Origin of the sequence: Cedecea selenatireducens (assembly GCF_042138895.1) — a bacterium.
Lineage (GTDB): Bacteria > Pseudomonadota > Gammaproteobacteria > Enterobacterales > Enterobacteriaceae > Cedecea > Cedecea selenatireducens.
The window spans coordinates 1-48,278 of record NZ_JBHIKW010000019.1; the positions used below are offsets into that span (position 1 = coordinate 1).

46 protein-coding genes are annotated in these 48,278 nt (G+C 55.7%); 32 read left to right on the forward strand and 14 right to left on the reverse strand.

Annotated elements, in window-relative coordinates:
* Positions 1-643: 643 nt before the first annotated feature.
* From hemY to hemC, 4 genes are read right to left on the reverse strand one after another with little or no spacing between them, the layout of a single operon-like run.
* Entirely contained in the window at positions 644-1,840 is a 1,197-nt protein-coding gene (gene hemY / locus ACE38U_RS20680; protein ID WP_038476905.1) for a protoheme IX biogenesis protein HemY, read from the reverse strand.
* Positions 1,841-1,842: 2 nt separating this feature from the next.
* Entirely contained in the window at positions 1,843-3,027 is a 1,185-nt protein-coding gene (gene hemX, locus ACE38U_RS20685; protein WP_038476903.1) for a uroporphyrinogen-III C-methyltransferase, read from the reverse strand.
* An 18-nt stretch (positions 3,028-3,045) separates the two neighbouring features.
* A complete protein-coding gene (gene hemD, locus ACE38U_RS20690) occupies positions 3,046-3,792 on the reverse strand; it encodes a uroporphyrinogen-III synthase (RefSeq protein WP_176981793.1) in 747 nt (248 codons plus the stop codon).
* Positions 3,789-4,730 (reverse strand): hydroxymethylbilane synthase, encoded by a 942-nt coding sequence (gene hemC / locus ACE38U_RS20695; RefSeq protein ID WP_375530464.1) that lies wholly within the window; start codon positions 4,728-4,730, stop codon positions 3,789-3,791. Before hemC ends, hemD begins: the two co-directional genes overlap by 4 nt.
* 287 nt (positions 4,731-5,017) lie before the next feature.
* Between hemC and cyaA the strand changes: the two genes are divergently transcribed.
* Positions 5,018-7,567, forward strand: a complete 2,550-nt coding sequence (gene cyaA / locus ACE38U_RS20700; RefSeq protein WP_038476894.1) for a class I adenylate cyclase — start codon at positions 5,018-5,020, stop codon at positions 7,565-7,567.
* Here cyaA and cyaY read toward each other — a convergent pair whose 3' ends face one another.
* Together cyaY and ACE38U_RS20710 are read right to left on the reverse strand one after the other, a co-directional pair.
* Complete coding sequence (gene cyaY, locus ACE38U_RS20705; RefSeq protein WP_038476891.1) at positions 7,568-7,888, reverse strand: iron donor protein CyaY; 321 nt, start codon at positions 7,886-7,888, stop codon at positions 7,568-7,570.
* A 63-nt stretch (positions 7,889-7,951) separates the two neighbouring features.
* Positions 7,952-8,311, reverse strand: a complete 360-nt coding sequence (locus ACE38U_RS20710; RefSeq protein ID WP_038483034.1) for a DUF2620 family protein — start codon at positions 8,309-8,311, stop codon at positions 7,952-7,954.
* 224 nt (positions 8,312-8,535) lie between these two features.
* Here ACE38U_RS20710 and lptM point away from each other — a divergent pair, with 224 nt between their 5' ends.
* The 8 genes from lptM to corA all read left to right on the forward strand — a co-directional run bounded on the left by lptM (position 8,536) and on the right by corA (position 15,478).
* Positions 8,536-8,742 (forward strand): LPS translocon maturation chaperone LptM, encoded by a 207-nt coding sequence (lptM, locus tag ACE38U_RS20715; RefSeq protein ID WP_038476888.1) that lies wholly within the window; start codon positions 8,536-8,538, stop codon positions 8,740-8,742.
* A gap of 38 nt (positions 8,743-8,780) precedes the next feature.
* Positions 8,781-9,605: a diaminopimelate epimerase gene (gene dapF / locus ACE38U_RS20720; protein ID WP_038476885.1), complete on the forward strand. Its 825-nt coding sequence runs from the start codon at positions 8,781-8,783 to the stop codon at positions 9,603-9,605.
* A complete protein-coding gene (locus tag ACE38U_RS20725) occupies positions 9,602-10,306 on the forward strand; it encodes a DUF484 domain-containing protein (protein ID WP_038476882.1) in 705 nt (234 codons plus the stop codon). The genes dapF and ACE38U_RS20725 overlap by 4 nt, the downstream gene beginning before the upstream one ends.
* Entirely contained in the window at positions 10,303-11,208 is a 906-nt protein-coding gene (xerC, locus tag ACE38U_RS20730) for a tyrosine recombinase XerC (RefSeq protein ID WP_038476879.1), read from the forward strand. The genes ACE38U_RS20725 and xerC overlap by 4 nt, the downstream gene beginning before the upstream one ends.
* Positions 11,208-11,924: a 5-amino-6-(5-phospho-D-ribitylamino)uracil phosphatase YigB gene (gene yigB / locus ACE38U_RS20735; protein ID WP_375530465.1), complete on the forward strand. Its 717-nt coding sequence runs from the start codon at positions 11,208-11,210 to the stop codon at positions 11,922-11,924. The genes xerC and yigB overlap by 1 nt, the downstream gene beginning before the upstream one ends.
* Positions 11,925-11,993: 69 nt before the next feature.
* The gene (uvrD, locus tag ACE38U_RS20740) at positions 11,994-14,156 is read left to right on the forward strand and encodes a DNA helicase II (protein WP_176981788.1); all 2,163 of its coding nucleotides are present in this window, start codon (positions 11,994-11,996) and stop codon (positions 14,154-14,156) included.
* Between the two features lie 149 nt (positions 14,157-14,305).
* Positions 14,306-14,362, forward strand: coding sequence for a YsgD/CorL family protein (gene ysgD / locus ACE38U_RS20745; protein WP_353591484.1), 57 nt, complete (start codon positions 14,306-14,308; stop codon positions 14,360-14,362).
* A 165-nt stretch (positions 14,363-14,527) separates the two neighbouring features.
* Entirely contained in the window at positions 14,528-15,478 is a 951-nt protein-coding gene (gene corA / locus ACE38U_RS20750) for a magnesium/cobalt transporter CorA (RefSeq protein WP_038476870.1), read from the forward strand.
* Between the two features lie 33 nt (positions 15,479-15,511).
* On the opposite strand, the gene rarD is transcribed toward corA, so the two are convergent.
* Complete coding sequence (gene rarD, locus ACE38U_RS20755; RefSeq protein WP_375530466.1) at positions 15,512-16,414, reverse strand: EamA family transporter RarD; 903 nt, start codon at positions 16,412-16,414, stop codon at positions 15,512-15,514.
* A 52-nt stretch (positions 16,415-16,466) separates the two neighbouring features.
* On the reverse strand, positions 16,467-16,937 hold the full coding sequence (gene yigI, locus ACE38U_RS20760) for an acyl-CoA thioesterase YigI (protein WP_038476864.1): 471 nt from the start codon (positions 16,935-16,937) through the stop codon (positions 16,467-16,469).
* A gap of 169 nt (positions 16,938-17,106) precedes the next feature.
* On the opposite strand from yigI, the gene pldA reads away from it, so the two are divergent.
* From pldA to rhtC, 3 genes are all read left to right on the forward strand, one after another.
* Positions 17,107-17,973, forward strand: coding sequence for a phospholipase A (pldA, locus tag ACE38U_RS20765; RefSeq protein ID WP_375530467.1), 867 nt, complete (start codon positions 17,107-17,109; stop codon positions 17,971-17,973).
* Between the two features lie 63 nt (positions 17,974-18,036).
* Positions 18,037-19,866 carry an ATP-dependent DNA helicase RecQ gene (gene recQ, locus ACE38U_RS20770; RefSeq protein ID WP_176981786.1) on the forward strand — a complete coding sequence of 610 codons (1,830 nt, stop codon included), beginning with the start codon at positions 18,037-18,039 and terminating at the stop codon, positions 19,864-19,866.
* A gap of 64 nt (positions 19,867-19,930) precedes the next feature.
* Positions 19,931-20,551 (forward strand): threonine export protein RhtC, encoded by a 621-nt coding sequence (gene rhtC / locus ACE38U_RS20775; protein WP_038476855.1) that lies wholly within the window; start codon positions 19,931-19,933, stop codon positions 20,549-20,551.
* Here the strand turns inward: rhtC and rhtB are convergent, their stop codons facing one another.
* The gene (gene rhtB, locus ACE38U_RS20780) at positions 20,552-21,172 is read right to left on the reverse strand and encodes a homoserine/homoserine lactone efflux protein (protein ID WP_008455495.1); all 621 of its coding nucleotides are present in this window, start codon (positions 21,170-21,172) and stop codon (positions 20,552-20,554) included. It abuts the gene before it with no gap.
* Positions 21,173-21,272: 100 nt separating this feature from the next.
* On the opposite strand from rhtB, the gene pldB reads away from it, so the two are divergent.
* The 3 genes from pldB (at position 21,273) to ACE38U_RS20795 (ending at position 24,111) form a co-directional block, all read left to right on the forward strand.
* The gene (pldB, locus tag ACE38U_RS20785) at positions 21,273-22,283 is read left to right on the forward strand and encodes a lysophospholipase L2 (RefSeq protein WP_375530468.1); all 1,011 of its coding nucleotides are present in this window, start codon (positions 21,273-21,275) and stop codon (positions 22,281-22,283) included.
* 9 nt (positions 22,284-22,292) lie between these two features.
* Complete coding sequence (gene yigL, locus ACE38U_RS20790) at positions 22,293-23,099, forward strand: sugar/pyridoxal phosphate phosphatase YigL (protein WP_038476852.1); 807 nt, start codon at positions 22,293-22,295, stop codon at positions 23,097-23,099.
* 112 nt (positions 23,100-23,211) lie between these two features.
* Positions 23,212-24,111, forward strand: coding sequence for a carboxylate/amino acid/amine transporter (locus ACE38U_RS20795; RefSeq protein WP_071842955.1), 900 nt, complete (start codon positions 23,212-23,214; stop codon positions 24,109-24,111).
* On the opposite strand, the gene metR is transcribed toward ACE38U_RS20795, so the two are convergent.
* Complete coding sequence (gene metR, locus ACE38U_RS20800; RefSeq protein ID WP_038476846.1) at positions 23,999-24,952, reverse strand: HTH-type transcriptional regulator MetR; 954 nt, start codon at positions 24,950-24,952, stop codon at positions 23,999-24,001. The genes ACE38U_RS20795 and metR overlap by 113 nt on opposite strands.
* Before the next feature lie 117 nt (positions 24,953-25,069).
* Here metR and metE point away from each other — a divergent pair, with 117 nt between their 5' ends.
* Positions 25,070-27,331, forward strand: a complete 2,262-nt coding sequence (metE, locus tag ACE38U_RS20805; protein WP_038476843.1) for a 5-methyltetrahydropteroyltriglutamate--homocysteine S-methyltransferase — start codon at positions 25,070-25,072, stop codon at positions 27,329-27,331.
* A gap of 38 nt (positions 27,332-27,369) precedes the next feature.
* Here the strand turns inward: metE and ACE38U_RS20810 are convergent, their stop codons facing one another.
* Positions 27,370-28,197, reverse strand: coding sequence for a dienelactone hydrolase family protein (locus ACE38U_RS20810; RefSeq protein ID WP_176981783.1), 828 nt, complete (start codon positions 28,195-28,197; stop codon positions 27,370-27,372).
* Positions 28,198-28,451: 254 nt separating this feature from the next.
* Here ACE38U_RS20810 and udp point away from each other — a divergent pair, with 254 nt between their 5' ends.
* From udp to hemB, 10 genes are all read left to right on the forward strand, one after another.
* Positions 28,452-29,213, forward strand: a complete 762-nt coding sequence (udp, locus tag ACE38U_RS20815; RefSeq protein ID WP_038476839.1) for a uridine phosphorylase — start codon at positions 28,452-28,454, stop codon at positions 29,211-29,213.
* Between the two features lie 142 nt (positions 29,214-29,355).
* The gene (gene rmuC / locus ACE38U_RS20820; RefSeq protein WP_375530469.1) at positions 29,356-30,789 is read left to right on the forward strand and encodes a DNA recombination protein RmuC; all 1,434 of its coding nucleotides are present in this window, start codon (positions 29,356-29,358) and stop codon (positions 30,787-30,789) included.
* A 91-nt stretch (positions 30,790-30,880) separates the two neighbouring features.
* Positions 30,881-31,651, forward strand: a complete 771-nt coding sequence (ubiE, locus tag ACE38U_RS20825; protein WP_038476835.1) for a bifunctional demethylmenaquinone methyltransferase/2-methoxy-6-polyprenyl-1,4-benzoquinol methylase UbiE — start codon at positions 30,881-30,883, stop codon at positions 31,649-31,651.
* Between the two features lie 13 nt (positions 31,652-31,664).
* A complete protein-coding gene (gene ubiJ, locus ACE38U_RS20830; protein ID WP_038476833.1) occupies positions 31,665-32,270 on the forward strand; it encodes a ubiquinone biosynthesis protein UbiJ in 606 nt (201 codons plus the stop codon).
* Positions 32,267-33,907 carry a ubiquinone biosynthesis regulatory protein kinase UbiB gene (gene ubiB, locus ACE38U_RS20835; RefSeq protein ID WP_038476831.1) on the forward strand — a complete coding sequence of 547 codons (1,641 nt, stop codon included), beginning with the start codon at positions 32,267-32,269 and terminating at the stop codon, positions 33,905-33,907. The genes ubiJ and ubiB overlap by 4 nt, the downstream gene beginning before the upstream one ends.
* Positions 33,908-33,985: 78 nt before the next feature.
* Positions 33,986-34,240, forward strand: coding sequence for a twin-arginine translocase TatA/TatE family subunit (tatA, locus tag ACE38U_RS20840; RefSeq protein WP_038476829.1), 255 nt, complete (start codon positions 33,986-33,988; stop codon positions 34,238-34,240).
* 3 nt (positions 34,241-34,243) lie between these two features.
* A complete protein-coding gene (tatB, locus tag ACE38U_RS20845) occupies positions 34,244-34,801 on the forward strand; it encodes a Sec-independent protein translocase protein TatB (RefSeq protein WP_038476827.1) in 558 nt (185 codons plus the stop codon).
* Positions 34,802-34,803: 2 nt separating this feature from the next.
* Positions 34,804-35,586 (forward strand): Sec-independent protein translocase subunit TatC, encoded by a 783-nt coding sequence (tatC, locus tag ACE38U_RS20850; protein WP_038476825.1) that lies wholly within the window; start codon positions 34,804-34,806, stop codon positions 35,584-35,586.
* A 43-nt stretch (positions 35,587-35,629) separates the two neighbouring features.
* On the forward strand, positions 35,630-36,430 hold the full coding sequence (tatD, locus tag ACE38U_RS20855; RefSeq protein ID WP_038476823.1) for a 3'-5' ssDNA/RNA exonuclease TatD: 801 nt from the start codon (positions 35,630-35,632) through the stop codon (positions 36,428-36,430).
* The gene (gene hemB / locus ACE38U_RS20860) at positions 36,427-37,449 is read left to right on the forward strand and encodes a porphobilinogen synthase (protein ID WP_375530470.1); all 1,023 of its coding nucleotides are present in this window, start codon (positions 36,427-36,429) and stop codon (positions 37,447-37,449) included. Before tatD ends, hemB begins: the two co-directional genes overlap by 4 nt.
* 46 nt (positions 37,450-37,495) lie before the next feature.
* Here the strand turns inward: hemB and rfaH are convergent, their stop codons facing one another.
* On the reverse strand, positions 37,496-37,984 hold the full coding sequence (rfaH, locus tag ACE38U_RS20865; protein WP_038476819.1) for a transcription/translation regulatory transformer protein RfaH: 489 nt from the start codon (positions 37,982-37,984) through the stop codon (positions 37,496-37,498).
* Positions 37,985-38,163: 179 nt separating this feature from the next.
* Here rfaH and ubiD point away from each other — a divergent pair, with 179 nt between their 5' ends.
* Positions 38,164-39,657, forward strand: a complete 1,494-nt coding sequence (ubiD, locus tag ACE38U_RS20870; protein WP_176981801.1) for a 4-hydroxy-3-polyprenylbenzoate decarboxylase — start codon at positions 38,164-38,166, stop codon at positions 39,655-39,657.
* Positions 39,658-39,704: 47 nt separating this feature from the next.
* Positions 39,705-40,406: an NAD(P)H-flavin reductase gene (gene fre / locus ACE38U_RS20875; protein WP_176981781.1), complete on the forward strand. Its 702-nt coding sequence runs from the start codon at positions 39,705-39,707 to the stop codon at positions 40,404-40,406.
* A 119-nt stretch (positions 40,407-40,525) separates the two neighbouring features.
* Here the strand turns inward: fre and fadA are convergent, their stop codons facing one another.
* Complete coding sequence (fadA, locus tag ACE38U_RS20880; protein ID WP_038476813.1) at positions 40,526-41,689, reverse strand: acetyl-CoA C-acyltransferase FadA; 1,164 nt, start codon at positions 41,687-41,689, stop codon at positions 40,526-40,528.
* Positions 41,690-41,698: 9 nt separating this feature from the next.
* The gene (gene fadB, locus ACE38U_RS20885; protein ID WP_375530471.1) at positions 41,699-43,888 is read right to left on the reverse strand and encodes a fatty acid oxidation complex subunit alpha FadB; all 2,190 of its coding nucleotides are present in this window, start codon (positions 43,886-43,888) and stop codon (positions 41,699-41,701) included.
* A 191-nt stretch (positions 43,889-44,079) separates the two neighbouring features.
* Here fadB and pepQ point away from each other — a divergent pair, with 191 nt between their 5' ends.
* From pepQ to hemG, 4 genes are read left to right on the forward strand one after another with little or no spacing between them, the layout of a single operon-like run.
* Positions 44,080-45,411 carry a Xaa-Pro dipeptidase gene (gene pepQ / locus ACE38U_RS20890; RefSeq protein ID WP_038476809.1) on the forward strand — a complete coding sequence of 444 codons (1,332 nt, stop codon included), beginning with the start codon at positions 44,080-44,082 and terminating at the stop codon, positions 45,409-45,411.
* Complete coding sequence (locus ACE38U_RS20895) at positions 45,411-46,025, forward strand: IMPACT family protein (protein WP_176981779.1); 615 nt, start codon at positions 45,411-45,413, stop codon at positions 46,023-46,025. Before pepQ ends, ACE38U_RS20895 begins: the two co-directional genes overlap by 1 nt.
* A gap of 41 nt (positions 46,026-46,066) precedes the next feature.
* On the forward strand, positions 46,067-47,518 hold the full coding sequence (gene trkH / locus ACE38U_RS20900) for a Trk system potassium transporter TrkH (RefSeq protein ID WP_038476805.1): 1,452 nt from the start codon (positions 46,067-46,069) through the stop codon (positions 47,516-47,518).
* Positions 47,519-47,529: 11 nt separating this feature from the next.
* Positions 47,530-48,063 (forward strand): menaquinone-dependent protoporphyrinogen IX dehydrogenase, encoded by a 534-nt coding sequence (gene hemG, locus ACE38U_RS20905; protein ID WP_038476803.1) that lies wholly within the window; start codon positions 47,530-47,532, stop codon positions 48,061-48,063.
* Positions 48,064-48,278 lie beyond the last annotated feature (215 nt).

Here is a 48,278-nt window from a genome sequence, read left to right on the forward strand (position 1 = left end):
AATCCTCTCTCGCCGACCACTTTAGAAAAGGCCAGCTTTCGAGCTGGTCTTTTTGCTTTTTCGCGTTCTACCCATCCCCCCGCCCTCATTAATGCCAGATACCCCAACCCTGCCTTTTGAGCCTTGATGTTGCTATCTGTCGTTACTGTCGCCCAGACACGACAGGAGGGTCATTTCATGTCTCTAAATGGAGACATATAGTTCTTTGTTTTTAAAGTAATTTATAAATAAAGCGCTAACTCGTCTCCTTAAGGAGACAAAAGCTTTTCGTGATGAAGGGAATGCCGGGGCATCTGAAAGGGTTACTTCGGTTATGCTAATACTATGAAACTACTAATATTAGCGGTTGGCTTAGTTTCTAAATGCAAACCTGGCATGCATTGTGCAATAATAAATTCGTAGATGCTCATTCCACTTCTTATGTTCGCTTAGGCTTCATAAACCCAGGAATGACGCAGAGCCGATTACGGTGCTTATCGTCCACCGACAGATGTCGCCCCGATGGGGTCTCATCCAACACCATGGACATAACGTTGAGTGAAGCACCACTTAGTTGTCAAACAGACCTGTTTTAACACCTGCCTTATGGCAGGTGTTTTTTTTTGCGTGCAGGAAAGGGAAGGCGGCAGAATGCCGCCTTAAATTATGGATTGGAATTGTTCTGCAGGGTCAGCAGCAGGCCATCACGGCGCATGGTTGCCGCTTCTTCAGGCTTGTGCAGTTTATCGAGAGAATCTGCCAGCCAGGCGTAATCATAAGCATCCGGACGTTGCTTAATGGCCTCACGGAATGCGTCGCTTGCCTGCTGCCATTCGCCATGTTTCATCAGCAACTGTCCCAGCGTGCTTTGCAGCAGAGGACGATCGCCCTGAGTTTTGATCTGCTGACGCAGGACTTTCTCTAACTGCTCCGGATTACCCGACTTCAGGCGCGGCATCAATAACACCAGGCGATCGTCGTACTGGCGCTTCAGCCCGTCGATGATTATCTCCTGCGCGGCATCATGATCGTCGCACTCGATGAGATGTTCGGCCATTGCCACCTGCAGCGTTGTCTGGTGACGCGTTTTCCGACTTTGATTCCGCCACCAGGCCTTCAGGCCATCGTTGCCCTGATCGGCCATCGCCTGATCCATGAGCCCGATCCAGGCCTGCTGCTGGAGTACTTCACGGTGGGCTTCATCGCCGATCTGCACTTTCTCCATTGCGGGTAGAATATCCAGCAGCGAACTCCACGCGCCGGTTCTCAAATAAGCCTGCTCGGCCAGACGAAGGACTTCAGGATGGCGAGGTGCGACCTCCAGAAGCTTATCAATGCCGTGGCGTGCCGCGTGGTTTTCATTACGTGCCAGCTGCAAACGAACGCGTGTGATTTCGACCGGGAGCTGATCGTTATCCGCCAGTTCGGCCGCGCGCTCAAGATGCTGATTGGCGCGAATCTCATCGCCGCGCTGTTGAGCTGCCTCTGCGGCAAGCAGATAGTTCACCACCGGCTGTTCAGCGTGGTCGGCATTCTTGCTCATCAGCTTCTCAACCTGCTGATAATCGCCTTCGGCCAGTTTTAGCAGTGCGGCTTTAGTTTGCTTACGGGCACGGCTGCGCTTGCGGCCCAGGAACCAACCGCGGGTACGGGCACCGGTACGGAAAATACGGCGCAATACCCATTCGATAGCAAACAGCACCACCATCGTCAGGATCAGAATAATGACCAGGCCGGTTACGCTGGTTTCAACGTTGTAGTTGTCGGTCTGGATTAACACGTAGCCCTGGTGACCTGCCAGTATTGGGCCCAGAACGATGCCTGCAATCAGCAGCAGGAAGAGCAATAAGACTTTAATCATGCTTATTCCCCCTGGCCTGCGGCAGGCGCAGGTTGTGCTGGCGCTGCCTCTGGCTGTGCGTTATCGATCGCAGGGCTTGCCGGCTGGGCAAGTAAATTGCGTACTCGGGTTTGCATCAGTTTTTCCAGCAGCGCCTGGCTTTGCAGCGTTTGCGGGATATCCATATGGATGCTTTGCTGGCTCAGGCCATCAAGCTCTTCAAGGAATGCTTTGGTGGCTGAATCATTCGTATCGTAATAGGCACGCACCCAGGTAGACACATTGTCCAGGGCCTGCTTGTAGGTATCTTCCTGATGGCGTGGTACAGCCTGCGCGGCGACCAGCAGGCGGGAGCGAATATTTTCGCGCAGGTAAATATCCTGATTCGGTGCCAGCAGCGGCACTGCAGTTTCATCGCGGCGGCGGATAGTGATAAAGCTATCCATAAAGCTATGCCAGCTTTTCACCAGGTTCTGACGCCATTCGGTAATCGTGCCTGACAGCTCGCCGCTGTCAGAATCCATCGGTGAATCATCGCTGTCGTTATCGGCAAGACGCAGGTTATCCAGGCCGTTAGAGAGCTGATTCAGCTTAAGAATAATCCCGTCGTAGTCGACCTGGGTCACCGTAGACAGCGTTGAAATATCATCCGTTAGCGCACGGCGAGCGGTGATTAGGCTCGGGTCGTTCATATCGGCCAGGCTGGCATCGGCGCTTTTTAACAGCGCCGCGGCTGTTGTAACGTCCTGATCGCTCCACAGCTTACGGCCCGCAAGCTTCACGAGGAAGTCAGCCTGTGCCAGCAGCCAGGTTTTCGAGTCACTGCCGGAAATTGTCGCGACCTTTTGCTGCACTTCATCTAACTGGTGCGCCAGGGCTGCCTGCTGCTTATTGGCATCGCTGAGTGCGGTAGCCTGCTGTTTCAGCGTGGCATCAAATTCGCTCTTCTGCGTTTCCTGCTGCTTCTGCAGGGCAATCAGCTGATTAGCCAGCGCATCGCTGGTCGCCGTCTGGGTTGATACCTGATGTTTGCCATAGCTATAAAGCCCGCCGCCTAACGCCAGAGCAATCGCAATGGCAATCGCTCCCAGCGCGATACCCGCCACGCCGGAACGATTTTTCTTCGTCGCTGGCTCGGGCTGCGATGGCGTCTCCACCGCGGGTGTGGTTTCCTCAACCATGGCGGAGGAGTTATTTTGTTCCGTCATTGTGGCGTCCTGTTATTGTTAGGTGTGTTGTAACGCACGTAGCAGCGCGTCATTGTCCGCATTCGCGGCGACCCGAATATTCTGCCAGCCCATTTCCCGGGCAAGGTCCGCTAAGCGCTCGCTGACAACCAGCAACCGGCAGCGAAGTAGCCAGTTTTCGCGATACCAGTCGGGCGTTAGCGTGTACAGCTGCTGCAGCATTTCACCGCTGGTGACCACCAGCGTCGAGATCCCTCGCGCATGCCAGCGGTTAGCTTCTTCTATTCCATCGTAAATAATAGCGCTTCGCTGATAACACTCACAGAAGCTGACCTCAGCGCCTCGCGCCTCGAGCGTTTCACCCAGCAGTTCACGCCCGCCGTTTCCACGCAAAATTAACGCGCGTTTGCCGGCAACATTCTGTAATTCAGGTAATTGTAGCAAGACTTCGCTGGTTTCCCGATCTTGTGGGTAACGAACGGGAATATGGCTGACGGTATGAAAAGCCAGCGCGGTTGTCCGGCCTATGGCAAACCAGCTTAGTTTATCCGGCCAGGGGATGCCGCTGCGGCGCAAAAGAGGGGCGGCATAGTCAATCACGTGCTGCGAAAGAACAAAGACCAGATCGCCGGGCGCAAGCGCCGCAAGCTGGGCCGGAAGCTGTGACAGCTGCCGACCGGGCGAGAACTCGATAAGCGGGAAGCTATACGCCACCTGCCCGAGTGCGCGCAGACGGCTCACTAACTCTTCCCCGGCAGGGGAGGGGCGGGTGACAAGGATCGTCATGCGGGAGCATCTCCATCATAAACGTCGGCGAGGATCTCGCGAGCACCGTTATCCAGCAGCTCTTCCGCCAGTGAAACGCCCATGGCTACGGCATCTTCCGGTTTACCACGGCGTTCGCCGCGTACCATCACGGAACCGTCAGGCGCGCCGACTAATGCGCGAAGCCAGAGTTCATCATCTTTCAGCTCGGCATAGCTACCGATTGGCACCTGGCAGCCGCCTTCAAGGCGCATATTCATCGCGCGTTCTGCGCTGACGCGAATGGCGGTTTCATGGTGATTCAGCGGAGCCAGCAGCGCTTTGGTGCGCTCATCGTCCAGGCGGCATTCAATGCCAACTGCGCCCTGACCGACGGCGGGCAGAGACACTTCCGGCGGCAGCGCGTGGCGAATGCGATCCTGCATCTCAAGGCGGTTTAGCCCGGCGACGGCAAGAATAATGGCATCGTATTCGCCCTTATCTAACTTACCCAAACGGGTACCGAGATTGCCGCGCAGGGAGCGAATCACTAAATCGGGGCGCTGTTCGGCTATCTGGCACTGGCGACGCAGGCTTGAAGTGCCCACGATACTGCCGGCCGGAAGCTCATCCAGCGTTTGGTAATGATTGGAGACAAAGGCGTCGCGGGGATCGTCACGCTCGCAGATGGTGACCAGCCCAAGACCTTCAGGGAATTCCACCGGGACATCCTTAAGCGAGTGCACGGCGATGTCCGCGCGCCCGTCCAGCATTGCCAGCTCCAGCTCTTTAACGAACAGTCCTTTACCGCCGACTTTGGCAAGCGGGGTATCCAGCAAAACGTCGCCGCGCGTGACCATGGGCACCAGCTCAACGGTGAGCTGCGGGTGGAAGGCTTCCAGGCGCTGCTTAACATAATGTGCTTGCCAGAGTGCAAGGGGACTTTGGCGAGTGGCAATTCTGAGTATATTGTCTAACATGCTTGTTACCGTAATTATCGTCCACCGACCATCCTACCACTCTTAGCGGAAGGCTGTCAGGTTCGGCGGTTTCTGCGGCAACAGAGGGACGTGATTCGTATTATGGAAGAAACAGCCTGTGGCCAGGGTCTCTACCACTTTGGTAGCGCATCTTTCTTTACGGTCAACAGGCAAGGTGTTAAATTGATCACGTTTCCAGCAATTGCTGTCCCGATCGTTTATAATAATGGGGACAACAACCAGGAAACGGGTTTTTTCGTAATACTGAAACCATCAGGCGATACGTCTTGTACCTCTATATTGAGACACTTAAACAGAGACTGGATGCCATCAACCAACTGCGCGTAGATCGTGCGCTTGCTGCTATGGGGCCTGCCTTTCAACAGGTCTACAGTCTACTGCCAACGTTATTACATTATCATCACCCGCTGATGCCAGGTTACCTTGACGGTAACGTTCCCTGTGGCATTTGCATCTACACGCCTGATGAAACCCAACGCCACTACCTGGACGAACTCGAACTGCAGCGCGGCATGCCGCCTCAGGAGACGCCAGCGGGCGAACTGCCGATCACCGGCCTCTATTCTATGGGAAGCACCTCCTCCGTGGGGCAGAGCTGCTCTTCTGACCTTGATATCTGGGTTTGTCACCAGTCCTGGCTCGATAATGACGAGCGCCAGCTGCTGCAGCGTAAATGCAGCCTGCTGGAAAGCTGGGCGGCGTCCCTTGGCGTCGAGGTTAGCTTCTTCCTGATCGATGAAAACCGCTTCCGCCACAACGAAAGCGGCAGCCTGGGCGGCGAAGACTGCGGTTCTACCCAGCACATCCTGCTGCTGGACGAGTTTTACCGTACGGCCGTGCGTCTGGCCGGGAAACGCATTCTGTGGAACATGGTCCCGGGCGATGAAGAAGAGCATTACGACGATTACGTAATGACCCTTTATGCTCAGGGCGTGCTGACGCCAAACGAGTGGCTGGATCTCGGTGGCTTAAGCTCCCTGTCCGCCGAAGAGTACTTTGGTGCCAGCCTGTGGCAGCTGTATAAAAGCATCGATTCGCCGTATAAGGCGGTGCTGAAAACGCTGTTGCTGGAAGCCTACTCCTGGGAATACCCGAACACCCGCCTGCTGGCTAAAGATATCAAGCAGCGCCTGCACGACGGCGAGATAGTCTCTTTTGGTCTCGACCCGTACTGCATGATGCTGGAGCGCGTTACCGAGTACCTGACGCAAATTGAAGATCATGCGCGCCTGGACCTGGTTCGCCGCTGTTTCTACCTGAAGGTCTGTGAAAAACTCTCGCGTGAGCGCACCTGTGTTGGCTGGCGTCGTGAAGTGTTGAGCCAGATGGTGAAAAGCTGGGGCTGGGACGATAGCCGCCTTGCGATGCTGGATAACCGGGCGAACTGGAAAATCGACCAGGTACGCGAAGCGCATAACGAGCTGCTCGATGCGATGATGCAGAGCTACCGCAACCTGATCCGCTTTGCGCGCCGCAACAACCTTAGCGTTTCGGCCAGCCCGCAGGACATCGGCGTGTTAACGCGTAAGTTGTACGCCGCGTTTGAAGCGTTGCCGGGCAAAGTCACGCTCGTTAACCCGCAAATTTCCCCGGATCTCTCTGAACCGAACCTGACCTTTATCCATGTGCCGCCTGGCCGAGCCAACCGCTCCGGCTGGTATCTCTACAATCGCGCGCCAAACATGGACTCCATCGTCAGCCATCAACCGCTGGAATATAACCGTTATCTTAATAAGCTGGTGGCATGGGCGTACTTTAACGGCCTGCTGACCTCGCGTACCCGCCTGTTTATTAAGGGCAACGGCATTTGTGACTTACCTAAGCTGCAGGAAATGGTGGCGGATGTTTCCCATCACTTCCCGCTGCGTCTCCCGGCCCCAACGCCGAAAGCGTTGTACAGCCCGTGCGAGATTCGCCATCTGGCGATTATCGTCAACCTCGAGTACGACCCGACGGCGGCCTTCCGCAATCAGGTGGTACACTTCGACTTCCGCAAGCTGGACGTGTTCAGCTTCGGTGAGCAGCAGCAGTGCCTGATTGGCAGCGTTGATCTGCTGTACCGCAACTCGTGGAATGAGGTGCGTACCCTGCACTTCAACGGCGAGCAGGCGATGATCGAAGCGTTAAAAACCATTCTCGGTAAAATGCACCAGGATGCAGCCCCGCCGGATAGCGTCGAGGTCTTCTGCTATAGCCAGCATCTGCGCGGCCTGATTCGTACTCGCGTGCAGCAGCTGGTGTCTGAATGCATCGAATTCCGCCTTTCCAGCACGCGTCAGGAACCGGGCCGCTTCAAAGCGCTGCGCGTTTCCGGCCAGACCTGGGGCCTGTTCTTTGAGCGGCTGAACGTCTCCGTGCAGAAGCTGGAAAACGCCGTTGAGTTCTATGGCGCGATTTCGCACAACAAGCTGCACGGCCTGTCGGTGCAGGTAGGCACCAACCAGGTTCAACTGCCGGCGGTGGTGGATGGCTTTGCCAGTGAAGGGATTATTCAGTTCTTCTTTGAAGAGGCCAGCGAAGATCAGGGCTTCAACATCTATATACTGGATGAGAGCAACCGCGCCGAGGTTTATCACCACTGCGAAGGCAGCAAAGAAGAGCTGGTGCGCGACGTTAGCCGCTTCTACTCCTCGTCCCACGATCGCTTTACCTACGGCTCAAGCTTCATTAACTTCAACCTGCCGCAGTTCTATCAGATTGTGAAGGTTGATGGCCGGATGCAGGTCATTCCGTTCCGCACCCAGTCAATGGCAACAGCCGCGCCGGTCAATCCGGACGATAACTCAGCGCCGCTGCTGCAGCAGTATCAGCAATAATCAGCGAAAGCTAACCGCTTCACCCGCCTGCTGCGTGCTGGCTTCTTCCAGCAATTGCCAAAACTCTGCGCCGCTACGGTCACAAATCCACTCGTCACCTTTCAGGTTGAAGTGATAACCGCCGCTTTTGGTTGCCAGCCACACCTGGTGTAACGGCTCCTGGCGATTGATGATGATTTTGCTGCCGTTTTCAAAGCTGATGGTCAGCACGCCGCCGTTGATCTCACAGTCAAGATCGCTATCGCCGTCCCAGTCATCCAGGCGCTCTTCGATAGTACGCCACAGGTTATCGGCTAAAAGGTGGAATTCGCTGTCGTTCATGTCTGCTTCCTGTTGAGATTTCAGGGCAGTATAAAAGCATCGCCGTCAATTAGAAACTGCCGCTCAGGCATCATCCAGATAGTGCACTAGCAAAGGAACGGCGTGCGGCGCGTTTTCAATAGCGATGCCGAAGGCGACTTTCCCGTCCCGCACCCAGCGGGCGATTTGTTCCTCTCTAGCAGGGGAGCCGGGGCGCGTCACGGTACAGCATTTTTCCGGGCCGAGTACGGCTACAGCAACGTCCAGCGCGGGACCAATGCCCGACTTAAATGCGCCGATAGTGTAATGAAGTTCGCCTCGCTTAACGTAATTTGCTGCATCAATGTCGCTCACCAACTGAGTGGTAAACCTGCCGGGCGCAGCCCGTTCGATTAAATTCTGCATTGCTTCACGTTCAAGACCCGTAATACCAATCCGTTTCATCTGCGTTACCTCATGAAAGACAACAGCATCAGCCTGGAGCAGTGAGGAGGCGGCGCCCGGCATTTTCCGAACGGAGGCCCCATAAGTAGCGTAAACCAGAGATTATTTTCTTGCCTGGTTTGCGGGAAGGCTATTTTCAGCGGTCTGGGTAACGAAGAGTATTGCTTTTCAGGGTTCACCTGCGATGATAGACGGCAGAATAGTGAATCACAGGCTACCCGATAATGAAGAAGATTTTCTGCCCTCTAGCTTTGGCACTGACGCTTGTAAGCCTTACCGGCTGTGGCCTGAAGGGGCCTCTTTATTTCCCTCCGGCCGATAAAAAAGCGACGCCGACGACCCATAGCGCAACCCCTGAAAAACCTGTCCAGACGGCACCGGTCCGCAACAGTCGCGGCATTGATGACGCACCGACTCAGGTTGTTTACTAGCTAAACCGTGCTTTGTAACCGCGCTAATGGAGCAGAAGATGCAGTTCTCTAAAATGCATGGCCTCGGTAATGACTTTATGGTCGTCGACGCGGTGACGCAGAATGTTTATTTCTCTCCGGAGCTGATCCGGCGCCTGGCGGATCGTCATCATGGCGTGGGTTTCGATCAGCTGCTGATCGTTGAGCCACCGTACGATCCCGATCTCGACTTCCATTACCGGATCTTTAACGCCGACGGCAGTGAAGTTTCCCAGTGTGGCAACGGCGCACGCTGTTTTGCCCGCTTTGTGCGCCTGAAAGGGCTGACCAATAAGCGTGAAATTCGCGTCAGCACCGCCAATGGCCGAATGGTTCTGAGCGTCACGGAAGATGAAACGGTGCGCGTCAACATGGGCGAGCCGAACTTCGAACCTTCTCAGGTACCGTTCCGGGCAAACAAAGCGGAAAAGACCTATATTATGCGTGCCGCCGAACAAACCATTATGTGCGGCGTGGTTTCAATGGGTAACCCGCACTGCGTGATTCAGGTCGATGACATCGAAACCGCCGCGGTAGAGACTTTGGGACCGGTGATGGAAGGCCATGAGCGCTTCCCGGAACGTGCCAACATCGGCTTTATGCAGGTGGTAAGCCGCGAACACATCCGACTGCGCGTTTATGAGCGCGGCGCGGGTGAAACCCAGGCCTGCGGCAGCGGCGCCTGTGGTGCAGTGGCGGTTGGCATTCAGCAAGGATTACTGGCGGAGCAGGTGCGGGTTGAACTGCCCGGCGGTCGCCTTGATATCGCCTGGAAAGGGCCCGGTTCACCGCTGTATATGACCGGCCCGGCGGCCCACGTCTATGATGGATTTATACATCTATGAAGAATGCCGAGGAACAGCAAGAAGCCCTTCTTGAGCTTAACGATCTCGCCGTTGCCGAATACTTACAGCGCAACCCCGATTTCTTTATTCGCAATGCCCACCAGGTGGAGAGCATGCAGGTTCCTCACCCGGTTCGCGGCACCGTTTCGCTGGTGGAATGGCATATGGCCCGCAGTCGTAACCATATCAACAACCTCGAAGAGAACATGACGTTGTTGATGGAGCAGGCGAGCGCCAACGAAGGCCTGTTCTACCGGCTGCTGAAGCTTCAGGGCCGGCTGGCCTCGGCTTCCAGCCTGCAGGAGATGCTGAACCGGCTGCACCGCTGGGCGCGGGAAATCGGGCTGGCGGGGGCGAATGTCCGGCTTTTTGCCGACCGCTGGCGCATCGGCGCTCCCTCGGACTTTACCCATCTGGCATTGAATCGTCAGGCCTTTGAGCCGCTGCGCATTCAGCGCCTTGGCGAAAGCCAGCACTATCTTGGCCCACTCAATGGCCCGGAGCTGTTGCTGGTCTTGCCGCAGGCGAAAGCGATTGGTTCCGTTGCTATGTCGCTGATGGGCAACGACGGCGATCTTGGCGTTCTGCTGTTTAGCAGCCGCGACCCGCAACACTATCAGCAGGGGCAGGGCACTCAGCTGCTGCACGAGCTTGCGCTGATGCTGCCCGATCTGCTGGAGCGCTGGGTTGAGCGTGCATGACCGCTTCCGTATTAACCTCTCACGTTGATGGCTTTCTTCGATATCTGAAGGTTGAGCGCCAGCTCAGCCCGCTCACTCTCCTGAACTACCGGCGCCAGCTCACGGCGATTATCCACATTGCCGAAGAGATGAAGCTCAGCGGCTGGCAGCAATGCGACGCCGCCGCCGTGCGTTCTCTGGCCGTGCGTAGCCGCAGAGCTGGCCTGCAGGCCTCCAGCCTGGCGCTAAGACTTTCAGCACTGCGCAGCTTTTTTGACTGGATGATCGGCCAGGGAGAGCTAAAGGCGAATCCGGCCAAAGGCATCACTACGCCAAAAGCTGGTCGTCACCTGCCGAAGAACATTGAAGTCGATGATGTAAACCATCTGCTGGACATCGATCTGAACGATCCGCTGGCGGTACGTGACCGTGCGATGCTGGAAGTCATGTACGGCGCAGGCCTGCGTCTTTCAGAACTGGTGAACATGAACTGTGGCCACCTCGATCTTTCGACCGGTGAAGTCTGGGTGATGGGGAAGGGCAGCAAAGAGCGCCGCGTACCCGTTGGGCGCAGTGCGGTCACCTGGGTTGAGCACTGGCTGGATCTGCGTGAGCTGTTTGGCCCGGACGATGATGCGCTCTTCCTGGCGAAGACGGGCAAACGAATATCCGCCCGCAACGTGCAAAAGCGGTTTGCTGAGTGGGGCATCAGGCAAGGGTTAAGCAGCCACGTACATCCGCATAAACTGCGCCACTCTTTTGCCACGCATATGCTGGAGTCCAGCGGCGATTTGCGCGCCGTTCAGGAGCTGCTCGGGCACGCCAATCTTTCCACCACCCAAATTTATACCCATCTCGACTTTCAACATTTAGCCTCGGTGTATGATGCCGCGCATCCACGCGCCAAACGGGGGAAATCGTAATGCATTTTTACCGCCCACTCGGGCAAATTGCCGCCCTGACCTTCGACCTCGACGATACGCTTTATGATAACCATCCGGTGATTATGCGTACCACTCAGGAGTCTCTGGCCTTTGTGCAGAGCTATCATCCGAAGCTTAGCGCCTTTACCGCACGGGACTTCCACCGCAGCCGGGAAGCGCTACGCCTGAAAGAGCCGGAAATCTATCATGACGTTACCGAATGGCGCCGTCGTGCCGTCGAGCAGATGATGCTGGATGCCGGGCTTAGCCCTGAAGAGGCTTTTTCCGGTGCCGACGCGGCGATGGAAAACTTTGCTCAGTGGCGTAGCCGCATCGACGTGCCGCAGGAAACGCACGACACGCTGGCAAAGCTTGCGAAGAAATGGCCGCTGGTGGCAATCACCAACGGTAACGCAGAGCCGCACCTGTTTGGGCTGGATAACTACTTTGAATTTATTCTTCGCGCCGGGCCAGATGGTCGCGCTAAACCCTTCAGCGATATGTACCATACCGCTGCCGAGCGCTTAGGCGTTCCGCTGGAGCAAATCCTGCACGTAGGTGATGACCTGACTACTGACGTAGCAGGTGCGGTGCGCTGCGGTATGCAGGCCTGCTGGATTAACCTGCGTGAGGGCGACCTGATGCAAATCGATGACAGCCGTTTGCTGCCGCATCTCGAGATTTCGCGGTTGGCATCCCTGACCGCGCTGATATAATCAACAATAATTCTGTATAAATCACCAGTGGTTGGCTGTGCCAACTCTTTCTCTTTTTCGGCGGTGCCAATGGACGTTTCTTACCTGCTCGACAGCCTCAACGATAAACAGCGCGAAGCGGTTGCCGCCACGCGCAGCAATATGCTGGTGCTGGCCGGGGCAGGCAGTGGTAAGACGCGCGTGCTTGTACATCGCATTGCGTGGCTGATGACGGTAGAAAACTGCTCGCCTTACTCCATCATGGCGGTGACCTTTACCAACAAAGCGGCGGCGGAAATGCGCCACCGTATTGGCCAACTGATGGGCACCAGCCAGGGCGGCATGTGGGTCGGCACCTTCCACGGCCTTGCGCACCGTCTGCTGCGCGCTCACCACATGGATGCAAACCTGCCGCAGGACTTCCAGATCCTCGACAGCGAAGATCAGCTGCGCCTGCTTAAGCGCCTGATTAAAGCCATGAACCTGGATGATAAGCAGTGGCCTGCGCGCCAGGCGATGTGGTACATCAACGGTAAAAAAGATGAAGGGCTGCGTCCGCACCACGTAGAAAGCTACGGTAATCCGGTGGAGCAAACCTGGCAGAAGGTTTACCAGGCCTATCAGGAAGCCTGTGACCGCGCCGGGCTGGTGGACTTTGCCGAGCTGCTGCTGCGCGCCCACGAGCTGTGGCTGAACAAGCCGCACATCCTGAATCATTACCGCGAGCGCTTCACCAATATCCTGGTGGACGAATTCCAGGATACCAACAGCATCCAGTATGCGTGGATACGCCTGCTGGCCGGAGATACCGGCAAAGTGATGATCGTGGGCGATGATGACCAGTCGATCTACGGCTGGCGTGGCGCTCAGGTAGAAAATATCCAGCGCTTCCTGAATGACTTCCCGGGGGCGCAAACTATCCGTCTGGAGCAAAACTACCGCTCGACGAACAACATTCTGAATGCGGCCAACGCCCTGATCGCCAATAACTCCGGCCGACTCGGCAAAGAGCTGTGGACCGACGGCAGCGACGGCGAGCCTATCTCAATCTATTGTGCGTTCAACGAGCTGGACGAAGCCCGCTTCGTGGTCAACCGTATTAAAACCTGGCAGGAAAACGGCGGCGCGCTGGAGCAGTGCGCCATTCTGTACCGCAGTAACGCCCAGTCGCGAGTGCTGGAGGAGGCGCTGCTGCAGGGAAGCATGCCTTACCGTATCTACGGCGGGATGCGCTTCTTTGAACGCCAGGAAATCAAAGATGCGCTCTCCTATTTGCGCCTGATGGCCAACCGCAACGACGATGCTGCCTTTGAGCGTGTGGTGAATACGCCAACCCGCGGTATCGGCGATCGCACGCTTGACGTGGTACGCCAGACTGCCCGCGACCAGCAACTAACGCTGTGGCAATCTTGCCGCCTGCTGCTGCAGGAAAAAGCGCTGGCCGGTCGTGCAGCTTCGGCCCTGCAGCGCTTTATGGAGCTGATTGATGCGCTCGCCCATGAAACGGCGGATATGCCGCTGCATGTCCAGACCGACCGGGTGATTAAAGATTCCGGGCTGTTCATGATGTATGAGCAGGAAAAAGGCGAGAAAGGCCAGACCCGCATTGAGAACTTAGAGGAACTGGTAACGGCAACGCGCCAGTTCAGCTACAACGACGAAGATGAAGATTTAATGCCGCTGCAGGCGTTTCTCTCCCACGCCGCGCTGGAAGCGGGTGAAGGGCAGGCGGACACCTGGCAGGATGCGGTGCAGCTGATGACCCTGCACTCGGCGAAAGGCCTCGAATTCCCGCAGGTGTTTATCGTGGGAATGGAAGAGGGCATGTTCCCGAGCCAGATGTCCCTCGACGAGGGCGGGCGCCTGGAAGAAGAACGCCGTCTGGCCTACGTCGGCGTAACCCGGGCGATGCAGAAGCTGACGCTGACCTACGCGGAAACACGTCGCCTGTACGGCAAAGAAGCCTACCATCGCCCCTCGCGCTTTATCGGCGAGCTGCCGGAAAACTGTGTGGAAGAGGTGCGTCTGCGCGCCAGCATCAGCCGCCCGGTCAGCCATCAGCGTATGGGCACGCCGATTGCGCAGAACGATTCGGGGTTTAGCCTGGGGCAGCGCGTACGTCATCCGAAATTTGGCGAAGGCACCATTGTGAATCTGGAAGGCAGCGGCGAGCACAGCCGTCTGCAGGTGGCGTTCCAGGGGCAGGGAATTAAGTGGCTGGTTGCCGCTTACGCTCGCTTAGAAACAGTGTAAGCTACAGAAAATAATCGCTATTTTCTGCGTGTACGCTACCCTTAATATGTCACTGGTATGAACTTGTTCAGCCGTGTCCCGTTGCGTGTTGACGCCATATTGGTGGTGGCGTAACATGCGCGCACGAATACGCTAAGAGGACACTCGCCTTGGACACACCCAGTAGATGCTGGCTCAATAACCTGTCATCCAGGTACAACTTCTAAGGCTATCCTCTAATGCTGATAGCCTTCGTGGTTGTCAGCGACCTCGTGTATTTTCATTCCGTCGCCCCTTGAGTCAGACTGTTTAATGGTCTGAAACCTCTATTGTTTCTGTCTGTGTGCCAACCGAATTGTCCCTGATCTTTTTTTGCATTGGGAGTCCCGGTCATGCTGAGCGCATTTCAACTGGAAAATAATCGCCTTGCCCGCCTTGAGCTGGACGAGACGGATACCCTTGCCAACTCGGTATGGGTCGATCTCGTCGAGCCGGAAGAGAGCGAGCGAGAGCGTGTGCAAACGGAACTTGGCCAAAGCCTGGCAACCCGACCAGAGCTGGAAGACATCGAGGCGTCCGCGCGTTTCTTCGAGGACGAAGACGGCCTTCACATCCACTCCTTTTTCTTCTTTGAAGATGCGGACGATCACGCGGGCAACAGCACGGTCGCTTTTACGATTCGTGAAGGCCGCCTTTATACGCTGCGTGAACGCGAACTGCCGGCATTTCGCCTCTATCGTATGCGTGCCCGTAATCAGTCGATGGTGGACGGTAACGCGTGGGAACTGCTGCTGGACCTGTTTGAAACCAAAATCGAACAGCTGGCGGATGAAATCGAAAACATCTATAGCGACCTGGAGCAGCTCAGCCGGGTGATCATGGAAGGGCATCAGGGCGACGAATACGATGCCGCGCTTTCGACGCTGGCAGAGCTGGAAGATATCGGCTGGAAAGTTCGCCTGTGCCTGATGGATACCCAGCGCGCGCTTAACTTCCTCGTGCGCAAAGCGCGTTTGCCGGGCAGCCAGCTGGAACAGGCTCGCGAAATTCTGCGAGATATCGAATCCCTGCTGCCGCATAACGAATCGCTGTTCCAGAAGGTTAACTTCCTGATGCAGGCGGCGATGGGCTTTATCAACATCGAGCAGAACCGCATCATCAAGATCTTCTCGGTGGTCTCGGTTGTCTTCCTGCCGCCGACGCTGGTGGCGTCCAGCTACGGGATGAACTTCGAGTTTATGCCTGAGCTGAAGTGGAGTTTTGGCTACCCCGGCGCGATTATCTTTATGATGCTCGCCGGCTTGGCGCCTTATCTCTACTTTAAGCGCAAAAACTGGTTGTAAGAGAAAAGGAGCCGAAAGGCTCCTTTTTTACGTCTACTTCGCCGACAGGGCTTTGGTGCGCCGCTGAGTGTAAATCGCGTCGGCGATAAACAGCGCCAGCGCCGCCCAGATAAAGCCAAAAGTGATCAGCTTATCTTCTGTCACCACTTCGTCATAGAACGTCACCGCCAGCAGGAACATCAGCGTTGGCCCCAGATACTGGAAGAAACCCAGCGTTGACAGGCGCAGACGCGTCGCGGCGGCCGTAAAACAGAGCAGCGGCACGGTGGTAATCACGCCTGCAGCGATAAGCATCAGGTTCAGCGACCACGGGTTCATGCCCATATGGCTGGTGGCGCTGTCGGCGATGCCAAACAGATAAATGCCCGCAATCGGCAGCAGCCACAGCGTTTCAAACAGCATCCCGGTCTGTGCATCTACGGCAATTTTTTTGCGGATCAGACCGTAGAAAGCAAAGCTGAAGGCGAGGCCCAGGCCGATTATCGGCAGCGAGCCAAAAGTCCACAGCTGCACCAGCACGCCGCAGGCCGCCAGCAATACGGCAACCCACTGCATACGGCGGAAGCGCTCGGCTAAAAACAGCATGCCCAGCACAACGTTGACCAAAGGGTTGATGAAGTAGCCCAGGCTGGCTTCCAGCATGTGGTGATTATTGACCGCCCAGATATAAAGCAGCCAGTTACCGCCAATCAGCACGGCGCTTAACGCCAACGCGAGGATTTTTTTACGGTTCTGGCAGGAGCGTTTTACCTGCGGCCACTGGCGGCAGACGGTGATCAGCGCCAGCATAAAGAAGAACGACCAGATAACGCGGTGGGTCAGGATTTCGGTGGCCGGTACGTAGTGAATAAGTTTGAAATATACCGGCGCGATGCCCCAGATAAAATAGGCCGTCAGGGCAAGCATGACTCCCTGACGCGTCTGTTTCGGATCCATGAAGAAAACTCAGCAAAAAAATAGTGAGCAAATAATAACAGGGTTTACATCCTTACCCTACCATGTAGGTAGCCGTCGCGCTGGCGATGTGCAGCTGATCCTGGTTATGCAGCTCCACGCGAGCCACCGCGACTTTATTCCCGGCACGCAGGAGGCTGCTGCTGGCCGTGAAGCGTTCTCCTCGACCGGGACGCAGATAATCAACGCGCAAATCGATGGTGCCCATTTTTGACAGGCGCTGGCGCAGCTCGTCTTCGGTGATGGTGTCATGGCGCGTCAGCGTGCTGCCCACGCAGACCAGGCCTGCCGCAACGTCCAGCGCGGAGGCGATAACGCCGCCATGCAAAATACTTTGTGCCCAGTTTCCCACCATCATTGGCTGATTATTAAAGCTCAGCTGGGCAAAGGCTTTGTCGTATCGGTCCAGTTCCAGGCCTAGTGCACGGTTAAAAGGCATGTGATACACGAAGATTTCGCCCACCAGCTTGAGGGCGGCTTCTGTGGTCAGAACAGGGGAAGACATGGTTCATTCCTCGAACAAATAACGGATAAGTTAACAAGATGTGTAGTTTATGCTTCTCAATTGTTGCTTTCCACTTTAGGAACCGAAGGGACGCGCTTTAGGGCATCCCGCTGTAGAATGATCGGCGATAAATATTTTGAAACTTATTTTGTTATGGAGAACGGGACCAATGCTGAAACCTCTGGGGTGGGGAATGGCTGCGATGCTGCCTTTGACCGCCTTCGCACAAGAAGCGACTATCGATAAGATCCACGACAAGCCGGCCGTGCACGGCAGTATTATTGCCAACCTGCTGCAGGAACATGACAACCCGTTCACGCTGTACCCGTACGAAACAAACTACCTGTTGTACACCTGGACCAGCGATATGAACAAAGAGGCGATTAGCTCTTATGACTGGGCGCACAATGCCCGCAAAGATGAAGTGAAGTTCCAGCTAAGCCTGGCGTTCCCGCTGTGGCGCGGCATTCTGGGGGATAACTCGGTGCTGGGCGCTTCCTACACTCAGAAATCCTGGTGGCAACTTTCTAATCGCAATGAATCCTCACCGTTTCGTGAAACCAACTATGAGCCTCAGCTGTTCCTCGGCTTTGCAACGGACACCACGTTTGCTGGCTGGACGCTAAGGGACGTCGAGTTTGGCTATAACCATGATTCGAACGGTCGCTCTGACCCGACTTCTCGCGGCTGGAACCGCCTTTACACCCGCCTGATGGCGCAGAACGGAAACTGGCAGGTTGAGGTGAAACCCTGGTATGTGGTTGGGAGCGTTGAAGATAACCCGGATATCGCCAAATACATGGGCTACTACCAGCTCAAAGTAGGCTACGCGCTGGGCGAGGCGATATTCAGCGTGAAGGGGCAGTATAACTGGAACAGCGGCTACGGCGGGGCAGAGTTTGGCGTGAGCTATCCGATCTCGAAAAACGTTCGCTTCTACACCCAGGTCTACAGCGGCTACGGCGAATCGCTCATCGATTACAACTTTAACCAGACACGAGTTGGCGTAGGCGTTATGCTAAACGATCTTTTCTAAAGCATTGCAGTTTCTCTTCCAGGCGCTGAAAATGGCGCCTGGATTTTAGGTAGTGGGGATAGCGTGGCACAGGCGGAAGTAATCAATCAGGCGTCGCTGGCGAGGCAGGTTCTGCAGGAAACCTTCGGGTACCAACAGTTCCGTCCGGGCCAGGAAACCATCATCGATACGGTGCTGGAGGGGCGTGACTGCCTGGTGGTGATGCCGACAGGCGGTGGTAAATCGCTGTGTTATCAAATTCCTGCGCTGGTGTTCGGCGGCCTGACCGTGGTGGTCTCCCCGCTGATATCCCTGATGAAAGACCAGGTGGATCAGCTGCTGGCGAACGGCGTGGCTGCCGCCTGCCTTAACTCGACCCAGACCCGCGAACAGCAGATGGAAGTGATGACCGGCTGCCGTACCGGGCAAATCCGCCTGCTGTATATCGCGCCTGAACGCCTGATGATGGATAACTTCATCGACCACCTCAGCCACTGGCAGCTTTCTATGGTTGCGGTGGATGAAGCGCACTGTATTTCGCAGTGGGGGCATGACTTCCGCCCGGAATATGCCGCTCTTGGCCAGCTTCGCGAACGGCTGCCTGCCGTCCCCTTTGTGGCATTAACGGCAACGGCTGACGACACCACGCGGCTTGATATTGTTCGCCTGCTGGGGCTTAACGATCCGTTTATACAAATCAGCAGTTTTGACCGGCCGAATATTCGCTACATGCTGATGGAGAAGTTTAAGCCGCTCGATCAGCTCACCCGCTACATTCAGGAACAGCGCGGTAAATCCGGGATTATCTACTGCAACAGCCGGGCAAAGGTTGAAGACATCGCCGCCCGCCTGCAAAGCAAAGGCATCAGCGCCGGCGCTTACCACGCGGGCCTGGAGCATCAGGTGCGCGGTGACGTACAGGAAAAATTCCAGCGCGATGACCTGCAAATTGTGGTGGCAACCGTCGCGTTTGGCATGGGTATTAACAAGCCGAACGTGCGTTTTGTCGCCCACTTCGATATCCCGCGCAACATCGAATCTTATTACCAGGAAACCGGCCGTGCCGGGCGCGACGGCCTGCCTGCAGAAGCGATGCTGTTTTACGATCCGGCGGATATGGCCTGGCTACGCAAATGCCTCGAAGAGAAAGCGCCGGGGCAACTGCAGGACATCGAGCGCCACAAGCTCAATGCCATGGGAGCGTTTGCCGAAGCGCAAACCTGCCGCCGTCTGGTGCTGCTCAACTATTTCGGCGAAGGCCGGCAGCAGGCATGCGGCAACTGCGATATTTGTCTCGATCCGCCTCGTCGCTATGACGGGCTGATGGATGCACAAAAAGCACTTTCATGCATTTACCGCGTCGGCCAGCGTTTTGGTATGGGCTACGTGGTTGAAGTGCTGCGCGGTTCTAATAATCAGCGTATTCGCGACCTCGGCCATGACAAGCTGAAGATTTACGGTGAAGGCCGCGAGCACACCACCGAGCATTGGGTCAGCGTGATTCGCCAGCTCATTCACCTTGGCGTGGTGACGCAAAATATTGCCGCACACTCGGCCCTCCAGCTTACGGAAGCGGCGCGTCCTTATCTGCGTGGCGAAGAGCCGCTCATGCTGGCGGTACCGCGCGTCGTGGCTATTAAGCCGCGCGCCAGCCAGAAAGTTTTTGGCGGCAATTACGATCGCAAACTGTTCGCCAAACTCAGGAAGCTGCGCAAGTCCATCGCTGACGAAGAAAACATTCCACCTTACGTGGTGTTCAACGATGCCACGCTGATTGAAATGGCCGAGCAGATGCCGCTGTCGCCGGGTGAAATGCTGGGGATTAACGGCGTGGGCACGCGCAAGCTGGAGCGGTTTGGCCGCCCGTTCATGACGATGATTCGCGACCATGTCGACGGTGTGGATGAAGAGTAGCCTGCCGCGATGAAAAGTGGCAGGATAATGACTCTTCAAATTATCTGCACGCGAGCTATTCCCTATGTTAATGCTATTCCTGACCGTGGCGCTGGTGCACATCGTTGCCCTGATGAGCCCGGGTCCTGACTTTTTCTTTGTTTCCCAGACAGCCGTAAGCCGCTCTCGTAAAGAGGCGATGATGGGCGTGTTGGGCATTACCGCTGGCGTTATGGTTTGGGCGGGCGTAGCGCTGCTTGGCCTGCACCTGATCCTCGAAAAAATGGCCTGGCTGCATAACATCATTATGGTCGGCGGCGGCCTGTATCTGTGCTGGATGGGCTATCAGATGCTGCGCGGCGCATTCAAGAAAGAAGCTAAAGGCGAAGAAGCCCCGAAAGTTGAGCTGGCGAGCGGCGGGAAGAGCTTTGTGAAAGGGCTGCTGACGAACCTGGCAAACCCGAAAGCGATTATCTACTTCGGCAGCGTGTTCTCGCTGTTTGTTGGCGACGACGTGGGCAGCGCTGAGCGCTGGGGCCTGTTCGTACTGATCGCGATTGAAACTTTCGCCTGGTTCACGATTGTGGCGAGCCTGTTTGCTTTACCGAAAATGCGTCGCGGCTATCAGCGCCTCGCCAAATGGATCGACGGTATGGCGGGCGCTCTGTTCACCGGTTTTGGTATTCACCTGATCATCTCCCGATAATCAGGCCTGGCGCGCTCCGGCAAGTAGCGCGCCAACCAGCATAAACAGCGAACCGAAGACCCGGTTCAACGCCTTCATCTGGCGCGGCCCCTTAATCCAGGCGGCAATGCGTTTTGCCAGAGTTGCATAGCCAATCATTACGATGATATCCACCACCACCGTTGTTACGCCGAGCACCACGTACTGCATCGCCTGAGGCTGGTGAGGCACGATAAACTGCGGGAACAGGGCGGCGAGAAACACGATGCTCTTGGGGTTGGTCAGGTTAACGAACACCGCCCGCTTAAACAGTTTACTGCGCGGTTGGGTGGTTGCCAGAGTATTCAAATCCAGCGCTCCGGCCGCTCTCCATTGCTGGATCCCCAGCCAGATAAGATAGGCGACACCCGCCCATTTCAGCACTTCGAAGGCCAGCAGCGAACGCGAGAACAGCGCCCCAAGGCCAACGCCGACCAGCACAATATGCAGCGCCAGCCCGGTTTGCAGCCCGGTAATCGAAGCCGCCGCGCCGCGATAGCCGTGGCTAATGGCGGTGGTCATGGTATTAATGGCTCCGGACCCGGGTGAAAGGCTAAGAATTATTGTGGTTAGCAGATAGGTAAACCACCACTCGAAGGTCATGCGAAACTCCCTGAACGCGCACTTTTATGCCACAATACGCTATTGTTGATAAGCGTGCCACGGGCCATAAAAAAACCACAGATACCTGATGCCGACCCCTATGTCTCAGCATAAAAATGAATGGTTAGAACGGGAAGGCGCATTTGCTGCTTTTGCCACGGGTCCGCTAACGGACTTCTGGCGCAGGCGGGAAGAGCGCGAATTTACCGGCGTGGATGCCGTGCCGGTTCGCTACGTTCGTTTCTGTTCGCCGCAGCACGATCGCGTGATTGTTGTCTGCCCCGGCAGAATAGAAAGCTACGTGAAATATGCTGAGCTGGCCTATGACCTGTTTTATAGCGGGTTTGATGTCCTGATAATTGACCACCGCGGGCAGGGCCGTTCAGGGCGGATGCTGTCGGATTCTCACCGTGGGCACGTCGTCAATTTTAGCGACTATGTCGAAGATTTTGACCACTTTTACCAGCAGGAAGTGGCGTCGGGGCACTGGCGTAAACGCTATCTGCTGGCCCATTCGATGGGCGGCGCTATTGCCGCATTATGGCTACAGCAAGCACCTGATGCTTTTAACGCGGTTGCGCTTTGCGCGCCGATGTTCGGCATTACGCTGCGCTGGCCGGAATGGATGGTGCGCCACATTCTTGACTGGGCAGAAGGGCATCCACGTATTCGGGAAGGATACGCCATAGGGACAGGCCGCTGGCGCGCGTTGCCGTTTAGCGTTAACGTTTTGACCCACAGTGAAGAGCGCTACCGCCGCAGCCTGCGTTTTTATGCTGATGAGCCAGCATTACGGGTGGGTGGGCCAACGTTCCATTGGGTACGCGAAGGGATCCTCGCCGGAGAAAAGGTGTTAGCAGGAGCCACTGCCATCACCACGCCGATCTTTTTACTCCAGGCAGAAGAGGAGCGAGTGGTTGATAACCGCGCGCACCAGCGATTCTGCGAAATTATGGCCGCGGCGGGCCACCCTTGTGAGGGGGAAACACCTTACGTCATTGAAGGCGCGTATCACGAGATCCTGTTTGAGAAGGACGCTATGCGAGCCAGAGCATTGTCTGCCGTGCTTGAATTTTTCGACCGGCATAATTCATTGAATATATCTCTTTAGAGGATCTCTATGTACCACGTCGTTGCTTCAGATTTAGATGGCACCTTGCTATCTCCCGATCATTTCCTCTCCGCTTACGCGAAAGAAACGTTAAAACTGCTCACAGCCGAAGGCGTTAACTTTGTTTTTGCTACCGGTCGTCACCATATCGACGTGGCGCAAATCCGCGATAACCTTGAGATCAAGGCGTACATGATCACCTCTAACGGGGCGCGCGTGCACGATACCGACGGCAATCTGTTCTTCTCTCACGATCTCGACCATGACATTGCCCAGGATCTGTTTGGCGTGGTGCATAACAGCCCGGATATCGTGACCAACGTCTATAAGGGCGACGAGTGGTTTATGAACCGCCATCGCCCGGAAGAGATGAAGTATTTCCAGGAAGCCAAATTTAGCTACACCCTGTTTGAGCCAGGCCTGCTTGAAGCGGATGGCGTCAGCAAGGTGTTCTTCACCTGTGACGATCACGATACGTTGCTGCCGCTGGAGCAGGCGATCAACGCCCGCTGGGGGGATCGCGTCAACGTGAGCTTCTCCACGCTTACCTGCCTGGAAGTGATGGCGGGCGGCGTGTCCAAAGGGCACGCACTGGAAGCGGTCTCGAAAGCCATGGGCTACAGCCTGAAAGAGTGCATCGCCTTCGGCGACGGCATGAACGACGCAGAAATGCTAAGCATGGCCGGCAAGGGCTGCATCATGGGCAACGCTCACCAGCGCCTGAAAGACCTGCTGCCGGAGCTTGAGGTGATTGGTACCAACGGCGATAACGCCGTGCCGCACTACCTTCGCAAGTTGTTCCTTAAGGCTGAATAACAGGCACAATGACGAGTGGTTTATTAATAATCACTCGTCAACTAAATAGTTAAGCCGATGTAACGCCCTCTGAGTACAATGGCGCAATCTTGTTCGTTACGGACCGCTCATTGTGCCATTACTCATCATTACCACGATTCTGTGGGCCTTCTCTTTTAGCCTGATTGGGGAATACCTTGCCGGGCATGTGGACAGCTATTTCTCGGTGCTGATGCGGATCGGCCTGGCCGCGCTGGTGTTTCTGCCGTTCCTGCGCTTCAAGGGATACCGGCTAAAAACCCTGCTGCTGTATATGCTGGTGGGGGCGCTGCAGCTCGGCGTGATGTACCTGTTCAGCTTCCGCGCCTATCTCTACCTCACGGTTTCCGAATTCCTGCTTTTCACGGTGATGACGCCGCTGTACGTCACGCTTATCTATGATCTGCTGAGCGGCAATAAACTGCGCTGGGGCTATGCGTTGAGCGCGGGACTGGCGGTTATCGGGGCGGCGATTATTCGCTACGACAAAGTGAGCGATCACTTCTGGATAGGCCTGCTGCTGGTGCAGGGCGCTAATATCTGCTTTGCCATCGGCATGGTGGGCTACAAGCGTCTGATGGAAACTCACCCGATGCCGCAGCACTGCGCGTTTTCGTGGTTCTATCTGGGGGCGTTTATCGTCGCCGTTGTTGCCTGGTTTGCGCTGGGCAATCCGCAGAAATTGCCCACCACCACGCTACAGTGGGGGATTCTGGTCTGGCTTGGCGTGGTCGCTTCCGGGCTGGGTTATTTTATGTGGAACTACGGCGCAACTCAGGTGGACGCCGGCACGCTCGGCATCATGAACAACGTGCATGTCCCGGCCGGGCTGCTGGTGAATCTTGCCATCTGGCAGGAGCAGCCCCACTGGCCGAGCTTTATCATTGGGGGAACGGTGATAATGGCCTCGCTGTGGGTACATCGCCGATGGGTCGCTCCGCGTTCTTCACAAACGGTAAATGGTCGCAGGCATGCTGGCGCGTCGAGCGAATAAACGCTTCGGTCACCGGCTGGCGCTGTTCGCCGTCACGTACCGCGGCGTACAGGCGGCTCCATAAACCTTCGCCCAGGGTTCTGGTAACAATCAGGCCCTGGTGCTCAAAGCTTTCCACCACCCAGTGCGGCAGAGCGGCAATCCCCATCCGTGCCGACACCATCTGAATCAGCAGCAGCGTGTTATCGACGTTTTTCAGCGACGGGCTCACTCCTGCGGGCTGCAGGAAATGACGCCAGATATCCATGCGTTCACGCTGTACCGGGTAGATAAGCAGCGTTTCAAGCGCCAGGTCATCAGGCTTAATGCTCTCTTTCTTCGCCAGTGGGTGGTCGGTCGCCATCACCAGGCGCACTTCAAAATCAAACATCGGTGAATAATGTAGCCCGCTGCGCGGCAAAATATCTGATGTCAGAACGATATCCAGCTCGCCCTGCTGCAGCGCAGGCTGCGGATCAAACGTAACGCCGGATTTAAAGTCCATCTCCACCTGCGGCCAGTGCTGGCGGAAGGTTTCCAGGGCAGGCGTCAGCCACTGAATGCAGCTATGACACTCAATCGCAATACGCAGCCGGGTCTGGTGCGGCTCATTGCAGGCCTGCAGCGCGCGGCCAATCTGCGGTAATACCTGTTCGGCAAGCTGCAGCAGGATCTCCCCCTGTGGCGTGAAGCGAAGCGGCTGACTTTTACGGATAAACAGGCGGAAGCCAAGCCGTTGCTCCAGATCGCTGAACTGGTGGGATAGGGCCGACTGGGTCTGATGCAGTGCGGCGGCGGCGGCGGCCAGCGAACCGCTGTGTCGTAACGCTTGCAGCGTCCGCAGGTGTTTAATCTCGATCATGAAAGTCCTTCACTTCGGCATGAACAAATTGCGCTTGAGGAATATACAGTACCTGCGGATTATAGAAGTGTAAACATCTGGATGGCTAAATACATCGCACCGAATAGAGGACAGACCATGACAATCCATAATCACACCCTGGGGTTCCCTCGCGTCGGCCTTAAGCGCGAGTTGAAAAAAGCACAGGAAAGCTACTGGGCAGGAAATACCTCCCGTGAAGAATTACTGGCGGTTGGCCGCGAGCTGCGCGCCCGCCACTGGGACCAACAAAAACAGGCCGGCGTTGAATTACTGCCGGTGGGCGACTTTGCCTGGTACGACCATGTTCTGACCACCAGCCTGCTGCTCGGTAACGTGCCGGCTCGTCATCAGAACAAAGACGGCAGCGTCGATATCGATACGCTGTTCCGCATTGGTCGTGGTCGTGCGCCAACCGGCGAGCCTGCCGCCGCCGCTGAAATGACCAAATGGTTCAACACTAACTACCACTACATGGTGCCGGAATTTACCAAAGGTCAGCAGTTCAAACTGACCTGGGCTCAGCTGCTGGAAGAAGTCGACGAGGCGCTTGCGCTGGGCCATAACGTGAAGCCCGTGCTGCTGGGCCCGGTGACTTACCTGTGGCTGGGCAAAGTGAAGGGCGAACAGTTTGACCGCCTGAGCCTGCTGAAAGACATTCTGCCGGTTTACCAGCAGGTGCTGGCCGAGCTGGCGAAACGCGGCGTTGAATGGGTGCAGATCGACGAGCCTGCGCTGGTTCTGGAGCTGCCAAAGGCGTGGCTTGATGCGTTCAAACCAGCTTACGACGCGTTGACCGGCCAGGTTAAGCTGCTGCTAACTACCTATTTCGAAGGGGTGGGGCCAAACCTGGATACCATCACCGCGCTGCCGGTACAGGGCCTGCACGTAGACTTTGTTCACGGCAAAGATGATGTGAAAGAGATTCATCAGAAGCTGCCTGCAAACTGGCTGCTGTCTGCGGGCGTGATCAACGGCCGTAACGTCTGGCGTGCCGACCTGACGGAGAAATACGCTCAACTGAAAGACCTGGTGGGTAAACGTGACCTGTGGGTTGCCTCTTCCTGCTCCCTGCTGCACAGCCCAATCGACCTGAGCGTAGAGACTCGTCTGGATGCTGAAGTTAAAAGCTGGTTTGCCTTTGCCCTGCAGAAGTGTGCCGAGCTGTCCTTACTGACCGAAGCGCTGAACAGCGGCGATACTGCGAAAATTGCCGAATGGAGTGCGCCGATTCAGGCTCGCCGTCAGTCTAAGCGCGTGCACAATGCCGCAGTGGGCGAACGCCTGGCGAAAATCACCGCGCAGGACAGCCAGCGCCAGAGTTCCTATACCGCGCGTGCGGCGGCACAGCGTGAACGTTTCAATCTGCCGGCGTGGCCAACGACGACCATCGGCTCCTTCCCGCAAACGACCGAAATCCGTGGCCTGCGCCTGGACTTCAAGAAAGGGAAGCTGGATGCCAACAACTACCGCACCGGCATCGCCGAACACATTAAACAGGCGATTGCCGAGCAGGAGCGTCTGGGCCTGGACGTGCTGGTGCACGGCGAAGCCGAGCGTAACGACATGGTTGAGTACTTCGGCGAACATCTGGATGGTTTTGTGTTTACTCAGAATGGCTGGGTGCAGAGTTACGGCTCCCGCTGCGTTAAGCCGCCGATTGTTATCGGTGACATCAGCCGTCCTGAGCCAATCACCGTTGAGTGGGCGAAATACGCGCAGTCCCTGACCGACAAACCGGTAAAAGGCATGCTGACCGGCCCAGTCACGATTCTTTGCTGGTCCTTCCCGCGCGAAGATGTTTCTCGCGAGACTATCGCGAAGCAGATTGCCCTGGCCCTGCGTGATGAAGTGGCGGATCTGGAAGCTGCGGGTATCGGTATCATCCAGATTGATGAGCCCGCTCTGCGTGAAGGTTTACCGCTGCGTCAGTCCGACTGGCAGGCTTATCTGGCGTGGGGCGTGGAAGCCTTCCGACTGAACGCCGCCGTGGTGCGTGACGACACCCAGATCCATACCCATATGTGTTACTGCGAGTTCAACGACATCATGGACTCTATCGCGGCGCTGGATGCAGACGTGATAACCATCGAGACCTCTCGTTCCGATATGGATCTGCTAGAGTCGTTCAAAGAGTTCGAATACCCGAACGAAATCGGGCCGGGCGTGTATGACATTCACTCCCCAAACGTTCCGGATGTGGAGTGGATTGAAGCGTTACTGAAGAAAGCTGCGGAGTCCGTACCGGCAGAGCGCCTGTGGGTTAACCCGGACTGCGGCCTGAAAACGCGCGGATGGCCAGAAACTCGTGCGGCGTTGGCGAACATGGTGCAGGCGGCGCAGAACCTGCGTAGCGCATAGTTCTAAAAACAAAATGGGGGCAACTGGCCCCCGTTTTTCTATTTCCTCACGCCATACCGCTTAAACCAGGCCAGCATCCTTTCCCAGCCGTCTTTGGCCGACTCTTCATGGTAACTCGGGCGGTAATCTGCGTTAAAAGCATGGCCGGCTTCCGGGTAGACAATGATTTCCGCATTGGCATTTGCCGCTCGCAGCGCCTGGCGCATCGTCTCAACGCTTTCCTGAGAAATCCCGGTATCCTGGCCGCCATATAGGCCGAGCACCGGGGCATTAAGGTTGACGGCGATATCTACGGGATGATGCGGAGAGTTTAATGTTTTGTCTCCTACCAGCTTGCCGTACCACGCCACCGCGGCTTTAAGCTGTGGATTGTGCGCGGCATACAGCCAGGCAATGCGCCCGCCCCAGCAAAAACCGGTCACCATCAGGCGATGCGCGTCGCCTCCGTTACGGGAAGCCCAACTGGCCACATGGTCAAGGTCGCCCAGCACCTGATTGTCCGGCACTTTTGAAACCAGCCCGCTCAGCAACGTTGGAATATCGGCGAAGTCTCCCGGTTCGCCCTGGCGAAAGTAAAGTTCTGGCGCGATGGCCAGATACCCTTCAAGCGCCAGTCGGCGGCAAAGATCGCGGATATGTTCATGTACGCCAAAAATCTCCTGAACGACGATAACCACAGGAAGCGGCCCATCGGCATTTTTAGGCCGCGCGTGATAAGCCGGCATATTGTCGCCCTGGCTTGGAATGGATGTTTCCCCGGAAACAATGGCATCGTCCGGTGTTAACACGGTGGTGGAAGCGATGGGTGAGGCCGCCGGTGCGAAGCCTTCGCCCGGTGTGTTATGTGTTGTTTGCTTTTGTTTCATGGTTTTCTCCGAACCAGCATTAGCGCAGTGTGATAACTATAGCCAGGATTAGTAGCAAATCTGGTCGCCAAAAAACGCAGATGAAGTTCAAAAAATAGCCCGATCGATTCGTATGTGTGACTTTGGTCACTTATGTGAATACAAATAATGTAATTTGTTTCATTCAAAGTGAGCGTCATCACGAAATTATGCTCAGGGGTTCTGTAAAGTGTCGCTTTGCTTCTCCTGAAACCTACTCAACAGAGGAGTCTGTTATGTCCAAGTCTGATGTTTTCCATCTCGGCCTCACTAAAAATGACCTGCAAGGGGCTACGCTCGCCATCGTCCCTGGCGATCCTGAGCGTGTGGAAAAAATCGCCGCGCTGATGGACAAGCCGGTTAAGCTGGCTGCCCATCGTGAATTCACCTCCTGGCGTGCTGAGCTGGACGGTAAGCCGGTTATCATCTGTTCTACCGGCATCGGTGGCCCTTCTACTTCTATTGCGGTTGAAGAACTGGCGCAGCTTGGCATCCGTACTTTCCTGCGCGTCGGGACTACCGGTGCGATTCAGCCGAACATCAACGTGGGCGACGTGCTGGTGACTACCGCATCCGTTCGTCTTGACGGGGCCAGCCTGCACTTTGCGCCAATGGAATATCCGGCTGTGGCAGACTTCGCTTGTACCACTGCGCTGGTTGAAGCGGCAAAAGCCGTAGGTGCCACGACCCACATTGGCGTAACCGCCTCTTCAGACACCTTCTACCCGGGGCAGGAGCGTTACGATACGCTGTCCGGCCGCGTCGTTAGCCGCTTCAAGGGCTCGATGAAAGAGTGGCAGGAGATGGGCGTGATGAACTATGAAATGGAATCCGCCACGCTGTTGACCATGTGCTCCAGCCAGGGCCTGCGTGCGGGTATGGTTGCCGGGGTTATCGTGAACCGTACTCAGCAAGAGATCCCTAACGCGGAAACCATGAAGAAAACGGAAAGCCACGCGGTGAAAATCGTGGTCGAAGCGGCCCGTCGCCTGCTGTAGTTTTCCCTGTTTTCAATTCGAAGCCGGCGCTCGCCGGCTTTTTTTATGCTTTGCGTAGCGCCTTCCGGAAAATCCCTTTTCATCTGGACATTTATACAGCAGAATTTTATCTTGCCGCTGTTGGTATCGTTTTGGGGGAAGCATGGATATTTCACTGTTGTTTGGGCTGGGCATTGGGCTGGTGGGCTTACTGACCGGTTGGCTTATTGCCAGCCTGCGTGCGGCTCAGCGGCTGGCGGCTTTGCACGAAGAACAGCGTGAAATCTACGGGGAGCTTGCCGCCGCGCGCCAGGAGCTTCAGCAAAGCCAACACTGGCGGGAAGAGTGCGAGCAGCTTAACCGTGAAGTCCGTGCCCAAATGGAAATTAACAGCGGGCAGGAAGCTGACATCCGTGAATTAACCACGCTGCTGGAGCAAACGCGGCTCAATGCCGAAGATAAGCACCGTCAAATGCTCAACAGCGAGCAGCGCCTTAACGAGCAGTTTGAGAATCTGGCAAACCGTATTTTTGAGCAGAGCGGGCGCAAGGTAGAGGAACAGAATCGCCAAAGCCTGAATGTGCTCCTTTCGCCACTTCGCGAACAGCTCGACGGCTTCCGTCGCCAGGTCCAGGAGAGTTTTGGCCAGGAGGCGCGCGAGCGCCATACGCTAACGCACGAAATCCGCAATCTGCAGCAGCTCAACGCCCATATGGCGCAAGAGGCGCTGAACCTCACCAAAGCGCTGAAGGGCGACAACAAAACCCAGGGCAACTGGGGGGAAGTGGTGTTAACCCGCGTGCTTGAAGCTTCTGGCCTGCGCGAAGGTCATGAATACCAGACTCAGGTGAACATCCAGCTTGAGAACAACAGCCGTATGCAACCGGACGTCATTGTTCGCCTGCCGCAGGGCAAAGACGTTGTTATCGATGCGAAAATGACGCTGGTGGCTTATGAGCGCTACTTCAACGGTGAAGATGAACTCACGCGTGAAAGCGCGCTGAATGAGCATATTGCCGCTATCCGCAGCCATATTCGCCTTCTGGGCCGTAAGGATTACCAGCAACTGCCGGGGCTGCGTTCGCTGGACTACGTGCTGATGTTCATCCCGGTTGAACCCGCCTTCTTGCTGGCGATCGATCGCCAACCCGAGCTGATTAGCGAAGCGCTGAAAAACAACATTATGCTGGTCAGCCCGACGACGCTGCTGGTGGCGCTGCGTACCATTGCCAATTTGTGGCGCTATGAGCATCAAAGCCGTAACGCCCAGCAAATCGCCGAGCGCGCCGGGCGTCTGTACGACAAAATGCGCCTGTTCGTGGATGATATGTCCGCGATTGGCCAAAGCCTCGATAAGGCACAAGATAACTACCGTCAGGCGATGAAAAAGCTTTCGTCGGGGCGTGGAAATATCCTGGTTCAGGCAGAGGCATTTCGCGGGCTTGGGGTAGAAGTGAAGCGAGAGATTAACCCAGATCTGGTCGAACGTGCTCATCAGGGAGATGAAGATGATTCCGCACGGCTGGGCCACGAGAGCGCAGAATCAGCGCCCGAATTTGATGAATTTGCTTCACAACGCTCAGGAGAAGGGCGTTGAGCTAAGGTTTAGCCGCACGGTTGAATCATAGGGCTTTCGCGCCCATTCTGTTACACTTCCCGAACATTTTCTTGATTAAGCAGGCATTGAGATGGTTGATGAATCCCAGGAGTCCGGATCCAAGGAAACAACGCACTTTGGCTTCCGTACCGTAGCCAAAGAGCAGAAGGTCGATATGGTGGCGAACGTGTTCCACTCTGTTGCGGCGAAGTACGACGTAATGAACGACCTGATGTCTTTTGGTATCCACCGGTTGTGGAAACGTTACACGATTGACTGTAGCGGCGTACGTCGCGGCCAGCGCGTGCTGGACCTTGCGGGCGGCACGGGCGATCTGACGGCGAAATTCTCTCGCCTGGTGGGTGACACCGGTGAAGTGGTGCTGGCGGACATCAATGACTCGATGCTGAAAATGGGGCGCGAAAAGCTACGCAACATCGGCATTGTTGGGAACGTGAGATACGTGCAGGCCAACGCCGAAGCGCTGCCGTTCCCCGACAACACCTTTGACTGCATCACCATTTCATTTGGCCTGCGCAACGTCACAGACAAAGACGCCGCGCTGCGCTCAATGTTCCGCGTCCTCAAGCCTGGTGGCCGCCTGCTGGTGCTTGAGTTTTCCAAACCTGCCTTCGAACCGCTAAACAAAGCCTACGACGCATACTCCTTCCACATTCTGCCGCGCATTGGTGAGATGGTGGCACAGGATGGCGAAAGCTACCGCTACCTGGCAGAATCTATCCGCATGCATCCGGACCAGGAAACGCTCAAAGGGATGATGGAAGAAGCAGGTTTTGAAAACACCACCTATTACAATATGACCGGTGGGATTGTCGCCCTGCACCGTGGCTATAAATTTTAACCAGGGAGCCGCGATGCCGTTTATGCCGCTTATGACCGCCGGAATCGAAGGTGTGCTGAACACCTTCCTCTGGCGCGACCGTAGCCTGAAATCTGCGCGCCAGCGCCTGCAGGGCAAGACGCTGCGCATCAGCCTGAAAGAGTTTTCTGCCCCGCTGGTGCTGGCGTTCAGTGAACAACAGCTGGATGTCCTGAGCCAGTGGGAAGGCGAGGCGGATTGCCAGGTCACAACGCGTATTGGCGTATTGCCGAAGCTGCGCGATCGTCAACAGCTTACCGCCCTGATTCGCAGCGGTGAGCTGGAGGTTGAAGGTGACATTCAGGTTGTACAAAATCTGGCATCGCTAATGGATCTCGCGGAGTTTGACCCTGCGGAACTGCTGGCGCCCTACATCGGCGATATTGCCTCTGAAGGCATCAGTAAAATTGCCCGCCGCGGCGGCAAGCTGCTGCAGAAAGGATTTATTCGTAATCAGCAGTACCTCGGCGAAGTGCTCACCGAAGAGTGGCGCGTTGCGCCGGGTTCGCTGGAAGTTGCCTGGTTCGCAGAGGAAACCGAAGCGCTGGCCCGCTCGGTGGACTCACTCTCCGAACGGCTGGATAAGCTGGAGGGCAAATGACGCCAGGAGAAATTCGCCGCCTATATTTCATTGTCCGTACCTTCCTGAGCTATGGTCTCGATGAACTGATCCCCAAAATGCGCATTACGCTACCGCTACGCTTATGGCGGCGCTGCCTGTTCTGGATGCCTAACCGTCATCGTGATAAGCCTTTGGGCGAACGTCTTCGTCTTGCGCTGCAGGAGCTGGGACCCGTCTGGATCAAGCTCGGCCAGATGCTTTCCACCCGTCGCGATCTGTTCCCGCCGGTGATTGCCGACCAACTGGCGATGCTGCAGGACAGAGTTGCACCTTTTGACGGCGCGCTGGCGAAAAAACAGATTGAGCTGGCGATGGGCGGTCTTCCCGTTGAAAGCTGGTTCGACGACTTTGAAATCAAACCTCTGGCCTCAGCCTCTATTGCCCAGGTGCACACCGCGCGGCTGAAAGAGAACGGCAAAGAGATCGTGATTAAGGTGATTCGGCCTGACATCCTGCCGGTTATCAAGGCTGACATGAAGCTTATCTATCGCCTTGCTCGCTGGGTGCCTCGCCTGCTGCCGGATGGCCGCCGTTTACGCCCACTGGAAGTCGTGCGTGAATACGAAAAGACCTTGATAGATGAACTCAATTTGCTGCGTGAAGCGGCGAATGCCATCCAGCTGCGGCGTAACTTCGAAAATAGCCCAATGCTCTATGTGCCGGAGGTTTATTCGGATTACTGCAGCGAAAACATGATGGTGATGGAGCGGATTTACGGCATTCCGGTCTCCGATACCGTTGCGCTTGAGGCTCAGGGCACCAACATGAAGCTGCTTGCCGAACGTGGCGTGCAGGTCTTCTTTACGCAGGTCTTCCGCGACAGCTTCTTCCATGCGGACATGCATCCGGGCAATATCTTCGTGAGCTACGACCATCCGGATGATCCGCAATACATTGGTATTGACTGCGGCATCGTGGGCTCATTGAACAAAGACGATAAGCGCTATCTGGCGGAAAACTTTATCGCCTTCTTCAACCGTGATTACCGCAAAGTTGCCGAGCTGCACGTGGACTCCGGCTGGGTACCGCCGGACACAAACGTAGAAGATTTCGAGTTTGCTATTCGTACCGTCTGCGAGCCTATTTTCGAGAAGCCGCTGGCTGAGATATCTTTTGGTCACGTGCTACTGAACCTGTTCAACACCGCGCGTCGTTTCAACATGGAAGTTCAGCCACAGCTGGTTTTACTGCAAAAGACCCTTTTATACGTCGAAGGGGTTGGTCGACAGCTCTATCCACAGCTCGATTTGTGGAAAACGGCGAAACCTTTCCTGGAAAGTTGGATCAAAGATCAGGTTGGTATTCCTGCTCTGGTTCGGGCTTTTAAAGAGAAAGCACCCTTCTGGGTGGAAAAAATGCCGGAGTTGCCGGAACTGGTGTACAACAGTTTGCGCCAGGGCAAGCAATTACAGCATAGCGTTGATAAAATTCAGCGCGACCTGCAACTTCATCACGTGCGGCAGGGACAGTCGCGCTATCTGTTCGGTATCGGTGCTACGCTCATTCTGAGCGGCACGCTGCTGCTGATCAACAAGCCTGAGTGGGACTTTATGCCTGCCTGGCTGATGGCGGGGGGGATCGTTGTCTGGCTTATTGGCTGGCGGCGCTCTGCCTGAACTTTAATCGGAATTAACGGGTGATTGCCGTATAATAGCGGTTCTCATTGCCTTAACATCTTTCAGTCAGGAGTAGGTATGGGCATCAGTTGGCCACAATTGCTAATCATTGTTGTTATCGTTGTTTTATTGTTTGGCACCAAGAAACTAGGCTCTTTGGGTTCAGATCTCGGTGCTTCCATTAAAGGCTTCAAAAAAGCCATGGGCGACGACGACAGCAAAGAGAAAGAAAAGGGTGAGAAGGATGCTGATTTCACAGCGAAATCCCTCTCTGAAAAACCGAGCGACGTGAAAAAAGACGAAGCGAAAAGCAACGATAAAGAGCAGGTATAAACCGTGTTCGACATTGGTTTTGGCGAACTGCTGCTGGTGTTTGTGATTGGCCTGATTGTTTTGGGTCCACAGCGCTTACCGGTGGCGGTAAAAACAGTTGTTGGCTGGGTGCGCGCGCTGCGTTCACTTGCTACCACGGTGCAGAACGAACTCGTTCAGGAACTGAAGCTGCAGGAGCTGCAGGACAGCCTGAAAAAGGTCGAGAAAGCCAGTATGGATAATTTGACGCCCGAGCTAAAAGCGTCAATGGACGAACTGCGCCAGGCCGCTGAGTCGATGAAGCGTTCTTATACCCAGAACGATGCTGAAAAGAACAGTGACGAAGCCCACACCATCCATAACCCGCTGGTGAAGGATGAGCAGCAGAGTCATGACGGCGTGACGCCGGCCAGTGCAGCGCATCAGGCGAGCGCGCCTGATGCAGTACCGGCAGAGACGGTGTCTCCTGCGTCAACGGCTGTAGAGCACGTCGCTGAACCTGCCGTCGAGCCGCAGGTGAGGCCTCTGCCAGAAGCAACGCCTGTCGCGGCACCTACGCAACCTCCGAGTGAAAAATCGTAACCATGGCTGTTGAAGATACCCAACCGCTCATCAGCCATCTGATTGAGCTGCGTAAGCGCCTGCTGAACAGCATGATCGCCGTGCTGGTGATTTTCCTGGCGCTGGTCTATTTCGCCAACGACATTTATCAGGTGGTCTCTGCGCCGCTGATAAAACACATGCCGTTGGGGTCAACGATGATTGCGACCGATGTCGCCTCGCCGTTCTTTACCCCGATTAAATTAACCATTTACGTTTCGGTGTTCCTGGCAGCCCCGGTCATCCTGCACCAGATTTGGGCCTTTATTGCCCCTGCGCTGTACAAGCATGAACGTAAAATGGTGATGCCGCTGCTGTTCTCCAGCACGCTGCTGTTTTATATCGGCATTGCGTTTGCTTACTTCGTTGTCTTTCCGCTTGCCTTTGGCTTCCTGACGAAAACCGCGCCAATAGGGGTGGTGGTGTCAACGGACATCACGAAGTATCTCGACTTCGTGATGTCGCTCTTTATGGCCTTTGGCGTAGCGTTTGAAGTGCCCGTCGCCATTATCCTGCTGTGCTGGATGGGCGTGACGACGCCGGAGTCTCTGAAACAGAAACGCCCTTATATTCTGGTGGGTGCTTTTGTCGTCGGCATGCTGTTGACGCCGCCGGACGTTTTCTCGCAGACCCTTCTGGCGGTGCCGATGTACTGCCTGTTTGAGGTTGGCGTATTCTTCTCTCGCTTCTACGTCGGTAAAGGGCGGAACGGTGATGAAGAAGATGAGCCGGAGTCTGAAGAAGAGCGCTCTGAAAAAGAGCAGTAATTAAATAACCGCCCTCAGGGGCGGTTGTCGTTTGGAGGATGAGATGTTCGATATTGGCGTTAATCTAACCAGTTCACAATTTGCGAAAGACCATGCGGAAGTGGTCACGCGAGCGTGGCAGGCTGGCCTGAGCGGCATGATGTTGACCGGTACCAACCTCCATGAAAGTGAACAAGCGCTGCTCATGGCGCAGCGATACGACAACTGCTGGTCGACTGCTGGAGTGCACCCGCACGATGCCAGCCAGTGGAATGACGCGACTGCGGACGCCATTCGCCAGCTAGCTGCAGCCCCCCAGGTCGTCGCCATCGGCGAGTGCGGTCTTGATTTCAACCGCAACTTTTCTACACCGGCCGAGCAGGAGCGCGCTTTTACCGCGCAGCTGGCGTTGGCCGCTGAGCTCATGATGCCGGTATTTTTACACTGCCGGGATGCCCACGAACGTTTTTTAGCGCTGTTAGATCCGTGGCTGGATCAGCTGCCTGGCGTGGTGCTGCACTGTTTTACCGGTACTGAAGCAGAAGCGCGCGATTGCCTGCTGCGCGGGCTATTTATCGGCATTACCGGCTGGGTTTGCGATGAGCGTCGTGGCCTGGCCTTAAAAGAGTTACTTCCGGTCATCCCCGCTCAGCAACTGCTGCTGGAAACCGATGCGCCTTATTTGTTGCCCCGGGATTTACAACCAAAACCTGCGTCCCGCCGCAACGAACCCTGTTACCTGCCCCATATCCTGAATAAGGTAGCCGAATGGCGAGGTGAAGATCCGGCCTGGCTTGCGCAGGTAACAGATGACAACGCTCGTCGGTTATTCCGACTGGGTTTTAATCAGGAGAAAGTTAAATGAGCTATGCATTTCCCGGTACGTTTCCCGGTCGTCGTATGCGTCGCGTACGCCGCCATGACTTCAGCCGCCGCCTTGTGGCTGAAAACCAGCTGACGGTTAACGACCTTATCTACCCTGTGTTTGTCATGGAAGGCCACAACCAGCAGCAGGAAGTGCCGTCAATGCCGGGCGTTTATCGCATGACTATCGATCAACTGCTGAAAGAAGCAGAGGCGGTAGCGAAGCTGGGTGTGCCGGTGCTCTCCTTGTTCCCGGTTATCGAAAGTGATGGGAAATCGCTGCATGCTGAAGAAGCCTATAATCCAAACGGGCTGGTGCAGCGTGCCGTACGCGCGCTGAAAGATGCCGTGCCGGAGCTTGGGCTGTTGACCGACGTCGCGCTGGATCCGTACACCACTCACGGCCAGGACGGTGTCATTGACGCCGAGGGCTATGTTATCAACGACGTCACCCGCGAGATTCTGGTTCGTCAGGCGCTTTCCCATGCCGAAGCCGGGGCAGAGATAATCGCACCTAGCGATATGATGGACGGACGTATTGGCGCCATCCGTGATCAACTGGAAGCCGATGGCTTCGTGAATACACAGATCATGTCTTACGCAGCGAAATATGCCTCCTGCTACTACGGGCCGTTCCGGGATGCGATTGGCTCCTCCGGTAACCTGAAAGGCGGCAACAAGAAGACTTACCAGATGGATCCGGCCAACGGCGATGAAGCGCTGCAGGAAGTCGCGCAGGATCTGCAGGAAGGGGCTGATATGGTGATGGTGAAACCAGGGATGCCTTACCTCGACGTTGTGCGTCGCGTGAAAGACACCTTTGGCGTGCCGACCTTCGCCTATCAGGTCTCCGGTGAATACGCTATGCACATGGCGGCAATTCAGAATGGCTGGCTGGCCGAAAAACCAGCAATTATGGAATCTTTGATGTGCTTTAAACGTGCCGGAGCCGATGGCGTGCTGACGTATTTCTCAAAACGTGTTGCCCAGTGGCTGCACGATGAGCAAATGCAGCGCTAGTTGCCACTCGATGACAGAAAGGCCAGCATTTGCTGGCCTTTTTACATTAAACCTTACGGAAGTCAGTATTCCTGACGCTTTGCCGCACCTGCTTGTTCAATAAGTTCAGCAGCAACATCGAGCGGGCTTCGCCGTCGGGTTCGGCAAAGATTGCCTCTAACCCTTCGAAGGCGCCTTCGGTAATCACCACGCTATCGCCCGGGTACGGCGTTTCGGGGTCGGTGATGTCCTCGGCCTGAAAGTGAATCAGCTCATCAATCACTTTCTCCGGCACCGTTGCCGGCTGTGCGCCGAAGCGCACGAAGTGGCTGACGCCGCGGGTTGAATGAACCGTCGTGGTATGAATGGATTCCGGGTCGAACTCAACGAACAGATAATTAGGGAACAGGGGTTCACTGACCGCAGTTCTTTTGCCACGCACCATTTTTTCGAGCGTAATCATCGGCGTAAGGCAATTTACTGCCTGACGCTCAAGATGCTCTTTTGCGCGCAATAATTGACCACGTTTACAGTAAAGAAGGTACCAGGATTGCATAATTTCTCTTTTCGCCCGTTTAAGCGCGTCAGAATAACAAAACGTCTTCCGCAGAGATAGACAGCTCCAGTATAACCTGGCTAAGCGTGGCCGCTGGCGGCGAGTTTCACGCTAATTTAACAAAAATACAGCATGGCGGCGGTGAAGTCCGTATAATGACGGCAAAATCCGACGTCACGATAAATTGCATGAAATACCACGACCTACGCGAATTTCTTGCGCTGCTAGAGCAGCAGGGCGAACTCAAACGTATCGCATTGCCCGTCGATCCGAATCTGGAAATGACCGAAATTGCCGATCGCACTCTGCGAGCCGGCGGCCCGGCTCTGCTGTTTGAAAATCCCAAAGGCTACACCATGCCGGTGCTGTGCAACCTGTTTGGAACGCCGAAACGCGTGGCAATGGGCATGGGGCAGGAGGATGTCACCGCCCTGCGTGAAGTCGGAAAACTGCTGGCTTTCCTTAAAGAGCCGGAGCCACCAAAAGGTTTTCGCGACCTGTTTGATAAGCTACCGCAGTTTAAACAAGTTCTGAATATGCCCACCAAGCGTCTGCGTAACGCGCCCTGCCAGGAACAAATCTGGGAAGGTGATGAAGTCGACCTGAATCGTATTCCGATCATGCGCTGCTGGCCTGAAGACGTTGCTCCGCTAATTACCTGGGGCTTAACGGTGACCCGTGGCCCGCACAAAGAACGCCAGAATCTGGGTATTTACCGCCAGCAGCTAATTGGCAAGAATAAGCTGATTATGCGCTGGTTATCCCACCGTGGCGGTGCCCTGGACTTCCAGGAGTGGTGTGAGGCTCATCCGGGCGAGCGTTTCCCTGTCTCCGTAGCGTTGGGCGCCGATCCGGCAACCATTCTGGGGGCCGTGACGCCGGTGCCTGACACGCTTTCTGAATACGCCTTTGCCGGGCTGCTGCGTGGCACAAAAACCGAGGTTGTGAAGTGTATTTCTAATGACCTTGAGGTGCCCGCGGGCGCGGAAATCGTTCTCGAGGGCTATATTGAGCCGGGCGAGATGGCGCCGGAAGGCCCTTACGGTGACCACACGGGTTACTACAATGAAGTCGACAGCTTCCCGGTGTTTACCGTGACTCACGTTACCCAGCGGCAGGATGCGATTTATCATTCTACGTATACCGGCCGCCCGCCGGATGAACCTGCGGTACTGGGCGTCGCGCTCAATGAAGTGCTGGTACCTATCCTGCAAAAGCAGTTCCCGGAAATTATCGATTTCTACCTGCCGCCTGAAGGGTGTTCATACCGGCTGGCGGTGGTGACGATTAAAAAGCAGTATGCCGGGCATGCTAAGCGGGTGATGATGGGCGTGTGGTCCTTCCTGCGCCAGTTTATGTACACCAAATTCGTTATCGTTTGCGATGACGATGTTAATGCGCGCGACTGGAACGATGTTATCTGGGCGATCACTACTCGCATGGATCCGTCCCGTGATACGGTGCTGGTGGAAAACACGCCGATAGACTATCTGGACTTTGCCTCCCCGGTTTCCGGGTTGGGCTCTAAAATGGGACTGGACGCCACCAATAAATGGCCGGGCGAAACCCAGCGTGAATGGGGGCGCCCAATCAAGAAAGATGTTGAGGTATGCGCGCGTATTGATGCAATCTGGGATGAACTGGCTATTTTTGATAACGACAAAGGCGCCTGAGCGGCGACCTTTACGGTTTAGCATTATTGACCCGACAGAGGGGACGCATGACAACCTTAAGCTGTAAAGTGAACTCGGTAGAAGCGATAACCGACACGGTGTATCGCGTTCGATTGCTGCCGGAAGGCGATTTCTCATTCCAGGCCGGGCAGTATTTGATGGTGGTGATGGACGAACGGGATAAACGCCCGTTCTCTATGGCATCCACGCCGAGCGAGCATGAGTTCATTGAGCTGCACATCGGTGCTTCGGAGCTCAACCTCTACGCCATGGCGGTCATGGACCGTATTCTGAAAGAGCAGGAAATTGTGGTTGATATGCCACACGGCGATGCTTGGCTGCGTGAAGATGAAGAGCGCCCGCTGATTCTGATTGCCGGGGGAACGGGGTTCTCTTACGTGCGCTCTATTCTGCTGACCGCGCTGGCGCGTAATCCGCAGCGTGAAATTGCCATTTACTGGGGCGGCCGTGAAGAGAAACATCTTTACGATCTGGCCGAGCTTGAGGGGCTTACCCTACAGCACCAGAACCTGCGTGTTGAAGCCGTGGTTGAGCAGCCGGAAGAAGGCTGGCGTGGCCGCAGCGGGACAGTACTGACCGCCGTTATGCAGGATTACAGTTCACTGAGCGGGCACGATATTTATATCGCGGGTCGTTTCGAAATGGCGAAAATCGCCCGGGACCTGTTCTGTAACGAGCGCGGTGCGTTGGTTGATCACATGTTCGGCGACGCGTTCTCCTTTATCTAAGGTTGTTCGTCGTCAGAATAAGCCACCGCATCGTCGGTGGTTTTTTTTATCTTTCAGAAATAAAAAACCCGCCCCTGACAGGCGGGAAACACGGCAACTAAACCCAGTTTCGTTTTTTATTAAACGCGTTCAAATACGGTCGCGATACCCTGACCCAGGCCGATACACATCGTAGCCAGGCCAAACTGCGCGTCGCGGCGCTCCATCAGGTTGATAAGCGTGGTGCTGATGCGTGAGCCGGAGCAGCCCAGCGGATGACCCAGCGCGATCGCGCCCCCGTTCAGGTTGATCTTCTCGTCGATCTTGTCCATCAGCCCCAGATCTTTAATGCACGGCAGGATCTGGGCGGCAAACGCTTCGTTCATTTCAAACAGGTCGATATCCTGCGCCGTCAGGCCTGCTTTTTTTAGCGCCAGCCTTGATGCCGGCACCGGACCGTAACCCATGATGGACGGATCGCAGCCGACGACGGCCATAGACCGCACGCGAGCGCGGATTTTCAGGCCCAGCTCTTTGGCGCGTGATTCGCTCATCAGCAGCATCGCGGATGCACCATCGGACAGCGCCGAAGATGTGCCAGCGGTGACGGTCCCATTGACCGGGTCGAAAGCAGGTTTTAGCGCCGCCAGACCTTCAACCGTGGTTTCCGGGCGAATGACTTCGTCGAAGTCATAGCGTTTCAGAACGCCGTCGGCATCGTGGCCGCTGGTTGGCATAATCTCGGCTTTAAAGTGTCCAGCTTCCGTTGCGGCCCAGGCACGCTGATGCGAGCGGGCGGCAAACTGATCCTGCATTTCGCGGCTGATGCCGTGGATACGGGAGAGCATTTCAGCCGTGAGGCCCATCATACCGGCGGCTTTTGCCACGTTGCGGCTCAGGCCTGGATGGAAGTCAATGCCGTGGCTCATCGGCACGTGGCCCATGTGCTCTACGCCGCCAATCAGGCAAGCATGCGCATCGCCGGTTTGAATCATGCGTGCGGCATCGTGCAGCGCCTGCATTGAAGATCCGCACAGACGGTTCACCGTGGTGGCCGGGACCGAATGGGGGATTTCCGCCAGCAAAGACGCGTTGCGTGCAATATTGAAGCCCTGTTCCAGCGTCTGCTGTACGCAGCCCCAGTAAATATCATCCAGCGCGGCCGCTTCGAGCGCCGGGTTGCGGGACAATATGCTGCGCATCAGGTGCGCCGACAGATCCTCTGCGCGAACGTTGCGGAATGCGCCGCCTTTAGAGCGGCCCATCGGCGTACGGATGGCATCAACAATAACAACCTTTTCCATAATCACTCCTCAGGCGCTTTTCAGGTCACTGGCCGGGCGGGCAGGCTCAACCGGCGGATAGTACGGCTCATTGCGTGATGCTTTGGCCTTCAGGCCTTCAGGCACGACGTACAGCGGGCCGAGGTTTTGGTACTGCTGCGCCATATCGAAATATTTCGCGCTGCCCAGGGTATCCAGCCAGCGGAATGCACCACCGTGGAACGGAGGGAAACCGAGGCCGTAAACCAGCGCCATATCGGCTTCCGCCGGGCTGGCAATCACGCCTTCTTCGAGGCAACGAACGACTTCGTTGACCATCGGGATCATCATGCGGGCGATAATTTCTTCGTCACTAAAGTTACGCTTCGGCTGGCTGACTTCTGCCAGCAGGCTATCGACAGCTTCGTCCTGCTCTTTGCGCGGTTTGCCTTTGCTGTCTTCTTTAAAGCGGTAGAAGCCCTGCTGGGTTTTCTGGCCGTAGCGCCCGGCATCGAACAGAACGTCTATCGCGTCGCGGTAATCTTTGCTCATGCGCTGCGGGAAGCCTGCGGCCATCACTGCCTGAGCGTGATGGGCGGTATCAATCCCGACCACGTCCAGCAGGTAAGCCGGGCCCATTGGCCAGCCGAACTGTTTTTCCATCACTTTATCAATCTGGCGGAAGTCTGCGCCGTCGCGCAGCAGTTGGCTAAAGCCTGCGAAGTAGGGGAACAGCACGCGGTTCACAAAGAAGCCCGGGCAGTCGTTTACCACGATAGGCGTTTTGCCCATTTTGCTCGCCCAGGCTACCACTTTGGCAATCGTCACGTCCGAGGTTTTCTCCCCACGAATGACCTCAACCAGCGGCATACGGTGAACCGGGTTAAAGAAGTGCATGCCGCAGAAGTTTTCCGGGCGTTTCAGCCCGCTTGCCAGTTCGCTAATAGGAATGGTGGAGGTGTTGGAAGCCAGAACGGCGTCCGGGCGAACCTTATCTTCGGTTTCTGCCAGCACCGCCTTTTTCACTTTCGGGTTTTCAACCACGGCTTCGACAACGACGTCTACACGATCAAACCCGGCATATTCCAGCGTTGGCTGAATGGTCGAAATAACCTGCGCCAGCTTCATGCCGTCAATTTTGCCGCGTTCAAGCTGCTTGTTCAGCAGCTTGCTGGCTTCGTTAATGCCCAGCGCCAGCGACTTCTCATTAATGTCCTTCATTAATACCGGCACGCCTTTCCAGGCAGACTGGTAGGCAATGCCGCCGCCCATAATGCCCGCGCCGAGTACGGCCGCGTGTTTAGGCGTTTCAATATCTTTGGTGAGCTTTTTCGCCTGACCTTTAACAAACTGATCGTTCAGGAAGATGCCGACCAGCGCGCGGGCTTCATTGGAACGAGCCAGCGGCACAAAGCTTTGGGTTTCCAGCTTCAGGGCTTCATCACGACCAAGGCCAGCGGCGGCTTCAATCGTTTTTACCGCGGTCATCGGGGCCGGATAATGTTTACCGGCGATCTGTGCCACCATGCCTTTGGCGATGGTAAAGCTCATGCCGGCTTCAATTTTGCTCAGTTTCAGCGGTTGCAGTTTCGGCGCGCGCTTAGCCTGCCAGTCCAGCTCGCCATTGATTGCCTGACGAAGAATCGCCAGCGCACCGTCGCGCAGCTTTTCGGTTTTCACTACGCCATCAACCAGGCCCAGCTTTTGCGCTTCTGCCGCACCGACGTCTTTGCCCGCGGTAATAATTTCAAGCGCGCTATCCGCACCTAACAAACGAGGCAGGCGAACGGAACCGCCGAAGCCTGGCATGATGCCTAACTTGGTTTCCGGCAGGCCAATGCGGGCATCCGTTGTGGCCAGGCGGTAATCCGTCGCCAGTACGCATTCGCATCCGCCGCCCAGCGCATAGCCATTCACGGCTGCGATGGTCGGGACAGGCAGATCTTCCAGGCGGTTAAATACGCTGTTGGCGAACTGCAGCCAGTGGGTCAGCTGTTCGGCAGGGACCAGGAACAGCGAGAGGAATTCGGTAATGTCGGCGCCAACGATAAAGGCGGACTTGCTGGAGCTCAGCAGCAGGCCTTTGAGGTTCGGCTGCTTTTCAAGCACGGTCAGCGCTTCGCCGAGGCTGGCGACGGTCGCCGTATCCAGCTTGTTGACGGAGCCGGGGGCATCAAACACCAGTTCGGCAATGCCGTCTTCCAGCCAGTCGAGATGTAGGGTTTCACCTTGGTAGAGCATGTCAGTCTCCTGAATCCAGCAATGGGATCTGGTCGTACCAGATGAAGCGGAGTGTGGAATTGATGTTAATGAAATGCAAATTTCTCTTTAAATATTTGCAAACTCGATCACAGGAGGCGGAAATAACTCGACGGTTTGTACGGTATGCTAAGATGCGTGGCGAACAGGTACAAAAAACAGAAGGATAAATTATGGAATCACTGGCCGCGCTGTACAAAGATCATGTGGCAACGCTACAGGAGCGTACCCGCAACGTTCTGGCGCGTTTTAACCTTGATGCATTACTTATTCACTCCGGGGAGCTGTTCAACGTTTTCCTCGATGATCATGCCTATCCGTTTAAAGTTAACCCGCAATTTAAGGCGTGGGTGCCGGTCACTCAGGTACCCAACTGCTGGCTGCTGGTGGACGGCGTGAATAAGCCGAAGCTGTGGTTCTATCTGCCGGTAGATTACTGGCACAACGTGGAGCCGCTGCCGGAATCCTTCTGGACCGATGATATTGAAGTGATCGCGCTACCAAAAGCCGACGGTATTGGCAGTCAACTGCCTGCTGCGCGCGGCAACATCGGTTATATTGGCCCGGTGCCGGAGCGTGCGTTACAGCTGGATATCACTCCAGCCAATATCAACCCGAAAGGGGTTATCGATTACCTGCATTACTATCGCGCCTATAAAACGGACTACGAACTGTCCTGCATGCGTGAAGCGCAGAAAACGGCGGTTGTGGGCCATCGTGCTGCGCATGAAGCCTTCCTGTCTGGTATGAGCGAGTTCGATATTAACATCGCTTATCTGACGGCAACCGGCCACCGCGATACTGACGTGCCTTATGGCAATATCGTGGCGCTCAATGAGCATGCCTCCGTACTGCACTACACCAAGCTGGATCACCGCGTACCTGCCGAAATCCGCAGTTTCCTGCTGGATGCCGGGGCAGAATATAACGGCTATGCCGCCGACCTGACCCGCACCTGGACCACCCATGGTGACAGCGATTTCGCTCATCTGATTAAAGATGTGAACGAAGAGCAACTGGCGCTTATCGATACCATGAAGTCCGGCGTGCGCTACACCGACTACCACATCCAGTTCCATCAGCGCCTGGCTAAGCTGCTGCGCCGCCACAAGCTGGTGAACGACATCAGTGAAGAGGCGATGCTGGAAGCCGGGATCACCACGCCGTTCATGCCTCACGGCATCGGGCATCCGCTGGGCCTGCAGGTTCATGACGTAGCCGGGTTTATGCAGGACGATACCGGGACGCATCTGGCAGCACCTTCCCAGCATCCTTACCTGCGCTGTACCCGTGTGCTGGAACCTCGCATGGTGCTGACCATCGAGCCTGGCCTGTACTTCATTGAATCGTTGCTGGCACCGTGGCGTGAAGGGCAATACAGCAAGCACTTCGACTGGAAGCGCATTGAAGCCCTGAAGCCGTTTGGCGGCATTCGTATTGAAGATAACGTGGTTATCTATGAAAACAGCACCGAAAACATGACGCGTAACCTGAAGCTCGCGTAATGGAAAGCTGGCCAATCCCCGCTGAGCCCGTCACGGTCAGCGAGGAGATTAAGAAAAGCCGCTTTATTACCCTTGTTGCTCATACAGACGGGGTAATAGCGGCGAAAGCGTTTGTTGAGAAGGCCCGGGCCGAACACCCGGACGCCCGGCACCACTGCTGGGCGTGGGTTGCTGGCGCGCCGGATGACTCGCAGCAGCTCGGTTTCTCGGATGATGGCGAACCTGCCGGCACCGCAGGGAAACCCATCCTGGCTCAGCTGATGGGCAAAGGCATTGGTGAAATCACGGCGGTTGTAGTGCGCTATTATGGCGGGGTGAAGCTGGGCACGGGTGGCCTGGTGAAAGCCTACGGCGGAGGCGTACAGCTGGCGTTAAACCAGCTTCCGACAGTGCTCAAAGTGCCGTTAACCGAATATACTTTGCAGTGCGACTATTCGCAGCTGGCGGGTGTGGAAGCGCTGCTCAAGCAAAGTGATGGTCTTATCGTGGAAAGCGACTTCCAGGTCGCCGTTGATCTGCGCGTAGCATTGCCGCAAACCCAGGTGGCTGCTTTCAGCGCCAGGCTGAGTGATTTTAGCCGCGGTGCATTGCATTTATTGCCGTTTGAACAATAATCCCACCTCGTTATTTATAGATATTTAAGGAAGCGGCTGAAATGCATTTTCGCGCCATAACCCGAATCGTTGGTCTGTTGGTTATCCTCTTTTCCGGAACCATGATACTCCCCGGCTTAGTGGCTCTAATCTATCGCGATGGTGCCGGCCGCGCTTTTACCCAAACCTTCTTCGTTGCTCTGGCAATCGGCTCTCTGCTGTGGTGGCCTAACCGCCGCGAGAAGAGGGAGCTAAAACCCAAAGAGGGTTTCCTGATCGTTGTGCTGTTCTGGACCGTGCTGGGCAGCGTGGGTGCGCTGCCGTTTGTCTTCGCCGAGCGGCCGAATCTGACGGTAACAGACGCCTTTTTTGAGTCCTTTTCTGGCCTGACGACCACCGGCGCAACAACGCTGGTGGGGCTGGATTCTTTACCTCACGCCATTCTCTTTTACCGTCAGATGCTGCAATGGTTCGGCGGGATGGGGATCATTGTCCTGGCTGTGGCCATCTTGCCTATTCTTGGCGTCGGGGGGTTGCAGCTCTACCGGGCAGAAATGCCGGGGCCGCTAAAAGATAACAAAATGCGCCCGCGAATTGCCGAAACGGCAAAGACGCTGTGGCTTATTTACGTCCTGCTGACGATTGCCTGCGCGCTTGCGCTTTGGTTTGCCGGTATGCCGGCGTTTGACGCTATCGGGCATAGTTTCTCTACTATTGCGATTGGCGGCTTCTCAACTCACGACGCCAGCGTGGGCTACTTCAATAGCCCAACAATCAATACCATCATCGCTATCTTCCTGCTGATCTCCGGCTGTAACTATAGCCTGCACTTCGCTGTGCTCAGCGGACGCAGCCTGAAGGTGTACTGGCGTGACCCGGAATTTCGTATGTTCATCGGCGTGCAGCTATCGCTGGTTCTGGTCTGTACGCTGGTGCTTTGGTTCCACAATACCTACCAGTCAGCCTGGCAGACCTTAAACCAGGCCTTCTTCCAGGTCGTATCGATGGCAACCACCGCAGGCTTTACCACGGATAGCATTGCCCGCTGGCCACTATTCTTGCCGGTATTGCTGCTTTGTTCTGCTTTCATTGGGGGCTGTGCGGGTTCTACCGGCGGCGGCCTGAAAGTTATTCGTATCCTGCTGCTGTTCAAACAAGGTAACCGCGAGCTGAAACGCCTGGTGCATCCGAATGCGGTTTACAGCATTAAACTTGGGAACCGGGCCCTGCCGGAGAGAATCCTCGAAGCCGTATGGGGATTCTTCTCTGCTTATGCGCTGGTGTTTATTGTCAGTATGCTGGCCATCATCGCGACCGGCGTCGATGACTTCTCAGCATTCGCCTCGGTAGCGGCAACGCTCAATAACCTTGGTCCCGGCCTTGGCGTGGTGGCCGATAACTTTGCCAGCATGAATCCCGTCGCCAAATGGATCCTGATTGTGAATATGCTGTTTGGTCGTCTGGAAGTGTTTACCCTGTTAGTACTGTTCACGCCTACTTTCTGGCGAGAGTAACCGGAGCCTGTGTGAAAACCTTAATTCTGTTTTCGACCCGAGATGGTCAAACTCGTGAGATTGCTTCCTATATCTCTTCTGAACTGAAAGAGTTGGGCGTTGAGAGTGATGTGGTGAATCTCCATCGCTGCGAGGATATCGCCTGGGCTAACTACGACCGGGTAATTATTGGTGCCTCTATTCGCTACGGGCATTTCCATGCCTCCGTCGAGGCGTTTGTGAAAAAGCATCAGCTGCAGCTGAAGGAGCGTGCGAGTGCATTTTTCGCAGTCAACCTGGTTGCCCGTAAACCAGAGAAGCGTTCGCCACAGACAAATCCCTACACCCGCAAGTTTTTGCTTAACTCGGTTTGGCAGCCTGACCATTGTGCCGTGTTTGCAGGTGCGCTGCGTTATCCACGTTATGGTTGGTTAGACCGCTTCATGATCCGCTTAATTATGAAAATGACCGACGGTGAAACGGATACCAGTAAAGAAGTGGTTTATACCGATTGGCAGCAGGTAGCCCGTTTTGCCCATGAAATTGCGCAGTTAAGCACCAAATAGTGTTGTAAATAAGCGGGTTGGCGAAAAAGAATACGGTCAGAAAGTTTTTTTAAATAAACGCTTGTCACCGCCGAAGAACTCCCTATAATGCGCCTCCACTGACACGGAACAACGGCTTGTAAAGCGGCGTGTCAGGCGGAGTGAAGCGGAAAATAAATGCTTGACTACGCAGCGGGAAAGCGTAATATGCACAGCCCGCGCTACTGAGAAAGTAG

Coding starts and splice junctions, on each gene's coding strand:
- hemY (WP_038476905.1), bottom strand. CDS start 1,840: ATGATTAAAGTCTTATTGCTCTTCCTGCTGCTGATTGCAGGCATCGTT.
- hemX (WP_038476903.1), bottom strand. CDS start 3,027: ATGACGGAACAAAATAACTCCTCCGCCATGGTTGAGGAAACCACACCC.
- hemD (WP_176981793.1), bottom strand. CDS start 3,792: ATGACGATCCTTGTCACCCGCCCCTCCCCTGCCGGGGAAGAGTTAGTG.
- hemC (WP_375530464.1), bottom strand. CDS start 4,730: ATGTTAGACAATATACTCAGAATTGCCACTCGCCAAAGTCCCCTTGCA.
- cyaY (WP_038476891.1), bottom strand. CDS start 7,888: ATGAACGACAGCGAATTCCACCTTTTAGCCGATAACCTGTGGCGTACT.
- ACE38U_RS20710 (WP_038483034.1), bottom strand. CDS start 8,311: ATGAAACGGATTGGTATTACGGGTCTTGAACGTGAAGCAATGCAGAAT.
- lptM (WP_038476888.1), top strand. CDS start 8,536: ATGAAGAAGATTTTCTGCCCTCTAGCTTTGGCACTGACGCTTGTAAGC.
- dapF (WP_038476885.1), top strand. CDS start 8,781: ATGCAGTTCTCTAAAATGCATGGCCTCGGTAATGACTTTATGGTCGTC.
- ACE38U_RS20725 (WP_038476882.1), top strand. CDS start 9,602: ATGAAGAATGCCGAGGAACAGCAAGAAGCCCTTCTTGAGCTTAACGAT.
- xerC (WP_038476879.1), top strand. CDS start 10,303: ATGACCGCTTCCGTATTAACCTCTCACGTTGATGGCTTTCTTCGATAT.
- yigB (WP_375530465.1), top strand. CDS start 11,208: ATGCATTTTTACCGCCCACTCGGGCAAATTGCCGCCCTGACCTTCGAC.
- uvrD (WP_176981788.1), top strand. CDS start 11,994: ATGGACGTTTCTTACCTGCTCGACAGCCTCAACGATAAACAGCGCGAA.
- corA (WP_038476870.1), top strand. CDS start 14,528: ATGCTGAGCGCATTTCAACTGGAAAATAATCGCCTTGCCCGCCTTGAG.
- rarD (WP_375530466.1), bottom strand. CDS start 16,414: ATGGATCCGAAACAGACGCGTCAGGGAGTCATGCTTGCCCTGACGGCC.
- yigI (WP_038476864.1), bottom strand. CDS start 16,937: ATGTCTTCCCCTGTTCTGACCACAGAAGCCGCCCTCAAGCTGGTGGGC.
- pldA (WP_375530467.1), top strand. CDS start 17,107: ATGCTGAAACCTCTGGGGTGGGGAATGGCTGCGATGCTGCCTTTGACC.
- rhtC (WP_038476855.1), top strand. CDS start 19,931: ATGTTAATGCTATTCCTGACCGTGGCGCTGGTGCACATCGTTGCCCTG.
- rhtB (WP_008455495.1), bottom strand. CDS start 21,172: ATGACCTTCGAGTGGTGGTTTACCTATCTGCTAACCACAATAATTCTT.
- pldB (WP_375530468.1), top strand. CDS start 21,273: ATGTCTCAGCATAAAAATGAATGGTTAGAACGGGAAGGCGCATTTGCT.
- yigL (WP_038476852.1), top strand. CDS start 22,293: ATGTACCACGTCGTTGCTTCAGATTTAGATGGCACCTTGCTATCTCCC.
- metR (WP_038476846.1), bottom strand. CDS start 24,952: ATGATCGAGATTAAACACCTGCGGACGCTGCAAGCGTTACGACACAGC.
- metE (WP_038476843.1), top strand. CDS start 25,070: ATGACAATCCATAATCACACCCTGGGGTTCCCTCGCGTCGGCCTTAAG.
- ACE38U_RS20810 (WP_176981783.1), bottom strand. CDS start 28,197: ATGAAACAAAAGCAAACAACACATAACACACCGGGCGAAGGCTTCGCA.
- udp (WP_038476839.1), top strand. CDS start 28,452: ATGTCCAAGTCTGATGTTTTCCATCTCGGCCTCACTAAAAATGACCTG.
- rmuC (WP_375530469.1), top strand. CDS start 29,356: ATGGATATTTCACTGTTGTTTGGGCTGGGCATTGGGCTGGTGGGCTTA.
- ubiE (WP_038476835.1), top strand. CDS start 30,881: ATGGTTGATGAATCCCAGGAGTCCGGATCCAAGGAAACAACGCACTTT.
- ubiJ (WP_038476833.1), top strand. CDS start 31,665: ATGCCGTTTATGCCGCTTATGACCGCCGGAATCGAAGGTGTGCTGAAC.
- ubiB (WP_038476831.1), top strand. CDS start 32,267: ATGACGCCAGGAGAAATTCGCCGCCTATATTTCATTGTCCGTACCTTC.
- tatA (WP_038476829.1), top strand. CDS start 33,986: ATGGGCATCAGTTGGCCACAATTGCTAATCATTGTTGTTATCGTTGTT.
- tatC (WP_038476825.1), top strand. CDS start 34,804: ATGGCTGTTGAAGATACCCAACCGCTCATCAGCCATCTGATTGAGCTG.
- tatD (WP_038476823.1), top strand. CDS start 35,630: ATGTTCGATATTGGCGTTAATCTAACCAGTTCACAATTTGCGAAAGAC.
- hemB (WP_375530470.1), top strand. CDS start 36,427: ATGAGCTATGCATTTCCCGGTACGTTTCCCGGTCGTCGTATGCGTCGC.
- rfaH (WP_038476819.1), bottom strand. CDS start 37,984: ATGCAATCCTGGTACCTTCTTTACTGTAAACGTGGTCAATTATTGCGC.
- fre (WP_176981781.1), top strand. CDS start 39,705: ATGACAACCTTAAGCTGTAAAGTGAACTCGGTAGAAGCGATAACCGAC.
- fadA (WP_038476813.1), bottom strand. CDS start 41,689: ATGGAAAAGGTTGTTATTGTTGATGCCATCCGTACGCCGATGGGCCGC.
- fadB (WP_375530471.1), bottom strand. CDS start 43,888: ATGCTCTACCAAGGTGAAACCCTACATCTCGACTGGCTGGAAGACGGC.
- pepQ (WP_038476809.1), top strand. CDS start 44,080: ATGGAATCACTGGCCGCGCTGTACAAAGATCATGTGGCAACGCTACAG.
- ACE38U_RS20895 (WP_176981779.1), top strand. CDS start 45,411: ATGGAAAGCTGGCCAATCCCCGCTGAGCCCGTCACGGTCAGCGAGGAG.
- trkH (WP_038476805.1), top strand. CDS start 46,067: ATGCATTTTCGCGCCATAACCCGAATCGTTGGTCTGTTGGTTATCCTC.